The sequence below is a fragment of the Cupriavidus sp. H19C3 genome, assembly GCF_049393815.1.
Lineage (GTDB): Bacteria > Pseudomonadota > Gammaproteobacteria > Burkholderiales > Burkholderiaceae > Cupriavidus.
Genome location: NZ_CP184986.1, coordinates 2,097,440 through 2,154,544, shown reverse-complemented (window position 1 = coordinate 2,154,544; position 57,105 = coordinate 2,097,440). Strand labels below are relative to the sequence as shown.

Below are 57,105 nucleotides of genomic sequence, written 5' to 3'. Positions count from 1 at the left end.
CGTCGGCGGCCGCCTTGGCGGTGTGCAACTGCTTGGAGTCGGCGGCGTCGCGCAGGAACTCCCATAGGCCGGCGGCCTGGGTGCCAGCCGAACCGAGCGCCTGGTTGATGCCCTCGGCATCCATGCCGAACAGCTTGGCCACGGCGGCCGCGGCGGCCAGCGTGCCGACCGTGCCGGTGGTATGGAACACGCGATAGTGCGAACGCCCCATGAACTCGCCGATGCGGATGCCGGCCTCGTAACCGGCGATGGACGCCAGCAGCAGATCCGCGCCGCGCTTGCCCTCGGCCTGCGCCGCGGCCAGCACGGCGGGAAACACCACGGCGGCCGGATGCAGCACGGAACCGTTATGTACGTCGTCCTGCTCCACCACATGCGACGAGGCCCCGTTGATCAGCGCGGCGAAGTAGGGCGACGTGCGACGCCGGTCGACCAGCACCTCGGCCTCGCCATCGGACGGGCCCATCGCGCCCGCAAACTCCTGCAATCTGCGCACGGCGGGCGCGTCCTTGCCGGCAATCGCCGAGGCGATCCAGTCGAGGTAAAGGTCCTTGGTACGTTCGACGACCGACGCCGGTATCTCGGCAAGCGTGAGCGTGGCGAGAAACTCGCAGAGCTCGCGCGTGGGGTAACGGGTTTCGCTGGACGAAGTCATGGCTGTCCCTCAGAACGATCGCGGCAGGTCGAGCACGTGCTCGGCCACGTACGACAGGATCAGGTTGGTGGAGATCGGCGCCACCTGGTACAGGCGGGTCTCGCGGAACTTGCGCTCGATGTCGTATTCGGCGGCAAAGCCAAAACCGCCATGCGTCTGCAGGCAGACGTTGGCCGCCTCCCACGAGGCATCGGCGGCGAGCAGCTTGGCCATGTTGGCTTCCTTGCCGCAGGGCTTGCCGGCGTCGAACAGCTGCGCGGCCTTATAGCGCATCAGGCTGGCGGCCTCCACGTTGACGAACGAGCGCGCGATGGGAAACTGCACGCCCTGGTTCTGGCCGATCGGGCGGTCGAACACGATGCGTTCGCGCGCATAGCCGCTGGCGCGCTCGACGAACCAGTAGCCGTCCCCGATGCACTCGGCCGCGATCAGGATGCGCTCGGCGTTGAGGCCGTCGAGGATGTACTTGAGGCCGCGCCCTTCCTCGCCGATCAGGTTCTCGGCCGGAATCTCCAGGTTGTCGAAGAACAGCTCGTTGGTCTCGTGGTTGACCATGTTGCGGATCGGCTGCACCGTCAACCCCTTGCCGATGGCGTCGCGCAGGTCCACCACGAACACGGACAGCCCTTCCGACTTGCGCTTGACCTGATCGAGCGGCGTGGTGCGCGCCAGCAGCAGCATGAGGTCGGAATGCTGCACCCGCGAAATCCATACCTTCTGGCCGTTGACGAGATAGCGGTCGCCCTGGCGCACCGCGGTGGTCTTGAGCCTGGTGGTGTCGGTGCCGGTGGTCGGCTCGGTCACCGCCATCGACTGCATGCGCAGTTCGCCGGAGGCGATGCCAGGCAGCCAGCGTTGTTTCTGCGCATCCGAACCGTGCCGCAGCAGGCAGCCCATCACGTACATCTGGCCATGGCAGGCGCCTGAGTTGCCGCCGCTGCGATTGATCTCCTCCATGATCACGGAGGCCGCGGTCAGGGGCAGGCCGGAGCCGCCATAGGCTTCCGGAATGAGCGCCGAGAGCCAGCCCGCCTGGGTCAGCGCCTGGACGAATTCCTCGGGAAACGCGTTCTGTTCCTCCACGCGTTGCCAGTAGGCCGAGTCGAATCCGCTGCAGAGGTCGCGCACGGCCTCGCGGATTTCCGGGTAAATCAGGTCTTGGTCCTGTTCAGCGAGCATGGCAATGTCAGCGAGTGTCGAGTGCGGCCATTATTCCCGAGCGGCTGGGGCACGGACATTCGGATTTGCCGAAGCACGGCTTAGCGAAACGCTTAGGGCATCCCCGGTAGGGTAATGCCGTCGGGGACAACCCTAGGTGTTTACGGCGCACGTGCGCCGCCTTCGGCAAATCGGAATTGTGCGCCCTGGCGTTTGCTTTCACGCTGCGGCATCGAGCCCTTACAACACCAACAGGAGACCTCAGCATGACCACGATCCGGCCGATGGCGGATGCCCATCCCAGCAAGCGATTCACCTGCCGCCACGAGGGCCGCGCCTGGGCGCTCCCGGCCCTGGCCGTGGTGGCGACGGCAGCAGCCATGCTGGCGCCGCGCGCGGCGCACGCGTCCGATCCGTATCCGTCGCGACCGGTCACGATGGTGGTGCCGTTCGCCGCCGGTGGGCCCACCGATGTGGTGGCGCGCTCGGTGGCGGCGGCCATGTCCAAGTCACTTGGCCAGAGCGTGGTGGTGGAAAACCGCCTGGGCGCGGGCGGCACGGTGTCGGCGGCCTATGTCGCCAAGTCGAATCCCGATGGCTACACCATCCTGATCCACCACAACGGCATGGCCACCGCGCCTTCGCTCTATTCGAAGCTGCCGTACAAGCCGCTCACCGATTTCACGTTTGTCGGCCAGGTCGCCGATGTGCCGATGACGCTGCTGGGCCGCCATGACCTGCCCGCCAATACGCTGCCGGAGCTGGTGAGCTATATCCAGAAGAACCAGAGCAAGGTGAATCTCGCCAATGCCGGCCTGGGCGCGGTGTCGCAACTATGCGGCATGCTGTTCCAGAAGGCGATCGGCGTGGAGCTGCAGACCATTCCGTACCAGGGTACGGCGCCGGCGCTGACGGCGCTGCTCGGCGGACAGGTCGATGTGCTGTGCGACCAGACCACGCAGACGCTGCCGCATATCAAGGCGGACAAGGTCAAGCTGTATGGCGTGACCACGGCCGAGCGGATTCCGGCGCTGCCCAATACGCCGACGCTGCGCGAGGGCGGGCTGAAGGACTTCGAGGTCAAGGTATGGCACGGTATCTACGCGCCCAAGGGCACGCCGCCGGCCGTGATCGACAAGCTGAACGGCGCGCTCAGGGCCGCGTTGAAGGACCCGGCGGTGGTCACGCGCATGCAGGAGCTCGGCGCGGTGATCGTGCCGGAGAGCAAGCAGACGCCCGAGGCGCTGCGCACGTGGCTGCAGTCGGAAATCGACAAATGGTCGCCGATCATCAAGGCAGCGGGGGTGAAGGCCGATTGACGCATGACTGATGCGCGCGCGATGCGCCTCGTTTGGGCAGGCCCCGCTCAGACCGGCTCTCGCGCCGCTTCCACCAGATATCTGACCAGCGTCTCCGCAAACTGCGGCAGCTCGCGCCCGGGGCGCCGGCACAGGCGCAGCTCGCGCCGTGCCCAGTCGTCCTCCAGCTGGATAAACCGCAGCACCTTGCGGCTCGCATAGCGGCGCGCGCAGCTGTTGGGCACGATCGCGATGCCGGCACCGGCCTCGACCATGCGGCACACCGCGTCGAAGCTGCCGACCTGGATGCGCAGGCTGATGCGCTTGCCCATGCCGTTGGCGATGCGATCCAGAAACGACTGGATCGCCGAGAACTGGTTGAGACCGACAAAGCGGCAGGTATCGAGCAGGTCGGCAAAGTGCAGCCGCTTGAACGCGGGCAGCGGATGATTGACCGGCGCGATCACGATCAGCTCGTCGCTGCACAATTGCATCACATCGAGATCGGCCGTCGCCACCTCGCCCGCGACGATGCCGAGGTCCGCCGCGCCGGCGCCTACCGCGGAGACGATCTCGGCGGACAGATGCTCCTCGAGTTCGACGTCTACATCAGGGTTTTCCGAAAGAAAGCGCGATAGCGCCGTGGCCAGAAACGAGTTGGTCGCCGTGGTGTTGGCCAGCAGCCGCACGCGGCCCTTGACGCCCTTGGCATAGGGGCGCAGGTCGGCATGCAGGCATTCGAGCTGGCGAAACACGTCGCGCGCGTGGCGCAGCAGTGCTTCGCCGGCCGGCGTCAGCCGCACGCCCTTGACCTGGCGGATCAGCAACTGGGTCTGGAACGCTTCCTCGAGTTGCTTGATGCGCGTGCTGGCGGCCGGCAACGACAGGAAGCTGCGCTCGGCCGCGCGCGTGAGGTTCTCGGTTTCGCCGACGTTGAGGAACAGTCGCAGGTCGGTCAGGTCGTAATGCATGGCAGGATGGGCACGAAAGGCGCACGGCCGATGGGTCGACCGGGGGGGGTTCTCGACAGGCGCCGCGGTAGTCTGGTGTTGCAACGCGGCAAACGGGCGTACGACCGATGCTGCGATGCAGCGCCTGGGAACAGGCGCCACGTGGCACGCAATCTGCTGTGACGCAAAACGAATTCTGCCGCAGGGCGGCGCGCACTCTCAAGGTGCGTGATGTCATGAAGCGGTCGGCGGCGATACCCAAACGGTGCAACGCAGCTGTCACGCACCCGGGCGATGCCGAGGTTTCGGCACGCATGTCGTGCGAAACTGGAACCGGTGGCGCCCGACGCCGACTGGCCTGCCGATGATCATCCCTGCCAGTCGATGGTCAGCGATGGTCAGCGGATGGTCAACTGATCGTCAAACCGATCGTCAACTGTGGGTGGCGCCGGGCGGCCATGGGCGCAGGTTCGGTCTGGACAATCTCTGATGCGAGACCGCATATCGATACGCGCGTTGCGCTGGCATCAAACGGTCGTGCGGTCGTGCACGTCTCGTGCGGTGGGGGCAGGTTGCTCTCGTCCGTATGTGCGAGTTGTCTGCACCGAATGGTGGTCCTGTCGGTGGCCCGCGCGACGACGGCATGTCGGCCGCATGTCGGCGTTTGACTGACAGCGCTGTCAGTCGGGAACGTTTTCTGTATGCGCGTTACAAACGGATAGCCTTCTTCGATATGCATGATGTACCGGAAAGGTGTAAGGTGTGTCACAAGCATGGTCAATGGCCCGTCGCGTGCGAGCCGGGATCGCGAGTGTGCAGGTTCGAGAGGTATGTCGGTGGCGCAGGCACGTTGGCACGTTGGTACGTTGGTGATGTTGGTGCGTTGGTGATATGTGTCGGCGCTATGTGAAGACGAGATCAACGAGATCAACGAGGTCCACGAGATCCACGAGATCCACGAGATCTGTCAGGTCTACGAGATCAACGTGATCGACATCGTCATGCTCTCAGTTCACGCCGGACCGCACGGACTGCAGAACGCAGTCAACTTCGATCTCAACTCTGCCGTTATTTGACTATGATGAAGTAAAGACTTCGCAACATGGCAAAGTCCGTCAAGCCGGGGTGATGGAGTGCAAGATTGCCGCGAGGTCTCCTGGGATGCAGAACTACCATCGCCTCGGACGTGGGACTCTGACGGGAGTGAGGTATGGACATATTTGGCCACTACGCCACGCGTTTTGAAGCACGCAAGGAAGAGGAATACACCATCCAGGAGTATCTGGAGATCTGCAAGAAGGATCCCAGTGCCTATGCGACCGCTGCCGAACGCATGCTTGCCGCGATTGGACAACCCGAGCTCGTGGACACACACCACGACCCTCGACTGTCCAGGCTGTTCTTCAACAAGGTGATCCGGGTCTATCCCGCATTCCGCGATTTCTACGGGATGGAGGATACGATCGAGCAGATCGTCTCCTTCTTCAAGCACGCGGCACAAGGCCTGGAAGAGCGCAAGCAGATCCTCTATCTGCTCGGGCCTCCCGGCGGCGGCAAGTCGTCGCTCGCCGAGAAGCTGAAGGCGTTGATGGAGGAGATTCCCATCTACGCGCTCAAGGGCTCGCCCATCCATGAGTCGCCGCTCGGCCTGTTCTCGGCCGAAGAGGACGGCAAGATCATGGAGGAGGACTACGGTATTCCGGTGCGCTACCTGAATACCATTCCCTCGCCGTGGGCGGTCAAGCGCCTGCACGAGTTCAACGGCGACATCACGAAGTTCCGTGTGGTCAAGTTGCGCCCTTCGGTGCTGTCGCAGATCGCGATCGCGAAAACGGAGCCTGGCGATGAAAACAACCAGGATATCTCCTCGCTGGTCGGCAAGGTTGACATTCGCAAGCTGGAGGACTTCCCGCAGGACGATCCGGACGCCTATTCGTATTCCGGCGGACTTTGCCTGGCCAACCGTGGTCTGCTCGAGTTCGTGGAAATGTTCAAGGCGCCCATCAAGGTCCTGCACCCGCTGCTGACCGCCACGCAGGAAGGCAACTACAAGGGCACGGAAGGCTTTGGTGCGATCCCGTTCGATGGCGTCATCCTGGCGCACTCGAACGAGGCCGAATGGCAGACGTTCAAGGCCGACAAGAACAACGAGGCATTCCTCGACCGGATTTATATCGTGAAGGTGCCGTACTGCCTGCGCGTGTCGGACGAGGTCAAGATCTACGACAAGCTGCTGCGCAGCAGTTCGCTGTCGGCGGCGCCATGCGCGCCCAATACGCTCAAGATGATGGCGCAGTTCGCGGTGCTCACGCGTATCAAGGAGCCCGAGAATTCCAACGTCTTCTCGAAGATGCGCGTCTACGACGGCGAAAGTCTCAAGGACGTGGACCCCAAGGCGAAGTCGTACCAGGAGTATCGCGATTACGCCGGCATCGACGAGGGCATGAACGGGCTGTCCACGCGCTTTGCGTTCAAGGTGCTGTCGAAGGTCTTCAACTTCGACAACACCGAGGTCGCGGCCAATCCGGTGCACCTGCTCTATGTACTCGAGCAGCAGATCGAGCGCGAGCAGTTCCCGCCGGAGCAGGAAGCCAAGCTGCTGTCGTATATCAAGGAGTACCTGACCACGCCGTTCGTGGAGTTCATCGGCAAGGAGATCCAGACGGCCTACCTGGAGTCGTACTCGGAGTATGGCCAGAATATCTTCGACCGCTATGTGGTCTTTGCCGATCTCTGGATCCAGGACCAGGAGTACCGCGATCCGAATACCGGCGAGATCCTCGACCGCAACGCGTTGAACGACGAGCTCGAGAAGGTGGAGAAGCCCGCGGGGATATCCAATCCCAAGGACTTCCGCAACGAGATCGTCAACTTCGTGCTGCGGGCGCGGGCCAACAACGGCGGCAAGAACCCGGTCTGGACCAGCTACGAGAAGCTGCGGATGGTGATCGAGAAGCGCATGTTCTCCACCACGGAGGATCTGCTGCCGGTGATCTCGTTCAACGCGAAGTCGTCGCGGGAGGACCAGGACAAGCACGAAAACTTCGTCAACCGCATGGTGGAAAAGGGCTATACCCCCAAGCAGGTTCGACTCCTCGTGGAGTGGTATCTGCGCGTCAGGAAGTCGTCGTAACGCAACCGGGCGCGTTGTGCTCGATCCACGGGCTCTATAAGGCGGCTTATGGCTACGGTCATCGATCGGCGGGAAAACGGCGGCAACAAGAGTGCCGTCAACCAGCAGCGCTTCATCAAACGTTACCGCGAGCAGATCCGGCAAGCGGTGGCAAAGGCGGTGTCCGGCCGGAAGATCATGGACATCGAGCAGAGCGGGCAGGTGTCCATTCCGGTCAAGGACATCTCCGAGCCGATCTTTCACCACGGCCAGGGCGGCCGGCGCGAGTGGATTCATCCGGGCAACAAGAAGTTTGTGCGCGGTGACAGCTTCGACCGTCAGCAGCAGGGCAGTGGGGGCGGTGGATCGCGGGCGAGCGACAGCGGCGAAGGCGAGGACGATTTCGTCTTCACGCTGTCGCGCGAGGACTTTCTCAATTTCTTCTTCGAGGACATGGCGCTGCCGGATCTGGCCAAGCGCCACCTCGCCAAGATTACCGACGTGCGCAAGGTGCGCGCCGGCTATTCCATCGACGGCACGCCCTCCAACCTGTCGATCCTGCGCACCATGCGCAGCTCGCTGGGACGGCGGATCGCGCTGTCGAGCCCTTATCAGAAGCGGTTGCGCGAGCTCGAGCTCGAGTACAACGATCTGCTGGAGCACGGCGATCCGTTTTCCGAGCATGCCCAGGCGTTGCAGGAGAAGATGCGGCACCTGCGGGCCTGCGTCGATCGCGTGCCGTTTATCGAGAAGCTCGACCTGCGCTACAACAACCGCGTGCTGAAGAAGCGGCCGCAGGCGCAGGCCGTGATGTTCTGCCTGATGGACGTGTCGGGGTCGATGGACGAGAGCCGAAAGGACCTCGCCAAGCGCTTTTTCATGCTGCTGTACCTGTTTCTCAAGCGGAACTACGAGCGCATCGACGTGGTATTCATCCGCCATCACACCGTGGCCAAGGAGGTGGACGAGGAAGATTTCTTCCACTCGCGCGAGTCGGGCGGCACGGTGGTATCGAGCGCGCTCAAGCTGATGGTCGAGGTTATCCACGACCGCTATCCGCCGGGCCAGTGGAATATCTACTGCGCGCAGGCGTCGGACGGCGACAACTGGGCGGGCGATTCCGAGCTGTGCGGGCGTCTGCTGCGCGAGTCGATCCTGCCGCTGGTGCAGTACTACGCGTATGTGGAAGTGGCGTCGGAAGAACCGCAGAATCTCTGGGAAGAGTATCTCACCGTGAAGAGCCAGTTCGAACACTTCGCGATGCAGCGGATCATCGGTGCCGACGAGATCTATCCGGTGCTGCACGATCTCTTCCAGAAGCGCGCGGCGTGGCCGCACAGGTAGCCACGGGTTTGCTGTAACCGCCGGCACGCCGATGTCGCCGGCTTATTGGGGACGCATATGGCCTATCTCTCCACGGGCTCCGAATGGACCTTCGAGCTGGTCCAGCGCTATGACCGCGAAATCGCCCGCATCGCGGGGGAGTTCGGTCTCGACACGTATCCGAACCAGATCGAGATCATCACCGCCGAGCAGATGCTCGATGCCTATGCCTCGTCGGGGTTGCCGGTGGGCTACAATCACTGGTCGTACGGCAAGCACTTTCTGGCGTCGGAGCGTAGCTACCAGCGTGGCTACATGGGCCTCGCGTACGAGATCGTGATCAACTCGAATCCGTGCATCGCGTACCTGATGGAGGAGAACACGATGCCGATGCAGGCGCTGACCATCGCGCACGCCTGCTACGGCCACAACTCGTTCTTCAAGGGCAACTACCTGTTCCGCACCTGGACCAACGCCGACGCCATCATCGACTACCTGCTGTTTGCCAAGAATTATGTGGCCGAATGCGAGCAGCGCTATGGCGAGCAGGAGGTCGAGCTGCTGCTCGACTCGTGCCACGCCTTGCAGAACTATGGCGTGGACCGCTACAAGCGGCCCAAGAAGCTGTCCATCACCGAGGAAAAGGCGCGCCAGACCGAGCGCGAGAACTACCTCCAGATGCAGGTAAACGACCTCTGGCGCACGCTGCCCAAGCATCGCCATCCGCATCTGCGGCAGGAGGAAGAGGAGAGCATGGAGCCGGAAGTCACGTTCCCGCCGGAGCCGCAGGAGAACCTGCTCTACTTCATCGAGAAGAACGCGCCCAAGCTGCAGCCGTGGCAGCGGGAGATCGTGCGCATCGTGCGCAAGATCGCGCAGTACTTCTATCCGCAGCGCCAGACCAAGGTGATGAACGAGGGCTGGGCCACGTTCTGGCACTACACCATCCTGCACCAGCTGTACGAGGAAAAGCTGGTCAACGATGCGTTCATGCTGGAGTTGCTGCAGGCGCATACCAACGTCATCTACCAGCCGCCGTATCACAGCCCGTACTACAGCGGCCTCAACCCGTACACGCTCGGCTTCCTGATCTTCCAGGACCTGCGTCGCATGTGCGAGAACCCGGACGACGAGGACCGTCGCTGGGCCCCCGAGATCGCGGGCAGCAACTGGCGCGAGACGCTTGACTTTGCGATGCGCAACTTCAAGGACGAAAGCTTCCTGCTGCAGTTCCTGTCGCCGCGCGTGATCCGCGAGCTCAAGCTATTCTCCGTGCTCGACGACGACCGCGAAGGCAAGCTGCGCGTGACGGCGATTCACGACGACGAAGGCTATCGCATGATCCGCCAGCTGCTGGCCAACCAGTACGACCTGTCCAATATGGAGCCGAATATCCAGGTGACCAACGTGGACGTCGGCGGCGACCGCTCGCTGACGCTGCGCCACCTGCAGAACGAACGACGGCCGCTCGCGCAGAACTTCGACGAGGTGATCCGCCACGTGACCCGGCTATGGGGCTTCACGGTACGCCTGGAAGTCGCCTACGAAGACGGCCGCCGCGAACTGAAGTACGAATGCAAGCCCGAGCGCAAGCACGCGCATCGAAAGGCGGCTTGACGGACCGGCCGGCTGCTCTCTGTAGCGGACGAAGACAAAAAAGCGAGCCATGGGCTCGCTTTTTTGCCTGGTGCAGGATCCGTGAGGATGCGTGTCAGGCGAAGGTATCGACCTCGCCCTTTGCCAGCACGCGCTGCGGACGCGGGGCGGGTGCGGCGGCCGGTTCGTTGCCGGCGCCGGTCTGGCCGAAGCTGCCCTGGCCGCTCGCAAACGACTGGCGCGACTGTTGTTGCTGGCCATTGCCGGCCTGGCCGGCAAAGCCGTCGGCGCCCACCGAAGTGTGGCCGAGCTGGATGCCGTTGTCGGCAAGCGAGGTGCGCAGGTGCGGCAGCGCGGCCTCCACCGCGGCGCGTACGGCCTGGTGCGGCGAGACGAACTGGGCCTGGGCCTGATCGTTGACCACGTTGAGCACGACCTTGAGCGGGCCGAGGTTGGGCGGGTTGAGGTCGAGTTCGGCGGTCTGGTTGCCCTGCGTGGACAGACGCACCATCTGCTGGCCAAGCGCCTGTGCCCACTGGCTGTCGCCGACCTGTGGCGCCACCAGCGGGCGCGCGGCCGCGCTGGCGGCCTGCGCGGCATTGGCGTGCGATGGCGCCTGGGCGGCAATGGCGGACGCCAGCGTGGCGGCGCTGCTGGAATCGGTGGCGCCGGTGTCGGCCGAGCCGCCCGTGCGTGCGCTGGTCTGGGCCGCGGCATAGGAGCTCGGGGCCGGCGCGCTGGTGTTCTGCGCTGCCTGCGGCTGGGCCTGCTGGCTCGACTGGCCGAGGTTGGCGTGGGCCTGCTGCCCGGACGACTGGCCATGCGTGTCCTGACCGGCCAGTGGCGCGGGCGTCAACGACGGCTGCACCGGCTTGTCGGTGGCGGCCGTGGTCGTGCCCTGTGCGGCGGCACGTTGCTGCGCGATCGTGGCAAGCGTATCGGCCGGACTCGGCGCGGAGGATTCGGTAACGGACACCGCGGCGGCGGTCGGCGCCGGGGCTGCGGCCTCGGCCTTTGCCAGCGCGGCCTCGGCCTGGCTGGCGGCAGCCGCTGCCGCGGCGGCGGCATTCTGTGCCGGCGCGGCAGCGGGCAGGTTCGGCGTCTGCGCGGCGCCGTTCACACCGGTCAGCGCGGCGTTGGCGTCGGCGGCAGCCGTGCCGGCTGGCGTCGGGGCCGGATTGGCCGGCGCCTGGCCGAGCATTGCCAGCGCGAGTGCGGCGGCCGCGGCCGCGGCATCCTCGGCGACCTTGGTCGGATCGGTATCGTCGCCGTCCTTGGCGCCGGCGGTGTCCTTGCTTTCCGTCTTGCCGCTATTGGCGGTGCTCGTGCCAGGGGCTGGCTCGCCCTTGGCGGCGTCGGCCCGTGCAGGCTGGTTCGACGAGCCCTTGGCCTCGGCGTCGGTGGACGCCTGCTCGGCGGGCTTGCCGGCTGGTTTGGCGGCGGGCTTGGCGGCCTGGGCCGCGTGCTGGTCGCGGGCACGCGCGAGGGCGGCCTGGAACGCCGCATCGGCGCCGCTCGTACCGGCCGCGGGCGAAGTCGCCGCCTTGGCCGCCTTGGCGGCATGGCCGCCGAGGATCTGGCTGATATCGATCATGGTTGGCAGGTGTCTGGTGTATTAGTTCTGGCCGGTCGCCGGCTGGCGCGCGATTCTTGCCGCGTATTCATCGTTGGCCCGCTGTTCGCGGCGCGCCACGATCTGCTGCTCGCGCGTCTCCGCGCGGGTGATCAAGGTGTCGAACGAATTCTGGCGGCGCTTCTGCTGCTGCCAGTTGGCACGGCCGGCCAGCAGGTCGGCCTCGGCCTTGGCCAGTGCCGAGGTCTGGTGGCGGATGGCCTGGTCGAGCGAATCGAGAAAGCGCGAGAAATCCTGCCAGCGGCTCGAGGTCATGCCCTCGGCGGCGATTGCCTGCATGCGCGTGCGGTATTCCTGGCGGTATTGCGTCAGCGCGTTGAGCTGCTGCTCGGCTTGCGTGCGCAGTCCCTGCAGCCGCCCGAGTTCGCGCGCGGCCTTGTCGGCGCTGTCCTGGGCCAGTTCGGCCAGCGTATTCAGTGCTGAGGGCTTAGACATGTTCCATCCTCTCGAATAGCTGATGCAGGTAGGCAACCGAGCTCGCGTAGTCGGCGCGTTCGGGGATGTCCTGCTGCAGGAACGTCTCCATGCGCGAATGCAGGCGGATGGCGAGATCCACCTCCGGATCGCTGCCGGGCACGTACGCACCCACGCTGATGAGATCGCGGTTGCGCTGGTAGCGCGACATCAGCTGCTTGAAGCGCCGCACGGAGGCGAACTGCGGCGCATCGATCAGCGCCGTCATGGCGCGGCTGATGGATGCTTCCACGTCGATGGCCGGATAGTGGCCGGCCTCGGCGAGACTGCGCGACAGCACGATATGGCCGTCGAGAATGGCGCGGGCCGAGTCGGCGATCGGATCCTGCTGGTCGTCGCCTTCGGTCAGCACCGTGTAGAACGCGGTAATCGAGCCACCGCCTTCGGGACCGTTACCGGTACGTTCGACCAGCGTGGGCAGCTTGGCGAAGACCGAGGGCGGATAGCCCTTGGTGGCCGGCGGCTCGCCAATCGCCAGCGCAATCTCGCGCTGGGCCATCGCGTAACGCGTGAGCGAGTCCATGATCAGCAGCACGTGCCGGCCCTGGTCGCGGAAATATTCGGCCAGGCGCGTCGCGTAGGCGGCGCCCTGCATGCGCAGCAGCGGCGAGGTATCGGCCGGCGCGGCCACCACGACCGAGCGCTTGCGGCCTTCCTCGCCCAGAATGTTCTCGATGAAGTCCTTCACTTCGCGGCCGCGTTCGCCGATCAGGCCGACCACGATGACCTCGGCGCTGGTGTAGCGGGCCATCATGCCAAGCAGCACGCTCTTGCCCACGCCGGAGCCTGCAAACAGGCCCATGCGCTGGCCGCGGCCGACCGTCAGCATCGCGTTGATCGCGCGCACGCCCGTGTCCAGCACGGTTTCGATCGGCGCGCGCATCAGCGGGTTGATCTGCGCTCCCGAGAGCGGCACCTCGCTGGCGGCGGTGATCGGCCCGAGGCCGTCGAGCGGACGGCCGGCGGCATCGAGCACGCGGCCGAGCAGACCCTCGCCCACCGGCAGGCGCTTGGAACCGGGTTCGCGCGGCGCGGACACCCCGGCCGGCAGCGGCGACGGCTCGAGCGGATAGACGCGGGCGCCGGGCACCAGGCCCACCACGTCGGATTGCGGCATCAGGTAGAGGCGATCGGCGCCAAAGCCGACCACTTCGGCCTCGGCCGTGCGCGGACCGCCATGGCCATGCTGGCCGGCGGGCAGTTCGATCAGGCAGTCGCTGCCGACCGGCAGGCGCAGGCCCACGGCTTCCAGTACCAGGCCGGCGGCACGCGTCAGGCGGCCGCAGGTGCGCTTGCTGTCGAGATCGGCCAGACCGGCCGACGCCGAGGTCAGCGCATCACGCCAATGACGCGTATGCGGAATCGATGCGGCGGGCGCGTGCGCCTGGGCCTGCGGCTCATGCATGCGGCGGCTCCCACGGATCGTTGCGGCCGAGCGCCTTGACCACGCGGCTCCAGCGCGTGGCCAGGCTGGCATCGAGTTCGCCGCTGGCGGCGCTGGCGATGCAGCCACCCCGCGCCACGGACGGGTCCGCGCGCACGGTCCAGCCGGCGGCTTCCAGCTCGCCCCGCAGATGGGTTTCCACCAGTGCGACGTCGTCGGGATTCAGCAGCAGGGCGGGGGCGCCCGAGAGCGGCGGCTCGGCCGCGAGCAGTTCGCGCGCGGCCGGCAGCAGTGCGGCCGGGTCCAGTTCCATGGTCTTGCGGACCAGCTGGCGCGCCACGTCGAGCGCGAGGGAAATCAGTGCGTCGGAGATCTCGGCATCGACGCGTTGGAGCGCATCGCGGAAATTGCCGGCCAGCTCCTGCAGGCGTGCGGCTTCGGCACGGGCAGACTCCAGGCCGCGGGCATAGCCTTCGCGATGGCCATCGCCATAGCCCTGGGTCTGGCCCTGGCTGTAGCCTTGGGCGTAGCCTTCCTTGCGCGCGCCCTCGCGCATCGCATCGAGGGCTTCGAAGTCGATGGGCGGGGGCGGCGGGGGTTCCACCGGCAGCTTGGCTTCGAGCGCCTTGAGATGATCGCGCGGATCGAGCGAGACCATTTGCCAGCGTTGCCAGCTGTCGCCACGGCGACCGCCGCCACGCGGCGGGTCGAAGGACTGGAAGCCGTCGCCGGAGCCGGCGCCACTGGCACCGCGGCCACCGGCATTGCCGCCGAAGTTTCCACCGGGGTTGCCGCCGGCGTTCCCGCCAGGGAAGCCGCGGCTGCCCGCATGCGCACGCTCAGACATAGGCATCGTCGCCTCCGCCGATCTGGATCTCGCCGGCTTCCGCCAGGCGTCTCACCACCTGCAGGATGGCCTTCTGCTCGGCCTCCACCTGCGACACACGCACCGGGCCCAGCGCATCGAGGTCCTCGCGCAGCATTTCGCCCGCACGGGTCGACATGTTGCGGATGAACTTGTCGCGCAGTTCCTGCGGCGCGCCCTTGAGCGCGACGATAAGCGACTCGGTGGCGATTTCCTTGAGTACGCGCTGGATGCCGCGGTCGTCCACTTCCAGCAGGTTCTCGAACAGGAACATCTCGTCGATGATCTTCTGCGCGAGGTCCGCGTCGTGCGTACGCACGCCGTCGATGACCGCTTCCTCGTGGGCCGTGCTCATCAGGTTGATGATCTCGGCCGCGGTGCGGACGCCGCCCATGCGGCTCCGCTTGAGGCTCTGGCCCGCCAGCAGCTTGGTCAGCACGTCGGTCAGTTCCTGCAGCGCGCCCGGCTGTACGCCGCCGAACGTGGCGATACGCAGGATCACGTCGTTGCGCAGGCGGTCGGTGAACATCGCCAGCACCTCGGACGACTTCTGGCGGTCCAGGTGGATCAGGATGGTGGCGATGATCTGCGGATGCTCGTCCTTGATCAGTTCGGCCACCGAGGTCGAGTCCATCCAGTTCAGCGAATCGATGCCGCCACCCGGATCGCGCGACTCGAGGATGTCCTCGATCACCGACAACGCACGCTCTTCGCCGAGCGCCTTGTTCAGGACGCTCTTGATGAACGAGCTCGAATCGACGTTGAGCGCCAGGTACTGCTCGGTCTCGCCACGGAATTCGGCCAGCACTTCCGCCATCTCTTCGCGCGTCACCGAGGACAGGCTGGCCATGGCCGAGCCCAGTCCCTGCACTTCGCGCGGCGACAGGTGCTTGAACACCTCGGCGGCGGCATCCTCGCCGATCGCCATCATCAGGATGGCGCTCTTTTGCAACCCTTTGTCGGTCGTTGCGGGTTTAGCGTTCGTCATTGGCCATCCAGTTCTTGATTACGCTGGCGACCAGACGCGGGTCGCGTTGCGCGGCGTCACGCACCAGGGCGAGATCGCTTTCGTACTTGGCCGCGAGGCGCAGCACTTCCGGATTGACGGTTTCTTCCGGCGGCAGCAGCACGGCTTCGGCGGCGGCATCGGCCTCGGTCGGGGCGGGCAGCGGCGGCGCGGTGTACTTGCGCAGCACGGGGCGCGCCACCTTGAACCAGAGGAATATGGCCAGCAGTGCGAGCAGCAGGTAGCCGACGCCGGTCTTGGCCAGGTCGATCATCTGCGGCTGCTTCCACAGCGGCAATTCCGGCTCGACCACGCGGTCGTCGGTGAACGGACTGTTGACCACGTTGAGCGAGTCGCCGCGCTCGGCCGAGTAGCCCATCGCTTCCTTGGTCAGGTTCTCGATCTGCGCGAGCATCGGCGCCGGCAGGGCCTCCGCGGTGACCTTGCCCTTGGCATCGGTCTTCTGGCGATAGTTCACCACCACGGCCACGGACAGGCGCTTGACGCCGCCCGGCGCCTGTTGCACGTGGCGTACGGTGCGATCGAGCTCGTAGTTGGTGGTGGAATCGCGACGGCTGCTCTTCGGACCGGTCTTCTCGGCGGTCTGGGTCTGCTGCTGGGCCTGGTTGGGCTGGACCTGCGGATTCGGCTGGCCCGGCTGGCGCGGCGGCTGGGGTTGCGTGACCGGTGCCTGGGCCGCGGCCGGCGGCTGGTTCGACAGCGCGCCCGGCACGCCGCCGACCGGTGCCGCGCCTTCCTGGCTCGACTCGCTGGTCTGCTGGCTGCGGATGGCCGCGCGGGTCGGATCCTGGTTGGGCTTGTAGCTTTCGTCGGTGTGCTCGACGGTGGAGAAGTCCACGTCGGCGGTCACCTGCGCATGGACGTTGTCCTTGCCGACGATCGGCGCGAGGATGGCTTCCACGCGCTTCACATAATTCTGCTCGACCTGCTGCACGAACTTGAGCTGCGTGGCATCGAGCGAGCGGTCGCCATTGCCGGACAGCAGGTTGCCGTGCTGGTCGACGATCGAGATCGACTTGGGCGTGAGCTCGGGCACGCTCGACGACACCAGGTGGCTGATCGCCGCGACCTGGCCTTCATCGATGGCGCGGCCCGGGTAGAGCTGCAGCACGATCGAGGCGGTGGGCTTCTGGCGCTCGCGCACGAACAGCGTCGGCTTGGGCAGCGCGAGGTGCACGCGGGCGGACTGCACGGCTCCGATCGACTCGATCGAGCGCGCGAGTTCGCCTTCGAGGCCACGCTGATAGTTGACCTGTTCGGCAAACTGGCTGATGCCGAATTTCTGGTTGTCCATCAGCTCCATGCCCGCGGTACCGCTCTTGGGCAGGCCCTGGGACGCCAGGCGCAGGCGCGTCTCGTGGACCTTGTCGGAGGGCACCATCACCGCACCGCCGCCTTCGGCGAACTTGTACGGCACGTTCATCTGCTGGAGCGAGGCGATCACGGCGCCGCCGTCGCGTTCGGACAGGTTGCTGTACAGCACCTTGTAGTCCGGGGCGCGCGACCACATCACGCCCACAGCGATGGCGGCGACGAGCGCGGCGCCGCCAAGCATCAGCGGCAGGCGCGGATTGCTCTTGATCTTGTCGAGCAGCGCGGTGCCGCCCGGCAGGGCTGCGGTGGCGTTCATGCACGCGTCTCCGGGTTGGCAAGGGAAACCCCGCCCTTGCCACTCTGGCCAGTCTTGCCGTTATTCATATCGGCACGGCTCTCACTACGCTGCTGAAAAAACACGCGCACTCCCCGCGATGGTTGATGATGATCGCCATGACGGCAGCCCAAGCACGACCGCACGCCAGATTCGGCACGGTAGCGATCATCGGTCAGATGGTCGATGCACAATCGACTGAATAGGCGAGGTTTTCCGCGTGATTTCAGCCTTTGGGTGGATGGAGGCAAGGTCTACAGTGCGAGGGCCGAAACAGGTGAGGTGAACGTGTTATGTGCCGTAAAAGGCATATTGCAATGGCCTCCCGACCATTTCCAACCTTTGCCGACCGACATGACCACGATTTCCTCCATCGAAAGCATGCTCCAGCAGCTGCGCGGCCTGGCCCAGACCGCCGCGGGCGGCGCCGCCGAATCGGCGCAGACCGCTACATCCGGCAGCTTTTCCACGGAACTGCAACGCTCGCTGGCGCGCGTCAACGCCGCGCAGGAGCACGCCAACAGCCAGGCCGAAGCGTTTGAACTGGGCAAGCCCGGTGTCGCGCTGAACGACGTGATGATCGACCTGCAGAAGGCCAACGTCTCGTTCCAGACCGCCGTCCAGGTGCGCAACCGCCTGGCCGCCGCGTATCAGGAAATGATGAACATGCCGGTGTAATCTGCCGGCGCAACGGCAAAGGGCCCGCACCTGGTGCGGGCTCTTTGCTTATGTACGGCCGGCGCGCGCCGATCGGGGCTTCAGACGCGGAAATATTCCTCGATGGCACGTTCGCGGGCGGGCTTGCAGACCAGGTCGCCGGCCTGACCGGCGTACACCAGGCAGTCGCCCGGGGTGTCGCGGTTCAGCACGCTGACGCCCTGGGCGAGCACGGAGCCGTCGCGTACGTGGCTGCGGCCGATGATCGCCGTGTTGGGGTACATCACCACGCCGTCGCCGATCACGGGGGCCACGCCATGGTTCTTGCCGACCGTGGAGTTCTGGTAGAGCACGAGGTAGTTGCCATAGGTGGCCTTGGCCAGCACGATGCCCACCGAGTGGCCGATAAAGAAGACCTCCGGCATGTCGATCTCGTAGAACAGATCGATGGCGTTGAGCGCCTTGTTCAGCAGGAACAGCCTGGTGCAGACCTCGCCGGCGCGTTCGTTGCGCCAGATGGTGTTGGAGAGGTAATAGAGGTACTGGCAGTACTGGGACGAATGCAGGTAGTTGAACTGGCCCGGCCGCCACATCCGTACCGCATCGATGCAGCGGCCGGTGCGGGCCAGGGCCTCGTCGATATGCCGCGCCAGCACCGGCGCCAGCATGTCGGCACGGCCGTCGGGCACGAGGTTTGCCACCTGGGCACACGTATAGGCGACGAGCGACTCGCGCGTCTGGCCGATCAGTTCCATGTTCGGATCCCCTCCAGATGACTGGCTACCGCGTCGCGCACTGGCCGCGGGACGACATCGAGCGCACGCAGCGCGTCGGTGCTGCAGATTGCCGCGCGCTGGACCGGCGACTTGCGGGTGAGCGTGATATCCCAGCCGGCCTGCGCGAAGACTTCGACCAGCTCGCCGTTCGACACGTTCTCGCCGCTGGCGACATTGAAAATGCCGCCGGCGCGGCGCGTCGAGATCGTCATCAGCGCGCGTACGACATCGTCCAGGTGAATGTAGTCGCGCACATAGCCGCTGTCGGACTCCAGCCGGAACGCGCGTTCGCTCGCCGCGCGCACCAGCCATTCCGAGAGAAAGCCCGGCGCGCCCGGCGTCCAGTCGAATACGCACGACAGCCGTGCCACCGCGGTACGCCCGGCCGCCACGGTCAGGCACAGGTTCTCGCCAAGGCCCTTCGAGAAGTCGTAGAGCGCGCGCGGATTGGCCGGCTGCAGGGTCAGCGCGGCACTCTCGATGCCGATATCGAGGACCGACGTGTCGTAGAGCCGCGTGGACGACAGGTAGACCAGATGCTCGTAGCGGTCGGCACGCAGCACGTCCGCGAGCAGCGTCACATGCGCGGCCACGGTATCGTACGGGCGCGCCGCGTAGTCGGCGGTCAGTCCCGCGCAGTAGTACACGTGGCCAAGATCGCGCGTGAACAGCGCGCGATCGCCGCGTGCGGGCACCCATACCTCATGGCCGGCACGCCGCAGCGTATCGGCCAGGCGGCTGCCGACAAAGCCGGCGCCGCCGATTACCGTACAACGCATGTGCCGAGCCTCAGTTCACCGGGTGATGCAGCGCGGGATCGCGATGCCACAGCAGCTTGGGGCTCACGCCCGGCACCACGGCGAAATCCTCGCCCTGCAATACCGAGGGATCCTTTACCGCCACCATGTTGAAGCCATGCGCCGGGCCCTCGAGGTACACGCTGTCCACCGGTACCAGTTCCACCGGGCGGCCAGCCATGTCGACGTTCGAGTTGAAGTCGCGCACGGCATAGACGTGGTAGCCGTAGCCCTTGAGCAGCTTGACGATCTCCGCGTTCTCCAGGCCCGCGCTCCAGTCCACATAGTGGCGATGGACCTCGAACACCAGGTTGGGCGCTTCGCCGGCCGGGCGCGCGAGCTGGCGCGCCGCCCCCTTGAACACGTTGATCTCGGCGCCTTCGATGTCGAGCATGATCAGGCTGAGCTTGTCGAGCTTCTGCTGCGCGCAATAGTCGTCGATGGTGACCGTGGCAAAGCTGTCGTCGCCGGCGGCGGCGGTGGTCTGTTCCGCATGCGCGAACGAATCGTTGCCGACCAGACGCAGTTGCGTGGTGCTGTCCGACCAGAGGCCAAGGCGCCAGCTGCGGATATTCTCCACGTGGTTGAGCTCGGCGTTGTTGCGCAGCATGCCGAGCTGGTCGGCGTTGGGCTCGAAGGCGTGGCACGTGCCGCCGGCCTGCGCCAGGCGGCGCGCCATCAGGATGACCTGGTCGCCGAAGTACGCGCCGCCGACCACCGCGTTACCGCCGCGCTCGCACAGGCGCAGCAGCAGCTTGGTGGTCTGGGGCTCCCACACGTGGTCCGGTTGCGCCGGCGTGCTCATGAGGAAGTCGCGCGCGATCTTGGTGCGATAGAGGAATTCGAAGACGGTGCCGTCGGCCAGCGTCTTGCGCAGGCGCGACTGTTCGTCGTACATGGCGTCCACGATCGGCCCGGTAATGTCGTCGCGCACGCTGCCGGTGTAGTCGGCGAGGTCCTGCTCGATGGTCTTGCACACGGCAATGACCTTGTCGCGGGCGGCAGCACAGCCGCCTACCGTGCGCAAGGCTTCGGACAGCTTCTGCAAATGTTCGGTACTCATCAATGGCTCCGCTTTGGGGTTGTCAGGTTCGGGAGGAATGCGTCAGTCAAGGCGCGCGTGCGAGATCCGCGAGCCGCGGTAAGGCCAGATCTTTCGCGGAGATCAGCCGCTCCGCGCAATCGGGCCAGGCAATGCCGATGTCCGGATCGTTCCAGAGCACGCCGGCGCTGTCGCCGGGCGAGAACGGCACCGTCATCTGATAAAACACTTCGGACAGGTCGGTCAGCGTCTGGAAGCCATGCGCGACCCCCTTGGGGATATAGATCGCACGCTGGCTGTCGGCACTGAGTGTCACCGCCTGCCACTGGAGATAGGTGGCGGACCCCGGCCGCAGGTCGAGGATCACGTCGTGCACCGCACCGGTGGTCACGCGCACGAGCTTGTCCTCGGCCTGCGCGCCGCGCTGGAAATGCATGCCGCGCACGATGCCCGCGCGCGTATTGCGCGACACGCTCTGCTGGACAAAGCGCGCATCGATACCATGCGCGGCAAAGGCGTCCACGCACACGGTGCGCGCGAAGAAACCGCGCGCATCGGGCAGGGGTTCGGGATCGACCAGCCAGGCGCCGGCGATACGGGCAGGCGTAAAGATCACGGCAGGACCAGGGTTTCGGGAATCGCCACCACGAAGCGGCCGCCCCACGCGCGAATGCCGTCCATCTGCGTCATGACCTCGTCCTTGATGTTCCAGGGCAGGATCAGCAGGTAGTCGGGGCGCCGTTCGAACACGGCCTCGGGCCCGAGCACCGGGATGCGTGAGCCCGGCAGCAGCTTGCCTTGCTTGGCCGGATTGCGGTCCACCACGTATTCGATCATCTCGGCATCCACGCCGCAGTAGTTCAGCAGCGTGTTGCCCTTGGCGGCGGCACCGTACGCGGCCACGCGCTTGCCGGCGCGGCGCGCCTCGATCAGGAACGCCAGGAGTTCGCGGCGCGCATGATGGACCTGATCGGCAAAGCGCGCATAGCGTTCCGGCGTGGCGAGTCCACCGTGTGCCTCGGCGTCGAGGCAAGCCTGTACCGCCGGCGTGGCCGCGTGCGCCGCGCGCGCGTGGCACGCAAACAGGCGCAGGCTGCCGCCATGGGTCGGCAGGTGTTCGATGTCGAACACGCGCAGTCCGGCACGCGCCAGGATCGGCAGCAACGCGGTCAGCGACAGGTAAGAATAATGCTCGTGGTACAGCGTATCGAACTGGTTCTCGTCGAGCAGGTGCAGCAGGTGCGGAAACTCGAGCGTCACGACGCCTTCCGGCTTCAGCACGATCGGCATGCCGCCCACGAAGTCGTTGATATCGGGCACGTGGGCCAGCACGTTATTGCCGAGCAGCAGATCCACCTGCCAGCCTTCCTCGCACAGCGCGCGCGCGGTCTGCCTGCCGAAGAACAGCTCGCGGCTGTCGATGCCCCTGGCACGCGCCGCGGCGCCGGTATTGGCGGTCGGTTCCACGCCCAGGCACGGCACGCCGTTCTGGTGGAAGTACTGCAGCAGATAGCCGTCGTTGCTGGCGATCTCCATGACCCGGCTCGTGGGCGACAGGTCAAAGCGCGCCGTCATGGCTTCCACATAGCGACGCGCGTGGTCGAGCCACGACGTCGAATACGACGAGAAGTAGACGTAATCGTCGTGGAAATGGGTCTCGGCCGGCGTGGCATCGCGCAGCTGCACCAGCCAGCACGCGTGGCACACCATCGCGTGGAGCGGGTAGAACATCTCGCCGAGATGCATCTGCGCAGGCTTGATAAAGGCATTGGAAACCGGCGACAGGCCGAGATCGACCACGGTCTGGGTCATCGGCGTACCGCAGCCACGGCAGGGCGCGGGCGAGGCGTGGGCGAAGGCGTTCATGCTTGGAATTGCTCGATTTGTTGTTCGGTCATGGCGCGCGCGGTGGCCGGGTCGCGCTGAACCGCGCGGTACCAGTGTGCGGTCGCGGCCAGCGCCTGTGCCAGCGTCCAGCGCGGCTGCCAGCGCAGCAGGGTGTGGGCACGGGCCGAATCGAGGTACAGGTGGCCGGCCTCGTGCGGTGCGCTGCCCGGCGGCGGGCAATGCGCCCAGTCGAGTTCGGGCCAGTGCTGCTGCAAGCCTGCGAGGACCGTGGCGACCGCGACGTTGTCGCGTGCTTCCGGGCCGAAGTTGAAGGCCGTGGCCATCCCGGCATCGCCGGCCAGCAGGCGCGCGCCCAGTTGCAGATAGCCGTGCAGCGCCTCCAGCACGTGTTGCCACGGCCGCGTGGCGGCCGGATTGCGGATCTCGAGCGTGCGGTGCGCGGCCGCGGCCCGCGCGGCGTCGGGAATCAGCCGATCCTCGGACCAGTCGCCGCCGCCGATCACGTTGCCGGCGCGCGCCGTGGCCAGCAGCACGCCGCGCTCGGCCAGGAACGATGCACGATAGCTGGCGGCCACCAGTTCGGTGCCGGCCTTGCTCGCGCTGTACGGATCGTGGCCGCCGAGCGGATCGGTTTCGCGATAGCCCCACAGCCACTCGCGATTCTCATAGCACTTGTCGGTGGTGACGACGATGACCGCACGCACGGACGGGCAGGCACGCACCGCCTCGAGCAGGTTGACGGTACCCATCACGTTGGTCGACCACGTCTGCGCCGGATCGCGATAGCTGGCGCGCACCAGCGGCTGGGCGGCCAGGTGAAACACGATTTCCGGTTCGGCCGCGCGCATGGCCTGCGCGAGCGCGCCGGCATCGCGGATGTCGTCGATGACGTGGCCGGCCAGCGCGCCTGCTACCTGCGCGGCCTGGAACAGGCTCGGCTCCGTCTGCGGCGCCAGCGCGTAGCCGTGCACGCGCGCGCCAAAGCGCGCGAGCAACAGCGCGAGCCATGCGCCCTTGAAGCCGGTATGGCCGGTCAGGAATACCCGCCGGCCGGCGTATGTGGCCGGCAGCGCGCGGGCGGAAGCCGCCTCGGTCATTACCAGTTCTTCCACGGCGCCTTGCCCGATTGCCAGAGGTCTTCCAGCAGGTTCTTCTCGCGCAGCGTATCCATGGGCTGCCAGAAGCCGGTGTGCTCGAACGCGGCCATCTGGCCGCTGGAGGCAAGCTGGCGCATCGGCGCTTCTTCCCACGAGGTACCGTCGTCCGGGATCAGGTCGATCACTTCGGGTTGCAGGACGAAGAAGCCGCCATTGATCCACGCACCGTCGCCGCGCGGCTTCTCGGTAAAGCCGCAGACCTTGTCGTTGTCGCGCTCCAGCGCGCCATAGCGGCCGGGCGGCTGCACCGCCGCCACGGTGGCGCGCCGGCCGTGCGCACGATGGAAGGCGATCTCGGCGGTGATGTCGATATCCGACACGCCGTCACCGTAGGTAAAGCAGAACGATTCGCCCGGCGTCAGGTATTCGCGCACGCGGCGCAGGCGGCCGCCGGTCATCGAATCCTCGCCGGTGTCAACCAGCGTGACGCTCCACGGCTCCGCCTTGCGGTGGTGCACCGACATGCGGTTCTCGCGCATGTCGAAGGTCACGTCGGACATGTGCAGGAAGTAGTTGGCGAAGTATTCCTTGATGACATAGCCCTTGTAGCCGAGGCAGATGATGAACTCGTTGACGCCATGCGCCGAGTACATCTTCATGATGTGCCACAGGATCGGCTTGCCGCCGATTTCAATCATCGGCTTGGGACGCAGGTGCGATTCCTCGGAAATGCGGGTGCCGAGGCCACCGGCCAGGATGACGGCTTTCATGCTGTGGCTTCCTCCGCGGCGGGATTGTCCTCGTGCTCGACGGTGATGCCGAGGATCTCGAATACGGTCGGCGGCGGCGATGCCTCCAGGGTTTCCAGCGCGAGGCCGAACTGGTCGTCCAGCAGTTGCGCCAGCGCCGACTTGTCCAGGCTCTGCTCGTCCATCCAGATGCCGAGCTTGCGATACAGCGGCAGCGAGTACGGGCGCATGCCGATCGCCTCCACCAGCAGGTCGATCGCCTCGGCATGACGGCCTTCGGCGTATTTGATTTCGGCCAGCCCGTACGCCACCATCCAGTGGCGGTACCAGGTCGACGTCAGGTTCTCGAGCACGTTGCGCAGCGGGGCGTACTCGCGCATGTGCATATGGGCGGCGACCGAGAGCACGAGGTCCTCGACGGGATACCAGGTGCCACCGAAGTAGACCCCCTCCTTGCGCGCGGCACGTGGCTGCGGCAGCGGCTTGATGTCCTTGACCATCTCCACCACCTGGTCCTCGAACCACGCGGCAAAGCGCGGCGCGTCGAACATTTCGCTCTGCTCGGCGCGCGGACGCAGCGACTGCCGGATCTCGTTCAACTGGCCGATATCCGACGCCAGGGCGCATGCCACTTCGACGTAGCGCTCTTCCGTCTCGCAGATCAGTTCGTCCAGGCCGGCGGCATGCAGGAACGGCGCCGAGACGCGCTGGTGGAACGTATCGCCCGCGAACGACACCACCGGCACGCCCATCCAGATGGCATCGCAAGTCGTGGTGCCGCCCGTGACCGGCGCGGTATCGAGCGCGATGTCGATGCGGTGATAGGTCACGTACTGGTTGACGCCCTCGCGCGCGATCATGTCCACGCGGCTGGTGTCGATACCGTGCCGTTCCATGCGCTCGCGCAACATCTCGCGCACGCTCTCGCGCTCGCAACCCATGGCTTCCACCAGCAGCCGCGAGTTGGGGCAGCGCGACAGCACCGCGCTCCAGAGCCGCATGGTCTTGGGGCCGAGCTTGGCGATGTGGTTGCACGAACCGAAGGTGATATAGCCGTTGGCGAGCGCGGGTGTCGGCTGCACGCGGTACTTGGGCTCGTAGATCGACAGCGGGCTGGTCACGATCGGGTGGAACGCGCTGAAGATCGGCGCGCGCAGCAGCTTTTCCGAGTAGTTGTGCTCGTAGCCTGCCGGGTCGGCGGTCCAGTCGGTCACGCGATACTCGATTTCCTTCATGCCCGTGGTGCCGGGATAGCCCAGCCAGGTCAGCTGTTTGGGCGCCAGGCGATGCACCATGTATTGCAGCGGCGATGCGCCCGTGTAGCCGCCGAGGTCGACCATGACGTCGCAGCGCACCTCGCGGATGCGGCGCACTACTTCCGCTTCGGACAGCTTGGACACGTCCTGGAAGCTCTCCGCGTACTGCTGGATCTTCTGGGTCACGTTGTCGACCACGCTGGTCAGTGAGAACAGATGGACCTCGAAGTAGTTGCGGTCGATGTTGGCGATCAGCGGAATCAGGAAGTATGCGACGGCGTGGCGGCGCAGGTCGTTCGAGAGAATGCCGATGCGGATCTTGTCGCCGTCGCTGGGGGGCAGCACCTTGGGATCGATCGGCGTGCGCGCCAGGGTTTCGGCCCAGTCGGTGGCTTCGCGACGCAGTTGCTCGGCACCGATGGACTCGTCGTACAGAATCGTGAACAGCAGGTTGGCGCGGTTGATGCGCTGCAGCGGATCGAGCGCGCAGGCCTGGCGCATCAGCGGAATCGCTTCCATGGTGTTGCCGGACTCGCGCATCGCGCTCGCGTAGTTGCCGACGGCGGCGGGATCGTTGGGCAGCATCGCGGAAGCTTTTGCGCCGGCGGCGCGCGCCTCGTTGTAGTCGCCGAGCGCGAACATCGCGGCGCCGTAGGTCTGCCACAGGTGCGGCGCGTCTGGCTGAAGGTCCAGGCTTTTCTTGATCAGCCTGGCACCGGTCTCGAAGTTCTCGAGCTGGACTTCGAGCGCACCCACCAGGCCGATAAAGCCGGCATGGTTGGGAAAGCGCTTCATGCCCGCTTCGCCCAGCGCCTTGGCTTCGGTGATACGGCCCAGCGCCGAGGCGGCGCGCGCTTCGATGTAGCTGGCGTCCGCGAGGTTGGCGCCACTGCGCCTGGCGGTGGCCGCGAGCTTGATGGTCTCCGTGTACCTGCCTGCGTGATAGGCCGTCCAGGCCTGCTGGATAAGACGCTGGGCGGGACCCATCGAGACGTTTCTGTTCATGGCTTTCGCTTTGTATAGGCACGGTGCCATCCCGGAACTTCACGGGCTGGCCGACGCTAAAACATTAACAAAGCGGAATGCGCGCCATCGGCCGGAACACGGGACAAAATTGGCGCTATTTCGCCCCACGTGCCGAGTGCGCCGCCTGCCGCGCAACGCGCGCGGGGCAACGATCTCCGGGCAACGGGGGCGGCCGGTCAGGCCGGCGTGGGGGTGCCGGCGGCGGTTTCGACGTGGTGGAGCCAGGCCAGCAGTTCGGCCACCGCCACATACAGCTGCGGCGGGATCTGGCTGTCCATGTCCACCTGCATCAGCAGATTGACCAGCGCGGGCGAGCCGTGCACGTAGACGCCGGCCTCGCGCGCGCGGGCAATGATGGCTTCGGCGGACAGGCCATAACCCTTGGCCACCACGCGTGGCGCGTTGTCCTTGGCCTCATAGGCGAGCGCCACCGCGGCGCTGCGATCCGGTTCGTGGGCGCTCACGTCGAGGCTCCCGCAGTGCTGCCGGCGTCAGCGACGTTAGCGGCGGCCGGGGCCAGCGTGTCTTCCACTGCGTCCGCGGTATTGACGGTCAGGTTGAGCAGCGCGATGCCGCGTGCATCGAGTTGCGCGCGGAAGTCCGCGCGCGCGCGCGTGAGGCGCGTGGCCGCATCCGCATCGTGCGTGACGAGGCGCGCTTCCAGCCCGCGCGCGCCAAGCGTCAGCACGGCCTCGACGTTTCCGAGTTGCGGTAGCGCCAGGCGCAGGCGCGTGCTCCATTGATCGGTCCCCTCGCTGGCCTGGCCCTGTTGCCCGCCCTCATGCCGTGTGACCTCCCAGTCGACGGGCATGCCCGGCCACGCCTCCACCGCAAAGCGGAACTGCTGGGTTGCGAGCAGTTCCAGCTGCTGGCGGACCACGCCTTCGGTGGCGGGATGCACGGGCGGGCCGGTATCGGCCGGAGTGTGGCTTGGTGCCGGTGCGTTCCAGCTGGCGATGGCGGCGGCACGCTGCGCGTTGGCCACGTGGTGGCCCTCCTGCGCGGCATCCGCGGTAGTACGGTACGCCTGCGCGGCCGCGGTGGCCTGCGCGGCGCGGCGCTGCTCGGCCGGTGGCAGCTGCGAGGCGGCCTGCGCCAGTTGGCCGGAATGCCCCGCCTGCGCCGGTCCGGGTGCGCCGGCCTGGCCCGACTGCGCGGGCGCGGCGGGTGCACCGGGAACGAGGCGGGCGTCGTTCGGCGGGAATACCGTGGGACGGGTCAGTTCGGCCAGTACCGCGGCGTTCGGCGGCGCGGGTACCGCGGCCGGGCCGCCATACGGCAGCAGGGCCACGGGCGGCGGGTTGGCCGGTGCCGGTTGGCCGGGCAGCGGCGCGTTCTGCGCGGGCACCTGCGGCCGCACGGCACTCTGCGGTTCCTGCAGCAGGCTCGCCAACGGCAGCTGGCCGTTGATCCACTGCGCCAGGTGCGATTCGTAGAACATGCCGCTCTGGCCGACCAGCGTGGCAAGCGCGGCGGAAAGTGTTTGGGTGGCGGCAGCCGCCCCGGCCGTTGGCGGCGCTGTCAACAGCGGGCCATTGGCGCGCAAGGGCTGGGCGTCGCCACGTTCCATTACGTCGAGAATGGCGCGCGCGGCAAAGCTCAGGGTTTCGCGCGTGGAGGTGGTCTGCGCGCCGTTGGGGCCGGTGCCGGGCCCGGTGCCGACCGTGTTGGGCTGGCGTGCCTGGAGCGTCTCGCCGGTGGAAGACTGAACGTCGCCCTGCGTGACTTCGGGCACGGGCATCAGTGCCGCGAGCTTGTCGATCGTCAGGGCGGGCCGGACCAGTTGGGGGTCGGGCGTATGGCCGGGCATCAGGCCGGCAGGCAGGTGGATGCCAGTCATTGGCGCGTGTCAGTCAGCGGTGGTTCGGTGGCGTGATACGCGACAGTATGCCCCCGCGTGGCGGCGGGGGCGGGACCTCTAGACCGCCGCGCGGTAGGTCTGGTGCAGACTGAGCTGCGTGCGCGAATTGTTCAGCATGGCGCCGAGATGCGCCAGGCGTGGCATGGTCAGGTCGCGGATACGGGCATCGAACGACAGGATGCGCTCCAGCAGCTGGAAGCGGCGCAGGCGCTCGTTGTCGGAGAACGGCTTGCTATGGTCCAGCTGGCGCAGTCGCTCGACTTCGGCCATGTAGACCTGTTGCAGTTCCGTCAGGGCATCCCAGTTTGAGGCGCGCGCGGCCTCGAGCATCTGCTCAGAGAGCACCAGCAGCTCTTCGTAGCTACGGACGATAGGGGACATGGACAGCATTTCAAGAATCTTGGAGTGCGGACTGGGGGGCAGGCTGGGACTGGGCTTCGGCGGCTACCGCGGGATCGCCGATGGCTGCCCACGCGGAAGCCAGGTTCTCGAGCAGGCCGTCGACTTCCGTCAGCAGCGCTTCATCGTTGCGCAGATTGGCCAGCAACAGTCGGCGGGTCATGTACTCGTACAGCGATTCGAGGTTGGCAGAGATCTCTCCGCCAGCCTCATGGTCGAGCACCGCGCGCAGACCATTGTCGATGATATTGATGGCCTTGGAGATGGCGTTGCCGCGCGCCTCCACCTCGCCATTCTCGAGGTGGAACTTCGCCCTGGCGATGGCCGAGCGCGCACCGTCGTACAGCATGACGATCAGCTTGTGCGGGCTGGCGCTCATGACCCCGGTCTGGACGCCGACCTGGGCATAGGCGTTGATGGCTTGGCGCGCGAACATGATTTGCCTCCCGGCTTACTTGTTGCTGTTCTGCAGCGATGCGAACTGCTGCGTCAGGTACGACTTGGTCTGGTTCAGCTGCGATACCAGGATGTCCAGTTGCGTGAACTGGGCCTTGTAGCGGTCCATGGTGGTCGCGATACGGTCCTGGGTCTGGGTGTACTTGTCGTTGAGCGCCTTGAGCGAGTCGGTCAGACCTTCCGTTACCGAGCTCAGCGCGCCACCGTCGGCGTTCAGGCCATCGATGTAGTCCGAGACCGTGTTGCCGAGACCCTTGGCACCGTTCACCCCGCCGAAGAAGGCCGACATGCCCTGCGCGTTCTGCGAGATGGCGGCATCGAGCTTGTCGTCGTCGATCTTCAGCTTGCCGTAGTTCTGGCCGCCACTAGTCGGGTCGAGGTCGAACGAAATGCCCATCTGCGACAGCGACAGGGTACCGCCCTTGCCGTCGGGCAGGCCGGCATTGAGCATCGTGCGCAGGCTCGTCTGGATATTGCGCAGCGTGCCGTCGCCAGTCAGCGGCGAGGAGCTGGACGGGTCGCCGAGCGCGTTGTTGCTGGTGTCGAACGCGGTCTGGTTGGCGGCTTCGGTCAGCAGCGCGTTGTATGCGCTGACGAAGGCGGTCACCGCCGTCTTGATCGAGTCGTCGTCCTGCGTCGACGTCAGCGTGGTGTCGCCGGTGGCGGTGAGCGTCAGCGTGGTACCCGGCACGGCGTCCGTGACGGTATTGGACTGGCTGACGATGTCGATGTTGTTGACCGTGAGCGAGGCGTTGGCTGCCTTGACCTTTTCCTGCACGCCGTTCGGCTGGACCGCGAGCGTCGGGTCGAACGCGACCACATTGGCAACGGCGGCGTCGCTTGCGCTCACGCGCATCGACATGTCTTCGCCGGTCTTGGCGGACGTCAGCACCAGGCGATACGGCGTGCCCGAGCCATCGTTGACGATGCTCGCCTTGACGCCGATGTCGGCCTTGTTGATCGAGTCGCGAATGCCTTGCAGCGAGGTATCGGAACCGATGGTGACCGTCTTGGTGCTGGTCGGCGCGCCGCCGGTGGCAAGGTCCTTGCCGAAGTCGAAGGTAATGGTGCCGCCGCCAATGGCAGCCTTCTGGTCAGCCAGGCCGGCGGACGCCAGCGTCTGGGCCGTGGCGAGGTTGTTGACCTTGATGGCGTAGCTTCCCGGCACCGAGTCGGCGCTGGTGGCGGCGCTCAGGATGCCGTTGCTGACGGCGGCCTTGACGACGCTGAAGGTCTTGGGGTTCGACAGGTTCTTGGCGGCAGCCTGGTAGGCATCGAGCGCGGCCTTGATCTTGCCGTAGGCGGACAGCTTGGACTGGTAGCTGGTAGCCTGGTCCGAGATCGGCTTGAGCGCCAGGTTCTCGTTGTCCTGCAGCGACTGCAGCAGCGACTGCAGATCCAGACCCGAGCCGACGCCGATATTCGAAATTCCTGCCATGTTATTTACCTCGTCTTTTTCTTCAACTGGATGCCGTCGTCACACGGCGTGGCTGACAAACAAACCTTGCAGCTTGTCGATGGCGCGCGCAACGCGCAGGACTTCCTCGTTGGGCATCTGCCGGATGACTTCGCCGGTATCCTTGTCGATCACCTTGGTGATGACGCGATGGGTCTTGTCGTCGATCTCGAAGCGCAGGCCGATCGACGTGGTTTTGAGCACGTCGACGAGCTCCCGCATCGCTTCGGATGTGTCGGTGGAGGACGCTTCCGGGGTGGCGGACGACTGCGTGACCGCATCCACCGTGCGTTGCGCCTTGCCGAATGCCTTTGCCGCAGCGACCGCGGCCGGCGCCTGGCCGGTGGCGGTGGACTGGGCGGCAGCGTGCGTTGCCGGCGTCGAAGCGGTAGTGGGATGTGCCATGGTCTTTCTCCGTCCGGTAAGGCCCGGGTCAGTGTCCTGTTGAAACGCTTTGCAGGCAGTGGTCTGCCTGCAAAACATTCCGGCAAAAAAGCCGGGCCTTGCGGCCCGGCCTTATCCGCGGCGTGATTAACGCAGCAGCGACAGCACGTTTTGCGTGGTCTGGTTCGCTTGCGACAGAACCGAGGTACCAGCTTGTTGCAGGATCTGCGCGCGGGTCATGTTCGACACTTCCGTTGCGTAGTCAGCGTCTTCGATGCGCGAACGCGAAGCCGACAGGTTGTTCACCGTCGTGCTCAGGTTGTTGATCGTCGACTCGAACCGGTTCTGCACGGCACCGAGGGCCGAACGCAGGTTGTCCACCTTGGACAGGGCCGTGTCCATCGTGGCCAGCGGGTTCACCGTAGCGGTCTGCTGGAAGTCCGAGGACGTCAGGCCACCACCGTTGATCGTGAAGCCGGCGGTCGTACCGTTGTTCACGGCGTCGCTTGCCTTGACAGCGATGTACATCGTCGTCGAGGTCGAGGTGCCGTTGCCAGCGAAGCCCTTGGCCGACAGTGCTGCGTCGTCGGCGGCGGTCAGGCCGGTCATGCTCACGCGCACGAACAGGTTGCCGTTGGAATCTTGCACCAGATCTTGCGAAGCGATGGCAGCCGAAGCGTTCAGGCCCAGGGCGCGCTGGATGTCAGCGGCCGACACGCCGGTGGCGCTGGTGCCGGTGGCGCCGTTGCCGAAGATCGCGGTCGTGGCCGAACCGTTGGCGATGGTGCCGGTGGTGCCTTGCGGACCAGCAACGCTGAAGCCCGAAATGCCCAGGGTCTTCGAGGTGATCTGTTGCAGACCGATCGTGATGGTTTCCGCGTCGTTCGCGCCAACCTGGATCGTCATGTTCTGGTTCTTGGCCAGAACCTTCACGCCGTTGAACTGGGTCTGGGCCGACACGCGGTCGATTTCAGCCAGACGCTGCTTGATTTCGTCCTGGATCGACTTCAGGTCCGAACCCGAGTTCGTGCCGTTGGCAGCCTGCACCGACAGTTCACGGATACGTTGCAGGTTGTTGTTGACTTCGGTCAGCGCGCCTTCGGTCGTCTGAGCGATCGAGATACCGTCGTTGGCGTTACGCGAAGCTTGCGTCAGGCCACGGATGTTGGCGGTGAAGCGGTTGGCGATGGCCTGGCCGGCTGCATCGTCCTTTGCGCTGTTGATACGCAGACCCGACGACAGACGCTGGATTGCGCTGTTCAGCGAAGCCTGCGACATGTTCAGGTTGCTCTGCGTTTGCAGAGACAGAATGTTGGTGTTGATGACTTGCGCCATGGTACGACTCCTATTTGCAATGTTTTACGCATTCCGGCGGGTGCCGTAACGTTGGCTGCCTGCAGGAGCAGGGGTAGAGTGCCTCCGTTGCAAGGGTTATCGACCAGCGAGTGGGAAGCTTTAGAGTGACTTTTGCGAGAGTTGATGGCGCGGCCGGCGTGACGCCGGCGCGCGCGGCCGCCCGCCGGCTCAGCGGCGCTTGCGGGTACGGGGAATGAACAGCCGCACGAAGTCCGGCGACGTCTCGGCGGCCGGCACGATGGCTTCGGCTTCCGGCACGGCCGGCGTGACCACGGTAATGGAGCGCTTGTAGACCAGCGTCGGAGTCGGGTCGTCGAGATCCCGTCCGAGCAACAGCATGTAATTGTCCGATGCAATCACCACGCCGGTCAGACGGGTGCCATTGGACAGATGCACCACGACCGCGCTGCGGCTGGCGCTGTGCGCCGCGAATTGCAGATGCTGCAGTTTTCGGCTGGGTCGAGGGGCCTTTTTTTCCTGCTTCACAACTTCTCCGGAAGAGCCCGCGAGGGTTCTGGCGGCTGACGACGGTACGATGACCAGGCGCGCAGATCGGCGTCGTCCCTTCTATATAGATATGGAAGGGCGGCGCGGCCTGATCTTGGCGAGGGATGAAACATTCGCTCTCGGTACCGGCGCGGAATCCTGCGCCCCTGGCGTTGGCGGGTTGTCGCCTCCAAAAAGTGCGACAAGCTCCACAATTGCCTGGATATAGCGGCATTGCCAGGAGAGGAGGGGAATACTTCAGGCCGAAGGGTAACAAAATTTTACAAATGTTGACGAAAGCGCAGCCCGCCGACATCTAGAGCAATCGCTCTATTTATCCAATTGCCTGAATGGGGAGTTTGCGCTAGTTGAGTCTGCGAGTCATCACTTTTGCCAAAACTGCTTTTGCATTGCGACCGGCAACCCTAAAGCTTTCCCGGGCCGTGACCGTAATGTATCGACAAGGCAAAAAGTGATTGGCCGAGGTACTTTTGTCACATCCTTGGCTCGACCGCTACACCCGCCATCGGGGCTTTCCCTGATAGAAGGCCGATTTACACCTCATGTAAGCGGGTTTATATTCGTTATCTGAGCCAAATTTCCGGTTCTTTACACAGTAGTCCTGAAAGCCTACGAGCACCCCGCGCGTGGGCTTCTTTTTTATGAGCCCGCGTCGCATCGCACCGCGCTCTTTGTCGCGAGACCGTTGCCGGCATACCACTGAGTGCACGGGTGTCATTAGACGGTATCGCGCCCCGCCTCAATTCACCGAACTGCCGGTGTTTTACCCGTCATTTCAATTTCCGCCTCAAGTCTTGAATCCGGACCGCCGATAGCGGTTCTGTGCGGTATGCCGCACGGGGAGAAACGCCGCTCCTGCCATACCAAAATGACATCGAGAGAAGGGGAATACGGTGAAGCGCTTGCGAAACATGGGGATCGGGACGCGCTTGTCCCTCGCCTTCCTGACAGTGGTATTGCTGCTGGCGGCCGTGGCCGGTCTGGGAGTGTCGTCGTTGCATGGCATGAACGACGCCATGCATTCCGCGGTGGAGCAGAGGCTCTTGCGGGTGCTCAGTCTCAATGGCGTCAAGGGCCGTGCGCAGGAAATCGGCATTCTCGTGCGCGATGCCGCGCTGTCGCAGGATCCGGTCCTGGTGACGCGCAATGTGGAGCGCATTCTCGCGGTGCGCACGGAAGTGAATGGCACCCTGGGCAAGTACACGCAGTTCCTGCACGACACCGGACAGCCCGAACTGATGGCGCTGGTGGCGCCGCTGACCAACGCCCGCACCGCCTATAACGCCCAGCTCGATCTCGTGCTGCAGCAGTTGCGCGGCGGAGAATTCGACGGTGCGCGCGCCGCGCTCGCCAGCACGTTGCCGGCGGCGCAGGACGCCTATTTCACCAAGCTCGACGAGCTGGCGACGTTGGGGCGCAAGATGGCGATGGCCGCCGTGGCCGACGCCGGGACCCAATATGAATTCACGCGTAATCTGCTGATCGGCCTGGCGCTCGGCGCCGCGGTACTGGCCGCGCTGCTCGGCATCGGCATCACGCGCTCCATCACGCGCCCGGCCGGACATGCCCTGGACGCCGCCGAAGCGCTCTCGGCCGGCCGCCTGGCGCATGCCATCGACGTGCGCAGCCAGGACGAAATGGGTCGCATGCTGGCCGCGCTCGGCCGCGCCTTCGGCCAATTGAACGGGTTGGTCCGTGGCATCCAGCAGGCTGCCGGCTCGATCGACACGGCCGCGCGCGAAATCAGCCGCGGCAATACGGATCTGTCGCAACGCACCGAGGAGCAGGCAGCCTCGCTGGAGCAGACCGCGGCTTCGATGGAGCAACTGACCTCTACCGTACGCCAGAACGCGGAAAACGCGCGGCAGGCCAACCAGCTTGCGGTGAGTGCGTCGGATGTGGCCAGCGAAGGCGGCCGCGCGGTGCGTGGCGTGGTGGAGACGATGGACGGTATTTCCAAATCGTCCGCGCGCGTGGGCGAGATCATCGGTGTGATCGAAGGTATCGCGTTCCAGACCAACATCCTGGCGCTGAACGCGGCCGTGGAAGCGGCGCGCGCCGGCGAGCAGGGACGTGGCTTCTCGGTGGTGGCGGCGGAGGTGCGCAATCTCGCGCAGCGTTCGTCGGCCGCGGCCAAGGAGATCGGCGAACTGATCAACGGCTCGGTCAAGCAGGTGAAGGACGGCGCAAAGCAGGTGGAGGTGGCCGGCAAGACCATGGACGATATCGTCGGGGCGGTACGCCGGGTGACGGACATCATGGGCGAGATCACCGCCGCCAGCGAGGAACAGACGGCCGGCATCGAGCAGGTCAGCCATGCCATCACGCAGATGGAAAGCGTGACGCAGCAGAATGCCGCACTGGTCGAAGAGGCGGCCGCTGCGGCGGAAAGCCTGCTGCAGCAGGCGCAGGGTCTGGTGAGCGAGGTGTCGCGGTTCGACCTTGGCGAGACGCGCGCAGTGACCCGGGCCATGGTCCCGGCATCCCAGACCCGGGCACTCCCGGTAGCGCCGGCGGTACCGCGCATCGAACACGCCAAGGCGGCCCCGGCCGTCGCCGCGCCGACGCGTGTGCGCGCCATTTCGCGCCCGGCCGCGCCGGCCTTGCCGTCGGCCGCGCCGGTGCCGCAGGCCACGCGTGTGGCTCGCGAGCCGGCCGTGCCCGCGGCGGCCCGTCCGCCGGTGGTGCGCAAGGCGCCGGCCTCGGTGTTGCCGGCCCGCGCCGCGGCCAAGCCCGCCAAGGCGCGGCCGCCGGTCGAGCGGCAACGCCACGACCCGGTGCTGCGCACGCCCGCGCGGCGGGCGGCGGCGGGCGTGGCGTCAAGCCCGGCGCACGCGACCGAAGCCGGTAGCTGGGAAACTTTCTGAAAGATTTGAGACAAGCGGGCCGGCGGGGAACTCGCCTACAATGGCGGTTCTCCTTGAACAGAAGAGCAGACAAGGCCGACCCGGGCCCGCGCCTGGCGACGAACCCCCGGTAACGCACGCCGGGGACTACCGGTCCAGGCACGACCGTTCCATCCAATGGTGAGGATGGTGGCGCACCCGCTCCGGCTTCCCAGGCCGCCGTCTGCCGTCCGACATGTCCTCCGCTCCCGATCCGGCTGCCACGCGCGGCAAGTCGTCACGCGTTGCCGCCGCTGCTTCGTCGTCCGCCGCTGCCACGCCTCCCGCCGTGCCCGTCAGGCAGGTGCTGTTTGGCCTGATGCTGGCGATCCTGCTCGGCGCGCTCGAACAGTCCATCGTCGCGGTGGTGCTGCCCGATATCGCGCTCCAGCTCAACGGCTTCGACAACATGGCATGGGTCATCTCGGCCTATCTGGTGGCGTCGACGGTCGTCACGCCGATCTACGGCAAGCTGTCCGACGTGCTCGGACGCCGCGCGGTCCTGACGTTCTCGATCATTCTGTTCATGCTGGCCTCCATCGCGTGCGCGATGGCCACCACGATGCCGATGCTGATTGCCATGCGCATCCTGCAGGGCCTTGGCGGTGGCGGGTTGATCTCGGTGTCGCAGGCGACCATCGGCGATGTGGTACCGCTGCGCGAGCGCGGCCGCTACCAGGGCTACGTCAGCGGCGTGTGGGCGGTCTCGAGCATGGCGGGGCCGGTGGTCGGCGGCTATCTGGCGCACTGGTTGTCGTGGCGCTGGATCTTCTGGATCAATATCCCGCTTGCACTGCTGGCGCTGGTAACGGTGCGTCGTGCGTTGCGCCACCTGCCGGTGAGCGGGCGCAAGCATCGCATCGATTATGTCGGCGCGCTGCTGTTCGGCGGTGGCCTGACCGGCGTGCTGGTGTTCCTCACGCGGCTGGGACAGGGACATTCCCCGCTTGAAGCGGAATCGATCGGCCTGTTGCTGGCGGGCCTGCTTGGCATGGTCATCTTCGTCTGGCAGGAGCGGCGCGCGAGCGATCCGGTGATTCCGCTCGACCTGCTCGCGGTGCCGACGGTCGCGATCTGCTGCATCACGCTGTTCCTCTGTTTCTTCCAGCTGATTGCCATGTCGGTGCTGTTGCCGCTGCGCTTCCAGGTGGTCGGTGGGGCACCCGCCGATATCGCCGCGTTGCGCCTGGTGCCGCTGACGCTGTCGATCCCCTGCGGCGCGTTTATTGCCGGACGCCTGATGTCGCATACGGGTCGCTACAAGCCGCTGCAGTTGACGGGCTCGCTGGTGGCCCCGGTGGCGATTGTCGCGCTTGCCTTCGTGCCGCCCCATGGCGTGGCGCTCAGCGTGCTGGTGATGGTGGTGCTTGGCCTGTCGCTCGGCCTGCAGTTTCCCAGCGGCCTGGTGGCAACGCAGAACGCGGTGCCACAGCAGCAGATGGGCATTGCCACCGCGTTGACCGCATTTTCGCGTCTGCTCGGCGGCGCGGTCGGCGTGGCGGTGCTGACTACGGTGCTGATCGGGTTGCTGCGCCATAGCGGCGTGGCGGTGACCGCGGTGCACGGTGGCGAGGATGTGTTGATGAGCATGTTCCGCCGCGCCATGAGCGCGGGCGACCAGGCCGATGCGGTGGCCGTGCGCGCGGCCGCGGATCAGGCGTTCCGGACGCTGTTCCTGTTGAGCGCCTGCGCCTCGGCGATTTCACCGTTCCTGGTGATGCGGCTCAAGGAAGTGACTTTGCGTGGCAGCTCGACCACGACCGCATCCGCGGCGGCGGAGTAGTACCGCCGGCGGTGCGGTGGCGAAAGCGCCGGATCGACAGCGGAGAAAAAGGCGACCTGCGGGTCGCCTTTTTCTTGCCGTCCGCTCACGCGGGCGTGCTTGCGAGATGGGTTGTGGGAGGCGTAGTGGGATCGCCGACGGGATCGCCGACGGGGACGCCCGTATGCCGCATCATGCCACCACGATCCGGCGCGGATCGGCCAATGCCAGTGCTTCGGCACGGTCCGCGCGCGGCGGATAGATCCACTCGGTATTGATCTGCGTCTTCAGGCGCTTGGCCAGATTGCCGGACAGCTTGACCTGGCGATCCCAACCTTCGGTATAGACCGCACCCCAGGGGCCCAGGTCGAGGCACGTGACGTACTTGGGCTGGCTGTACGGAATGGGGGCTTCCCCGAGCAGGTCGGCGGCGGCATTGTGGCCGGCCGAGCGGCCCAGATTCATGGCGTGCTGGCACGACATGGCGGCATGATTGCCGTCCTCGTCGGTCGCCGCATAGGCGCAATCGCCGGTCGCGTAGACCGCATCGACGCCCTCGACCCTCAGATTGCGATCGACATGCAGTCGCCCAAGGCGATCGCGCTCGGCGGGGATCTGTGCGGTCAGGTGGCTGGCGCGGGCGCCCGCCGTCCAGATCACGGTGGCCGCTTCGATACGCTCGCCGTTTTCCAGCGTCACCCCGTGGGCATCGATTGCGCCGACACCGGAGCCGAGCTTCCAGGTCACACCCAGCTCGCCGAGCGCCTGCGTGATGACGGGGCGCGGACCCGGGCCGAGGTCCGGGCCGATCTCCGTATTGCGTTCCACCATGATGACGTTGACCTCCGCCTCCTGTCCGAGAATCTCGCGCAGGCGGGCTGGCAGTTCGGCGGCGGTCTCGATGCCGGTAAAGCCGGCGCCAGCTACCACGACCGTATTGCGGGCGACGCTGGCCGGCCGCGCCGCCAGTGCGCGCAGATGCGCCTCGAGCCTGTCCGCGTCGGCGACCTGATCGACATTGAATGCATGACTGTCCAGACCCGGAATCTCCGGCCGGAACAGCCGGCTGCCGGCCGCCAGCACGAGACGATCGTAGCCGAGCCGCACGGACGCCGCGTCTGCGCCGGTGCCGGTCAACTCGACTTCCCGCGCGGCCACGTCGATGTGCTGGACGGCGCCTTGCACAAAGCGCACGCCGACAGCCCGGAAGATGTATTGCAGCGGCGCCGTCATCGCGCCCGGATTGTGCTCGTAGAGCCGGGGCCGCACATGCAGTTCGGGCTTCGGGGCCACCACCACGATTTCCACGTCGGTGCGCCCGACCTGATCGAGCAGCCGGGCCGAAGCCAGCGCGCTCCACATGCCGGCAAAGCCGGCGCCAATGACGAGAATACGTTGGGACATGCTGATGTTCTCCTTCAAGCCTCGGTGTCCTGGCAGACCTCATGTCTGTCGTTAACGACGATTCTATGAGTCGGAGTTAGGAAGTGCAAGGTGATCCTGCAAAAAACATGGATTTAGTGGGTCGGAGTTATTTGTCGTCCACCCGACGGGGCAGCGCGGCAGCCGATAATTTTCCGATATACGGCAATCGTCATTCCGTATTAGCCAGGCGATGGCCCCGACCATAGACTCGATCCTGTTCCAATCAACAGGAGTGGAGATGGACAAGAAGCGGGTTGACCTCTATTGGGATGTAGGCAGTACCAACACTTATTTCGCCTTGAAGCTGATCAGGCCGATCCTGAAACGCCACGGCGCGACGTTGGTCCTGCATCCGTACAACCTGGGCTACGTATTTCGCAACAACGAATACGAGTTGATGAAAGAGCCCAAGTCGAAGCTGCGTTACCGCAAGCGCGACCTGATGCGCTGGGCCGAGAAATACAACCTGCCATTCCAGATTCCGCGCCAGTTCCCCATCAAGTCCAGCCGGGTACTGCGTGGCTCCCTCGCCATGCGGCGCAAGGGTCTCGAACTGGAATTTGTGGAACGCGTCATGGAAGCCTACTGGGAGCGCGGCGACGCGACGATCGTGGACTATGCCGGCATGCGCCCCATCGTCGAGGCGCTGGGTGTCGACTTTGCGTGGTTCGAAGCGGTCGCCGCCAGCGACGAAATCGGCGCGGAGCTCGCGCAAAGTACCGACGCCGCGCTGGAGCGGGGCGTGTTTGGCGTACCGACCATGATGGTCGGCGACGAGATGTTCTGGGGTAAGGACCGCCTGGACTTCATGGAGGACGAACTGGCACGGGTTACCTAGGCAAGCCGGCAGCTCGCCATGCGATACGCCTGTCGTGCGCGCGCGCATGCTGCACCGATGGACTCGCCGCCCTGCCGGACAGACTTACGCAGGGCGGCATTTTTGTTCAGATGATGCCTTGCGCGCGCAGCAGGCCGCAGGTCGTCACGTCGATGCCCGCCATCTCACGCAACACCTCCTCGGTATGCGCTCCCGGCACCGGTGCCGGGGCGTGATAGCCGACTTCGGCATCGCCGAACCGTAACGGAAAGGCCGCCGCCTTCACGCTCATGGCCGCATCGGCGAGGGGGTTCCATAGCGATACCGCCATGTCGCGCGCGATCATCTGCTCCCATGCCAGCACCTCGTCGATCGATCGCACCGGACTGCAAGGGATCTTGACCGCGCGCATCCGCTGCTCGATCTCCTCCGTCGTCAGCGTTGCCGTCCACGCCGAAACGATGGCATCGACCGTGGCGTTGTTCGCCAGACGCCAGGAGACCGACATCATGTCCGGATCGTCCTTGAGGTCCGTGCGTCCCATCACGTCGAGCAGCGTGCTCCAGTCTTCATTGCTCGCTGCGCCGAGCGTCACCCAGCCGTCGGCACTCTGGTAGGCGTTGAAGGGCGAGAAGCGCATGATCCGATTGCCCTGCTGGAACGAGAGTCCGAGCTCGCGGTAGCAATCTAGCGGCTCATCGAGAATCAGGGAGAACAGGCAGTCGGCCATGGATACATCCACCGACTGGCCTTGCCCGGTCCGTTGGCGATAGTTCAACGCCGCCACGATGCCGAAGGCGGCGAAGAGGCCGGCAATCGCATCGGATAACGGCGAGCCGGCCTTGGTGGGCCCGGCCTCGGGCTGGCCGGTGATGCTCATCAGGCCGACCGCGGCCTGGACCATCAGGTCATAGGCCTTGAGATGTCGTGCCGGACCGGTCGCGCCGTAGCCGGTCAGCGAGCAATAGACCAACGATGGGTTGACCTCCCGCAGCACGCCATGGCCGATGCCAAGGCGGTCGGCTACCCCGGCGCTGAAGTTCTCCACCACCACGTCCGCCTGCGCGACCATGCGCAGGAACAGCTGTCTGCCCTCGGCGCTCTTGAGATTCAGCGTCGCCGACTTCTTCGCGCGCGCACGTTTCAGATATGCGATGCCCATATCCTGCTCCGAACGCCTCTCGAAGGACACGCCCCCCGGGCCCGCGAACGGCGGCGAGAAGGCGGTGGGGTCGCCGCCCGCCGGATCGTCGATCTTGATGACCTCGGCACCGAGACCGGCCAGAAACAGCGTGCATTGCGGTCCGGAGAAAAACCGCGTGAGGTCGAGTACCTTGATACCCGCGAGAATCCTGTTGGTCATAAGGGGTCATCTGCCTGATTAGACTCGTGGCAAGTCTAGGCATGCCATCGGCAAACTGGCCAATAGGACTTTGCGGTGGTGGTATTGCGATTCGGTATGGCTAGTCGATGCGCGTCGCGCCCGGCCATGCGCCTTCGTCCGCCAGTGCTTGCGCGGTCTCGCGCACAAGCTCCATGATGCGCCGTGCGGCGGCGCTCAACGGCATGAGGTCGAAAGTGCAAAGAGAAAGCCGGCGCTGCAGCGCGGCACCGGCGATGCGCTGTACCACGAGCCCGTCGGTGCCCCCGGGAATCGAGGCCGAGAGAATCGTCGCGCCCACGCCGCTGGCGACCACCGCGCGGATGGTCGCCAGCGAATCGAGTTCGGCCAGCACCACGGGCCTGTGGCCGGCGGCGTCGAACGCTTCATCGATGATCTGCCGCGTGATATTGGCCTTGCCGGGTAGCACCAGCGGATGGGCGGCGGCTTCCGCCATGCTGATTTCCGCCGCGGGTGTGGCGCCCGGCCGCCGACACGACAGCAGCATCAGATGCTCCGTCAGCAGCGGCATCACGTCGAGGTGCGCGGCCAGCCGGGTTCCCTGCACCACGCCCGAGCCGTCGATCCGCTCGAACAGCAGGCTCATCTCGATACGACCGTTGACCACCAGTTCCTGCAGATGGCCGCTGAGGCTCTCGGTGATCTGCAGCTGGATATCGGGATACTGCCGTGCCGCTTCCGTCAGAAGCCGCGGCGCCAGCGTGGTTGCCGCGCTGGTCGGCAGGCCGATGGATACGGTGCCTTGCGGATGTTCTCCGGCATGCTGGACTTCGGTCTTCATCAGTTCCGCCTGGCGCAGCATCGCGCGCGCGTGGCGATAGAAGACCTCGCCTGCTTCCGTCGCCACCACGCCGCGCGCGCTTCGCGTCAGCAGCTTCACCTTGAGTTCGTCCTCCAGCTTGGCAATCTGCTGGCTCAACGCGGGCTGCGCGGTGTACAGGTCGGCCGCGGCGCGGGACACGCTGCCCAGCTCGACGATTCGCACGAAGTACTTCAGCTGTCGGAATTCCATGGCGAATTGTATGGCGCGAAGCCGCAAGGCCGCCAGCCATAAGTTTTCGACATGCCCCAAGCGGGACACAGTATTGGCGCATCGTTCATGACATTTCTAAGATGGCTCCACCAGCAACGCACCCCCCGACGAGATGATCGATCTCTATTTCTGGAGTACCCCGAACGGCTACAAGGTCTCCATCCTGCTTGAGGAACTCGAATTGCCTTACCGCGTCATCCCGGTCCATATCGGCAAGGGGCAACAATTCGCGCCCGAGTTCCTGGCCATCAGCCCCAACAACAAGATCCCTGCCATGGTCGATCATGACGGCCCGGATGGGCAGCCCATGGCGATGTTCGAGTCCGGCGCCATCATGCTGTACCTGGCCGAGAAGAGCGGCTTTCGCTTTCTGCCGCAAGATGCCCGCGGTCGCCATGCGGTGGTGCAATGGCTGATGTTCCAGATGGGCGGGGTCGGCCCCATGCTGGGCCAGGCCCACCATTTTCGCAAGTACGCGCCGGAGCCGATCGCCTACGCCATCGAGCGCTACACCAACGAAGCACGCCGCCTCTACAGCGTGATCGACCGCCGCCTGGCCGATGTGGAATATCTCGCCGGCGACTATTCCATCGCGGATATGGCCACCTATCCGTGGCTGCGCGCCCACAAGTGGCAGGGGCAGGACCTCGCCGACTACCCCCATCTGCAACGCTGGTACGCGGCGATACGGGCGCGCCCGGCGGTGCAACGGGGCGTTGCGGTGCTGGCCGGGAAAATCGACAGGTCGGGCGCCCCGCCCAGCGGAGAGCGCTGGGACAACCTGTTCGGCAAGAATCAGTTCGCCACGCGCTAGGAGACTTACAGTGCCGCATGCCAACGCCCCGATGCTCACGGGCTTTCGCGTACTCGACATTACGCAGATCGTCGCCGGCCCTACCTGCACCCGCATCCTGGCCGAGATGGGCGCGGAAGTCGTCAAGCTCGAGCTGGCGCCGTTCGGCGATCGCACCCGCGTCGGCGGACTGCGCAGTCAGCGCCCCGAATACAAGCGGTGTTCGCAGAGCACCTACTTCGTACAGCACAACCATTCGAAGAAGAGCCTGGCGCTGAACCTCAAGCACGACCGTGCGCGAGAGCTCATCCTCAGGATGATTCCGCAGTTCGACGTGCTGGTCGAGAATTTCTCGCCGGGGGTGATCGAGCGCTTTGGCCTCGGTTACGACGTGCTCAAGACAATCAATCCACGCCTCGTCATGTGTTCCATCTCGCTGGCTGGGCAGAACGGCGCACTGGCGAACAAGCCCGGCTACGACTATGTCGCGCAGGCGTACGCCGGCGTAACCGACCTGATCGGCGAGGCCGACGGCAGTCCCGCGCTGATCACGATGGCAATTGGCGATGCCTCGACCGGCGTGGCGGCGGCCATGGCCGTGGGCTTTGCGCTGCTGCATCGCGAGCGGACCGGGGAAGGGCAGTATATCGAGACGTCCTTGCTCGACACCTACTTCAACATGCACGAAGTCGCGCTGCCGCGCGTGAGCCTGCGCAAGGGCTATCAACCGGTACGCACCGGCAGCCAGCATCCCGACGGCGGCCCCACGGGGATCTTCCGCTGCGGTGACGGCACCTACCTGACGCTGGCCACGCTGCCGCACCAGTGGGAGTCATTCGCCGCGGCACTGGGGCGCGACGATCTGCTGACCGATCCCCGCTTCGCGACAGCCGCCCTGCGTCGTGACAACAATGCCGCGCTCAAGGAAATCCTGGAAGCATGGCTGGCCGGATTTTCGTCACGGGACGCCGCCATCGCGGCGCTCGAAGCCAAACGCATTCCCTGCGCGCCGGTTCTGACCCTGCCGGAAGCCATGGCGCATCCGCATCTGCGCGACCGTGGCGTGGTGCGTACCGTGCGCGATCGGTATCTCGGCGAATTTCAGATCCCGGGGCCGCCGGCGCGGTTCTCCGCGTGGGAGTACGCCGGCTCGCTCAAGGCCGATCTGCTGGGGGAACACAATGAACAGATCCTGCGGGACATGGCTGGCCTGAGCGACGCCGAGATCGACGCGCTGTATGCGGAAGGTGTGCTCGTACGCGATCGTCTGCTCGAGACCGGCGCCGACGCGTCGCACTGTGCCGCGCGGGCGTCACAGGACGAGCCTGCCGGCGCGGCGGGCCCGCGGTGATGCGATGACGCGCGACGTGGAACCGTTCGACCTGTTCGTGATCGGTGCCGGCTCGGGCGGCGTAAGAGCGGCCCGTACCGCCGCCGCACTTGGCGCGCGGGTCGCCATTGCCGAGCAGGCGCGGGTGGGTGGCACCTGTGTCATACGCGGTTGTGTCCCCAAGAAGCTGCTGGTGACGGCGAGCCGCTTCCGCGCGGAAACGGCCGATGCCACCGGCTTCGGGTGGCGGCTGGCAAGCTCCGGCCACGACTGGGTTGCCCTGCGCGACCGCGTTGCCGCGGAAGTGAGCCGGCTCGAACAGCTGTATCGGAGGGGGCTCGATAGCAGCGGCGTCGCCCTCATCAACGCGCGTGCGACCCTGGCGGGCCCCGGCCGGGTCCGGCTGGCGTCGGGCGACATGGTGGCGGCCAGGCACATCGTGATGGCCACGGGAGCGGTGCCGGCGCCGCTGACATTTGCGGGCGCGGAGCATTGCCTCACATCCGACGATGTCTTCACCTTGCCGGCATTGCCCGCGCGCATCGTCATCATTGGCGGCGGATATATCGCGCTCGAGTTCGCCGGCATTTTCAACGGCCTGGGCGCGGAGGTCTCGATCGTCCACCGCGGTGCCGCGCTTTTGCGCGGCTTCGATGCGGACCTCCAGCAGGGCGTTGCCTCGGCATACCGCGAGCAGGGCATCGAGATTCGCCTCCGTGCCGAGGTGCGCAGCATCGCGCCGTGCGCGGCCGGCTATCGCGTCACGGACAGCACGGGGCGGGTGGTCGAGTGCGATGCGGTACTCAATGCGACCGGCCGCGTGCCGGACATCTCGGCAGCGGGCGACGCCCTCGCGCGGACCGCCGCCGGCGCGATCGCGGTGGACGCGCGCTATGCCACCTCGCTGGCGGGCGTGCATGCGATCGGCGACGCCATCGGACAGTTGAACCTGACGCCGGTCGCCATACGCCAGGGCCAATGGCTGGCGGAGTTCCTGTTCGGCCATACGGCAAATGGTGCGCAGGATAGGACGCGGGAGGGCGTGCAGGAGGGCACACAGGAGCGCGCGCCCGATTTCACCTTTACCCCCACCGCCGTGTTCTCGACGCCGGAGATTGCAGCCGTCGGCCTGACCGAACAGATGGCGCGCGCCACGTTTGCCGATGTCGCGGTATATCGATCCCACTTCCGGCCCTTGCGCGCAGCCGTCGCCGGCAGCGCGGAACGGGTGCTGATGAAGCTCGTGGTCGACGCGCAAAGCGATCGCGTGCTGGGCATGCATATGGTCGGACGGGATGCGGCGGAGATCATCCAGATGGGAGCGGTCTCGCTTCAGCATGGTGTGACCAAGCGCGCGCTGGACCAGACGGTCGCGCTGCATCCGAGCGTTGCGGAGGAGTTCGTCACCATGCGCCGGCGCGAATAGGCGGCGCGCGTTGAGCAATTGCGCGGGCGTGCATAACAACTACGAAGGAGACAGGCCATGAAGTATCACACCGTGAAGTACGCTGTCGCATGCCTGGCTGGCTGGTTGGCATGCGGATCCTCATTCGGGGAGACGTTCCCGTCCCGGCCGCTGACGCTGGTAGTGCCGTTTTCTGCCGGCGGACCGACGGACGTCGTGGCGCGTCATCTGGGCGTTGCCATGGGCCGCACGCTCGGCCAGAGCGTGGTCGTGGAAAACCGCGCCAGCACGGGCGGCATCGTCGGGTCGGAAGCCGTGGTGCGGGCGGAGCCGAACGGCTACACGCTGTTGATCCATAACATCGGCATGGCGACGTTGCCGGCGCTGACCAGATCGCTACGCTTCGACCCGACCCGGGACTTCGAGTACATCGGCCTGGTCGCGGACGTGCCCATGACGCTGGTTGCACGCGCCCAGCTGGCGCCGAACGGCTTCGCGGAGTTGCGACGGTATATATCGGCCAACCAGAAGAAGATCAATCTTGCCAACGCGGGCGTCGGTACGGCCTCGCATCTGTGCGGGCTCATGCTGATGAGTCAGTTGCATGTGCCGATGACGAGCGTCGCGTACAAAGGTGCTGCGCCGGCGATGGTCGACATTCAGGGTGGCCAGGTCGACCTGCTGTGCGACCAGATCACGACGACGCTGCAGCCCATCCATACCGGCAGGGTCAAGGCCTATGGCAGCACGACTGCAGCGCGGCTCCCCAGTTTGCCGAACCTGCCGACATTGCGGGAACAAGGCCTTGGCGATTTCGAGGTCACGGTCTGGCACGGCATCTATGCACCGAAGGGCACGCCGCAGCCGGTGGTGGCGCGACTGGCGAAGGCGCTGCAGGACGCGGTGAGCGACCCGGCGTTTCGCGAGAGTATGCAGAAGCTCGGGGCGATTCCGGTGCCTGCGGAGCGCGCCACGCCGGCTGCGTTGTCGTCGCAGTTGCGCAGTGAAATCGCCCGGTGGACCGCGATCATCCGACAGGCGGACGCATTTATCGACTAGGCAGGGTGGGCGCGGCCCTGGCGGTGCCGAGGCTCGACGGGGGGGCTCGCCGCCCTCGGGTTGCTGGCAGGGGATCAGCCGCCGTGGTCCGATCGATCGCTGCGGCGATTGGCGGCGCGGTCGGTCAGCCATTGCACCACCTGGGGACCATAGGAGGCAGGGGCCTTGCCGTCCGTGCGCTCCGCCAGATCGGCCAGCGTGTGTTGCTTCAGCTCGGCCCGCATGGCCTTCTCCGCCGACTGCATGATGGCATGGATGCCACACACGCCACGTGTGGCCCATGCCGGCGCCTTGTCGTCGAAGACCGCGCAACGGCTGCGAATCTCGCGGCAGTCGAACAGCGGTTTGTCCCCGTCGATCGCCACCACCACATCGTGCACGGTGATCCGGTTGCTCGGCCGCGCGAGCCGGAACCCGCCCTTGATGCCTTCGGTGGCGCTGACGATATTGGCCCGCGCCAGCTTGGTGAATACCTTGGCCAGATATTCGGCCGGGATGCCCTGCAGTTCCGCCAGGTCGCGCACGCTGGCTTCCTCCATGGCCGCATTTTCGCTGCGCATCAGGTGCAGCATGCAATGCAGCGCATATTCGACGCCCGTGCTGATATAGGACATGGTTAAACTCGGACAGATTGAATCTTAGTAGCAAGGCTATACAAGTCCTGGCCGAAGCGCAAGTGCGGGCTTGCCAGGGCCTGTGCGCACCCGCCAAATGGCAAGCGCGTGCGACTACCAGCGCCAGCGCACCCCCAGGTTGCCGCGGAAGCTGTTCTCGCGCGAGCCATCGAGATTTGTCGCATAGCCGATGGTGACGTACGCACTGCCGCGCTGGCCCAGGCGGGCGGCCACACCCGCGTCGAATTGCACCGAGGTGGCGGCAAGGCGGGTGGCGATGGCATCGGTGCCGGCGAACACCACGCTGTCGGTGCCGCCGGATCGCCTCAGCACATTGGCGCGCACATACGGCATCCAGACGATGCCCCGTTGTTCGACCGGGTGCTCCACGCGCACCCCCGCGCGGCCGAGCCAGCCGTTGGCATTGTGGAAGGCCACGGTTGAGATGCCATCGTCGATATCGTCGATGGTCACGCGCTGCCAGATCCACTGTAGCTGCGGTTCCACGATCACGCCGGTGCCCACGCGCAGCGGTACCCCGGCCTCCAGCGAAGCCGCCAGTGCGTGGCCATGCGTGGAGGCGCCGAGTCCGCGCGACGATCGGGGCGTCATCGTCAGCGTGCTGCCTTGCACGATCGCCTCGCCATACCACTCGCCCGGACCGATATGGGCCCAGTAGAGCCCGAGGCTGGCGGCGTCGACATCCAGCGTGCCGACCGTGGCTTGCGGAAAGCCGAGCGCCAGTCCGCTCACGTCGCCGCGGGCCCGCGCCAGTCCCGCCGTCACGCCATAGTGATTGCGATGGCCCGCGTGGGTACTGTCGGCGTACAGGTCCTGGCCGAGCTGCAGTCCGACCATGCTGCCGTCGAACGCGGGGTCGGTATCGCCTTGCTGCCCCTGCTGGACACGTCCGCCCCACGCGCGGGTCCAGCTCGACGGCAGCGTGCCGCGCCCCGCCAGCAGCCCTTGTTGTCCGTGCCGGTCGTGAAAGGTGCCGATCTGCTGGAATCCGAGCGCGCGTGCGACTGCGGGCATTTCCGCATAGATCGGCACCTCGGGCCGGTAGAGAGGCACGGGTGCGGCGCCCGGGACCGCGGCCGGTAGCGTCGGTGTGCCTGGCGCGGGTTCGGGTACCGGTGCCGGCGCGGGTGGGGGCACCGGTGGCGGCGCTTCTGGCGAAGGTGGCGAGGGTGGCGGCGGTGGCGGAGGTGGCGGTGCGGGCGGCAGGGTCGAGCGCAGATACCAGCTATGCGCCGATCCCGCGCTGGCGCCGCCGCGAAACAGGTAATACGCATACGCGCCCGCGCTGATCGAGCCGCCCGCCAGCGCAAACGCATCCGCGCGCGAGGTTGCGCCATCGACCGCCTGCACCAGCGCAATACCGTCGCCGGTGGTCAGCCCGCCATGGCCGCCGAGGTTGGCGAGCGCAATGGTGGTGGTGCCGGCGATGGCGCCGCCCGACACCACCAGGCGCGCCGCCGGCGCGGTATCGGTGCCGAGCACGCTCTCGCTGCGCAGCGTGCCATGGTCGCCGGTGTAGCCGCCGACGATGGTCAGCTGGCCGCTTGCATTGCCGTTGCCGGGATGGAGCACGCCCGCGTTGACGAGATTGCCAGCCAGCATGCCGGTGCCGGCCAGCGTGCTGCCGGCGCGCACGGTGGTGGCGCCGCCCAGCGTGCCGTCCAGGTGCAAGACACCGCGCTGGACCTCCACCGCCTGGAAGCTGCCCGCACCGCGCCACGTCCACGCGTCGCCCTGCATCTGCAACGCGGCAAAGCGGGAGAACACGTTATCGGCGGTCCCCGAGCCTTGCAGCACCAGCCGCGTAGCGGCATTGCCGCCGCCATCGGCACTGCCGCGAATCACCGAGCCCGTCAGCAGCACCAGCGTATTGGCGCCGCCGCCCATCGACACCGCCGTGCCGGCATCGCTCTGCAGCAGCCCGGCATTGATGACGGTGCTCGCGCCGTTGAGCGTACGCACCGCTGACGCCAGACGACTGATGATCTGGCCACCGGGTCCATTCTCGATGGTGGCGGTAAAACCGGAACTCGCCGTATTGGAGAACACGGCATCGGCGCCGCTGCCGCGCGTCTCGATGGTGCCAGTATTCACGTGGCTGTCGCCGTTTCCCTGCATATACACTGCAAAGCTGGCGGTGCCGGTGGTCAGCAGGCTACCGTGGTTGGCAATGCTGCCCGTGCCGCCGAGAATCGACATGGCCCTCGCGTTGCTGCCCACGGTGACGATGCTGCCGGTGTTGACCAGCGCGTTGCCCGACTGACCGGCATTGGTCTGTCCCCAGGCCGCCGTCATGCCATAGGCGTTGGGACCCGAGGTGCGGACACTGCCGTCGTTGACCAGCATATTGCCGCTGCCATTGGCCGCCATGCCGTCATTGAATGCACCGGTGGTGGTGATGCGCCCCTCGGCATGATTGACGATTGCGTTGCCGTGGTTGACGCCGAGCAACGCCGCGCCACGCGCGCTGCCGCTGGCGGCACCGCCGCCCAGGGTCAGCGTGCCCCGGTGGTGCACCTGGCTGTCGGTGTCGACGCGGACCGGGACAGGAACTGTGTTGTTGCTGAATGCGCCATCAGCGCCGGTGTCGATATTGATCGTGACGTCATGACTGCCAGCGGGGGCCAGAACCGGCGCGGAGAGGTTGCCAGTGCATTGGACGGTGGTGCCGCTGCCAGGCGTACTGCTGTCGCACGCGGCCACGCTGGTGGCCGGACGCACGAGGGGAAGCGTGTAGGCGATGGCGAGCAGCGACCGCAGCAGCGTACTTGTGGTTGTCTGCAAGGTGGCTCCAGCCCGCGGCATGGCATGCCGCGGCCTCTGTCATGGAGCCTAGTCGCGATTACGCCGGCCCACAAGTCGCGCGGCGCCGGGCACGTGCCGCCAACCCCGGGCCAAGCGTCCAGCGCAGGGTCGGCGCCAGCATGCGCATGCCGGCGCGCGAGAACTGCCGCCGCAGCGAGGGCGCGTCGAGCCCGAGCATCTGCCGCGCCCATGCCGGCAGCAGCGCCACGCCGGCATCGGTCATCACGCGCACGGCAGGCAGCAGTTGCGGCCTGGCCACCGGCATCGACATCACCAGCCGTACCACCTCGAAGGTGCGATCGCTGGCGACCAGGCCGGGACGCTGTGCGTCGAGATAAGCGGCGATGGCGGCGTGCGAGTCCGGCACGTCGGGCGCGCCCAGCAGCGCCGCGATGTGCGCTTCCTCGGCGAAGTACCGGTCCTGGTCGGCGGCGGACAACGGACCCACATAACGCAGGTAGCCGGCCAGAAAGCTGGAGACCTCGGCGACATGTACCCAGGTCAGCAGCGCCGGGTCGTCGGCGGCGTAGGGGCGGCCGTCGGGCGCGGTGCCGCGGATATGGGCATGAATGCGCCGCACGCGCTCGATCAGCTGCATCGCATCGGCACGGCTGCCGTAGGTGGTGCCGGCAATGAATTGCGCGGTACGGCCCAGGCGGCCCTGCATGTCGGTGCGGAACGTGGAGTGGTCCCAGACGCCCGCCAGCGCGAGCGGATGGAGCGCCTGCAGCAGCAGCGCGCTGACGCCGCCGGCCAGCATCGCCGGGAAGTCGGCATGCACGCGCCAGCAGACCGCGTCGGGGCCGAACAGACCGGGATCGCCCGGCGGATTGTCATAGTCGAGCGTGAGCCCGGAATTGCTGCGCGTGATGGCGCGCACCTGGGCGCCGGCGTGGCTGCGCAGGCGCGCCAGCAGCTTGCTGGCGGGGGTAGTAGCAGGGGCGGCGGGGGTGGGATCCGACGGTCCAGATGGCATGGCGAACGCAATGTCCGTGGCGTGGAATTCGAACGGTACTGCAGAAAATCCACGAACAGCATCGCAGGATACTACGTGCGCCAGCGCCATGTCTCAATGCGCGGCGGCCGCGCTATCCGCGGAGCCGCCCCGGACCGGCCGCGTGAACCAGACCAGCGGGACGATGGCCACGAAGATCACGGCCGAGATCCAGAAGATATCGTTCAGTCCGAGCATGTTTGCCTGGATGTTCAGCGAGCGTTCGAAATACGCCAGCGCCTGCTGCGGTGAGAAGTGCAGGGTGTCCTGGATCGATCGCAGCGCGGCCTGGTAGGCCGGATCGTTGGGGCTCGCATGCTCGGCCAGCTGCGCGTGGTGCAGGATGGCGCGGTTGTTCCAGGTGGTGGTGGCCAGCGACGTGCCCACCGCCCCGCAGAACAGGCGCACGAAGTTGGACAGGCCGGCCGCGGCAGGAATTTTCTCCGGCGGCTGGCCGGACAGGATGATCGCGGTCAGTGGCACGAAGAACAGTGCCATCGGAATGCCCTGCAGCAGCGTGGGTATCACCAGGGTCCAGGTGTCGACGCCGGTGGTGTAGTGCGAGCGCATCAGGAATACGCCGGCAAAGCCCAGGAAAGACAGCGTCGCCAGCACGCGCAACTCCACCCTGGGCAGGAACTTGCCAACCACCGGCGACAGCAGCACCGCAAAGATGCCGAGCGGCGCGGTGACGAGTCCGGCGTTGACGGCGGGGTAGGCCAGGTACTGCTGCATCCATTGTGGCAGCACGACGAGGTTGGCGAAGAACACGGCGAACGCGACCGAGATGGCGATCGTGCCGGCGAGGAAGTTGCGATGCCGGAACAGGCGCAGCTCGACGATGGGATTCGGTTCGGTCAGTTCCCAAATCAGGAAGAACACAAAGCCGAGCACCGCGACGATCGCCAGCGTGATGATGACAGGCGAGCCGAACCAGTCGAGATCCTTGCCCTTGTCGAGCATGATCTGCAACGCCGCCACCCACGTGACCAGCGATGCCAGCCCGACCAGGTCGATCGGCAGCTTGCGTGTGGGCGACTCGCGGTCGCGATAGATGGTCCATGTCACCGCCGCCGCGAAGATCCCGACCGGCACGTTGACGTAGAAGATCCATGACCACGAATAGCTGTCGGTCATCCAGCCGCCGAGTGCGGGCCCGGCGATCGGCCCCACCGTGGCGGTCATGGCCCAGATCGCGAGTGCGGAGGAACTCTTGTCCTTGGGAAAGGACCCGAGCAGCAGCGCCTGCGAGAGCGGGATCAACGGTCCGGAGACCGCACCCTGCAGGATGCGCGCGGCCAGCAGCGTGGTCAGGTTCGGCGCAATGCCGCACAGCCACGACGCCAGCACGAACATCAACAGCGCACCGACGAACAGCCGCACCTGGCCGATGCGCTGGGTGAGCCAGCCGGTGAGCGGAATCGAAACGGCGTTGGCCGCGGCGAACAGCGTGATGACCCACGTGCCTTCGTCCACCGACACGCCAAGATTGCCCGCGATGGTGGGAATCGCGACGTTGGCGATCGACGAATCGAGCACGTTCATGAATGTGGCGAGGGCCACGGCAAAGCTGCCCAACGCCAGTCTGGCGCCGGTCAGCGGAGGCGGACTCATCGGTGCCGGCGCAATAGGCGCCTGCGGACGTGGTGCCTGCGGATTAGGTGCCTGCGGTCGCATGCTGGACTCCGGTAGAAATTCAGGCGCCCTTGCCAGGCTTGCCGTTCAGGTTCCGGGCGATGATGCGGGCGATCTCGCGATCGGCCTCCGCGCCCTGGCGCTCGAACACGGTGGTCTCGTAACGCGTACGGAATGCCGCGGCGTCGGCCGTACCCAGTTCGGCCCCGGTTCCCTTGGTATCGACGTCGACCACCATCGACAGCCCGATCTGCAGCGGATGCGCGCGCAGTTCCGCGGGATCGAGCTGGATGCGCACCGGCAGACGCTGCACCACCTTGATCCAGTTACCGGTGGCGTTCTGCGCGGGCAATGCCGAGAACGCGCTGCCGGTACCGGCGGCAAAGCCCACCACCTTGCCGTGATAGGTCACCTTGCCGCCATACAGGTCGGCGTGCAGCGTCACCGGCTGGCCGATGCGCAGATGCCGTACCTGCATCTCCTTGAAGTTGGCATCGACCCAGACGCCGTCGAGCGGTACCACGGCCATCAGCGGGTTGCCTGGCGCAACGCGCTGACCGACCTGCACCGCGCGGCGCGCAACGTAGCCAGTGACCGGCGCCGGTACCGTGTTGCGCGCACTGGCCAGCCAGGCGTCGCGCACCTTGGCCGCGGCGGCCTGCACGGTCGGATGGTCGGCCACGGTGCTGCCATCGGTCTGCACATGGTTGGCGGCGAGCTGCTGACGCGCGGTATCGAGCGCGGCGGCGGCAATGCGCACCGCATCGCGGGCATGCGCCACATCCTCGGCGGAAACCGCGCCGGTCTCCGTGACGCCGGTGCGGCGCTGCAGGTCCGATTGGGCGCGTGCGAGGTCGGCCTCGCGTTGCCGCACCGTGGCGGCGAGAACGTCGTTGTTGACGTAGAGCGCGCCGACCTTGCGCACGGTCTGGCCGAGCTCGGCCTCGGCGTTGGCCAGCGCGATCCTGGCGTCGGCGGTATCGAGCGTGACCAGCGGCTCCCCCGCCTTGACGATCTGGGTGTCGTCGGCATTCACGGCGACCACCGTGCCGGCGACCTGCGGCGTGAGCTGGACCAGGTTGCCATTGACATAGGCGTCGTCGGTTTCTTCGTGGAAGCGCGCCACCGTGTAGTAATACGTGCCATAGCCGATGGCGCCGAGGGCGGCGGCCAGGCCCAGCAGTGCGAGCCATCGCTTGCGTTTGCCGGCGGCGGGGTTGGGTGGGGTCGTTACCGCGTTGCGTTCGTCGGTGGTGGTTGCAGTCATGAGGGCACCTGTGCGTATCGTCGTTATTGCGGATCAGCGGACCAGAGCCGCCTGTTGCGTGGAATCGGAGTGGTCGACAAAGCCGCCGCCAAGCGCGGAGGCCAGCGCGATCTGCCGGTCACGGCGCGTCATGCGCAGATTCGCCACGTTCTGGCTGCTGGCCAGCGCGTTGGTCTGCGCGTTGAGCACCGTCAGTTGTGTGGTCAGGCCGGCCTTGTACTGCGCGAGTGCAAGGGTCAATGCGCGCTGGGCGGCGCTGTCGCTGCGCTCGGCATTGACGATCTGGTCGTCGATCGCACGGATATCCGAGAGCTGGGTCGCCGCATCGGTCAAGGCGTTGACGAGCGTGTCGTTGTAGTTGGCCACGGCGAAATCGAAGTCCGCGTAGCGGCCCTTGAGCTGTGCGCGCAGCGCGCCGCCATCGAAGATCGGCAAATGGATGGCGGGACCGACGGACGCGGTCCGGCTGGCGGCGCGCAGGAAGCGGCCCCAGCCGAAAGCATCGAGGCCGATCGCCGCGGACAGGTTGATATCCGGATAGAACTCGGCCTTGGCCACCTTGATGTCGTGCAGCGTAGCGTCGACACGCCAGCGCGCGGCGACGATATCGGGGCGGCGCGAGACCAGGTCGACGGGGAGGTTGTCTGGCAGTGCCACGGTCGCGCCGGCGCCCAGCGCGGGTTTGGCAAGGGCAAGGCCACGGTCCGGGCCTTTGCCGAGCAGCGCGCCGAGCTGGAAGCGCGTGCGCTGGATCGAGCCGTCGAGCGCGCTGACGGCGGCCTCGCTGCTGGCCAGATTGGCTTCGGCCGTGCGTTGTTCCACTTCGGTATCAAGGCCGATCGTCACGCGGCCGTTGGTCACGCGCAGCACCTCGCGGCGTTGCACCACTTCGTCTGCGGCGATATCGCGCAGCGCGTACAGCCGTGCGAGTTCGTTATAGGCGCGCGCGATGGCCGTACTCAGCGTGAGCCGGACCTGCTCGGCATCGGCCTCGCTTGCATGCACCGCGGACACGGCGGATTTCAACGCCTCGCGGTTCTTGCCCCAGAGGTCGAGCTCGTAGGAAGCATCGAGGACGGCCTTGTTCTCGGATTGCCACGAGCCCGCATAGGGCGGCGGCACAAATGTGTTTTCGGGCAGCCGCTGGCGGGTCCAGGCGTAATTGGCGCCGATGCGCGGCAGCGTGTTCGCATTGGCGCTCTCGCTGAGGGCGCGTGCCGCGGCCACGCGTGCCCGTGCCATGTCGAGCGTCGGGCTGTCGTGCATGGCTTCATCGAGCAAGGCCTTCAATTGGGCATCGCCGAACTGGTCGGCCCAGTCCGCGGCGGGCCAGCGCCCGTGCTGGGCGGGCAGGCTCTGCGTGGCGCTGTACTGCGCCGGATCGGCGATTTGCTTGTCGCTACGGATGCCGGCGTAATTGACGCAACCGGCGAGCACGGCCGCAGCGAGCAGGGAGAGCGCGGGGGCCGCGAGCCGTCTGGTTCGGAATATCGACTGATTCATCATTTGCTGATCTGTCAGTTAAATGGGCAAAAAAACGCGCCCTCAGGCGTCGTTGAATTTGGAAAGCAGCCGCAGGAACTCGTGGAATTCCGCATCGGTAAAGTCGCGCAGCTTGTGGTTCAGCACCGGCAGCACGAGGTCCGGAATCCGCTCGGCCACTTCGTGGCCCTTGGCCGTGATGGCAAGATTGACCACGCGGCGGTCTTCCACACTGCGGCTGCGTTCAAGCAGGCCGCGCGTCTCGAGTTTGTCGAGCATGCGCGTCATCAGGCCGGTATCCATCGCCAGCAGCTTGCACAGCTCGAACGGCGTACTGGCGATGCCCTGGTGCAGCGCCGTGAGGATGCCGATCTGCTGTGCGGTGACGTCCAGCTCCTGCAGCGCGACATCGATCTGGAGGATCAATGCATTGCGCGCGCGGTTCAACTGAAATCCGATGCTACGTGTCAGTGAGAAATTGCTTTTGGTGTAGTGACCCATGGTCGCCCTCCAAGTTTCTGACACAACATTAGCTGACAGATCAGGAAATTACAAGGAAAATTCGTGACAACGCGATAGCGGCACTTTCCGGCCGAAAGCTGACCCCTGAGCCACCCAAAGCGACCGGAAGCGACCCTGAGGCACCCTGAGTGACCTCTGAGCGACCTCGCCAGTACCAGCGCTATCGTTGTCGATCCGTCTTGGCCGAGTTCAGCACGAAATCGAACGCGAGCGTATGGAACGGCTTTGCGGACGTGCCGCCATCCGGTGTGGGGCCGGCTTCGTGGCGGATCCAGTCGGCCACCAGCGAGCTGCGCACGCCGAAGACGGCGTCGGAGTCCAGATAGGGATCGCCGTTGCGAAACACGTGGGTGATCAGCGTTTCGTATCCCGGCGCCGTGATCATGAAATGCAGGTGAGCGGGGCGCCATGGATGCCGGTCGATCGCGGCGAGCATGCGACCCACCGGTCCGTCGTGCGGAATCGGATAGCAATCGGCGAGGATCGAGCGGAACCGGTAGTGTCCTTGCGCGTCGGCATGCAGGGTGCCGCGGCCGCGCGCTTCGGTGCGGTCGGCATCCTGCACGTCGTACAGGCCGTTGGCATCGGCTTGCCACACTTCGATCTTCGCATTCGGCACGACCTCGCCGCCGAGGCCGCGTACCGTGCCGCTCACATAGCAAGGCTCACCGGCCATGCCGTTGGCGACGTCATCGCCCAGCGCATACCCGGGCGCGTCATCCACATAGAACGGCCCGAATACGGTCGCTTCGGTACAGCCGTCGGGCTTGCGATGGTTCTGCGCGGTGACCAGCGTCGACAGTCCCAGCGTGTCCGACAGCAGAATGAACTCCTGTCGCGTGGTCGTGCATTGCTGGCCAACCTCGGTCAAAAACGAAATCCCGGCGGCCCACTCATCTTCGGTCAGCCGCACTTCGCGCGCGAAATCGTGCAGATGCCGGACCAGGCTCGTCATGATGGTCTTGAGCCGCTCGTCCGTCATGCCGGCATGGCGCGCCAGTACGGCTTCGGTGATGGTGTGTTCGTCGAGATTGCGCATCGCTAGTAGTAGTGGAGATCGGTCG

At 66.1% G+C, this 57,105-nt stretch carries 50 protein-coding genes (2 of these 50 only partly in view); 13 read left to right on the top strand and 37 right to left on the bottom strand.

Annotated features, from left to right (window positions below; all coding sequences use genetic code 11):
* Together DFLDMN_RS29120 and DFLDMN_RS29115 are read right to left on the bottom strand one after the other, a co-directional pair.
* A protein-coding gene (locus tag DFLDMN_RS29120) for an MmgE/PrpD family protein (RefSeq protein ID WP_423199214.1) crosses the window boundary here: on the bottom strand, positions 1 to 655 show its beginning. The gene continues 728 nt to the left of window position 1, outside the view; only the first 655 of its 1,383 coding nucleotides appear in the window; its start codon is at positions 653 to 655; the stop codon falls past the left edge of the window.
* 9 nt (positions 656 to 664) lie between these two features.
* Entirely contained in the window at positions 665 to 1,834 is a 1,170-nt protein-coding gene (locus DFLDMN_RS29115; protein WP_423199213.1) for an acyl-CoA dehydrogenase family protein, read from the bottom strand.
* Positions 1,835 to 2,097: 263 nt separating this feature from the next.
* Between DFLDMN_RS29115 and DFLDMN_RS29110 the strand changes: the two genes are divergently transcribed.
* Positions 2,098 to 3,132, top strand: coding sequence for a tripartite tricarboxylate transporter substrate-binding protein (locus DFLDMN_RS29110; RefSeq protein ID WP_423200607.1), 1,035 nt, complete (start codon positions 2,098 to 2,100; stop codon positions 3,130 to 3,132).
* 47 nt (positions 3,133 to 3,179) lie between these two features.
* On the opposite strand, the gene DFLDMN_RS29105 is transcribed toward DFLDMN_RS29110, so the two are convergent.
* A complete protein-coding gene (locus DFLDMN_RS29105) occupies positions 3,180 to 4,082 on the bottom strand; it encodes a LysR family transcriptional regulator (RefSeq protein ID WP_423199212.1) in 903 nt (300 codons plus the stop codon).
* A gap of 872 nt (positions 4,083 to 4,954) precedes the next feature.
* Between DFLDMN_RS29105 and DFLDMN_RS29100 the strand changes: the two genes are divergently transcribed.
* The 4 genes from DFLDMN_RS29100 to DFLDMN_RS29085 all read left to right on the top strand — a co-directional run bounded on the left by DFLDMN_RS29100 (position 4,955) and on the right by DFLDMN_RS29085 (position 10,113).
* Positions 4,955 to 5,137: a hypothetical protein gene (locus DFLDMN_RS29100; protein WP_423199211.1), complete on the top strand. Its 183-nt coding sequence runs from the start codon at positions 4,955 to 4,957 to the stop codon at positions 5,135 to 5,137.
* Between the two features lie 134 nt (positions 5,138 to 5,271).
* The gene (locus DFLDMN_RS29095) at positions 5,272 to 7,194 is read left to right on the top strand and encodes a PrkA family serine protein kinase (RefSeq protein ID WP_423199210.1); all 1,923 of its coding nucleotides are present in this window, start codon (positions 5,272 to 5,274) and stop codon (positions 7,192 to 7,194) included.
* Between the two features lie 48 nt (positions 7,195 to 7,242).
* On the top strand, positions 7,243 to 8,517 hold the full coding sequence (locus DFLDMN_RS29090) for a YeaH/YhbH family protein (protein WP_423199209.1): 1,275 nt from the start codon (positions 7,243 to 7,245) through the stop codon (positions 8,515 to 8,517).
* 57 nt (positions 8,518 to 8,574) lie between these two features.
* The gene (locus tag DFLDMN_RS29085) at positions 8,575 to 10,113 is read left to right on the top strand and encodes a SpoVR family protein (RefSeq protein WP_423199208.1); all 1,539 of its coding nucleotides are present in this window, start codon (positions 8,575 to 8,577) and stop codon (positions 10,111 to 10,113) included.
* A gap of 94 nt (positions 10,114 to 10,207) precedes the next feature.
* Here DFLDMN_RS29085 and DFLDMN_RS29080 read toward each other — a convergent pair whose 3' ends face one another.
* From DFLDMN_RS29080 to fliF, 6 genes are read right to left on the bottom strand one after another with little or no spacing between them, the layout of a single operon-like run.
* Positions 10,208 to 11,686 carry a flagellar hook-length control protein FliK gene (locus DFLDMN_RS29080; protein ID WP_423199206.1) on the bottom strand — a complete coding sequence of 493 codons (1,479 nt, stop codon included), beginning with the start codon at positions 11,684 to 11,686 and terminating at the stop codon, positions 10,208 to 10,210.
* A gap of 21 nt (positions 11,687 to 11,707) precedes the next feature.
* Complete coding sequence (gene fliJ, locus DFLDMN_RS29075) at positions 11,708 to 12,160, bottom strand: flagellar export protein FliJ (protein ID WP_423199205.1); 453 nt, start codon at positions 12,158 to 12,160, stop codon at positions 11,708 to 11,710.
* A complete protein-coding gene (gene fliI / locus DFLDMN_RS29070) occupies positions 12,153 to 13,604 on the bottom strand; it encodes a flagellar protein export ATPase FliI (RefSeq protein WP_423199204.1) in 1,452 nt (483 codons plus the stop codon). Before fliI ends, fliJ begins: the two co-directional genes overlap by 8 nt.
* Positions 13,597 to 14,436, bottom strand: a complete 840-nt coding sequence (gene fliH / locus DFLDMN_RS29065) for a flagellar assembly protein FliH (protein WP_423199203.1) — start codon at positions 14,434 to 14,436, stop codon at positions 13,597 to 13,599. The genes fliI and fliH overlap by 8 nt, the downstream gene beginning before the upstream one ends.
* Positions 14,423 to 15,436, bottom strand: a complete 1,014-nt coding sequence (fliG, locus tag DFLDMN_RS29060) for a flagellar motor switch protein FliG (RefSeq protein WP_423199202.1) — start codon at positions 15,434 to 15,436, stop codon at positions 14,423 to 14,425. Before fliG ends, fliH begins: the two co-directional genes overlap by 14 nt.
* Positions 15,423 to 17,105: a flagellar basal-body MS-ring/collar protein FliF gene (gene fliF, locus DFLDMN_RS29055; protein WP_423199201.1), complete on the bottom strand. Its 1,683-nt coding sequence runs from the start codon at positions 17,103 to 17,105 to the stop codon at positions 15,423 to 15,425. The genes fliG and fliF overlap by 14 nt, the downstream gene beginning before the upstream one ends.
* Before the next feature lie 372 nt (positions 17,106 to 17,477).
* Here fliF and fliE point away from each other — a divergent pair, with 372 nt between their 5' ends.
* Positions 17,478 to 17,801: a flagellar hook-basal body complex protein FliE gene (gene fliE, locus DFLDMN_RS29050; protein ID WP_423199200.1), complete on the top strand. Its 324-nt coding sequence runs from the start codon at positions 17,478 to 17,480 to the stop codon at positions 17,799 to 17,801.
* Positions 17,802 to 17,881: 80 nt separating this feature from the next.
* Here fliE and DFLDMN_RS29045 read toward each other — a convergent pair whose 3' ends face one another.
* From DFLDMN_RS29045 to DFLDMN_RS28970, 16 genes are all read right to left on the bottom strand, one after another.
* The gene (locus DFLDMN_RS29045; protein WP_423199199.1) at positions 17,882 to 18,535 is read right to left on the bottom strand and encodes a hypothetical protein; all 654 of its coding nucleotides are present in this window, start codon (positions 18,533 to 18,535) and stop codon (positions 17,882 to 17,884) included.
* Positions 18,526 to 19,335, bottom strand: a complete 810-nt coding sequence (locus DFLDMN_RS29040; RefSeq protein ID WP_423199198.1) for an NAD-dependent epimerase/dehydratase family protein — start codon at positions 19,333 to 19,335, stop codon at positions 18,526 to 18,528. Before DFLDMN_RS29040 ends, DFLDMN_RS29045 begins: the two co-directional genes overlap by 10 nt.
* A 10-nt stretch (positions 19,336 to 19,345) precedes the next feature.
* Positions 19,346 to 20,416: an FkbM family methyltransferase gene (locus tag DFLDMN_RS29035; RefSeq protein WP_423199197.1), complete on the bottom strand. Its 1,071-nt coding sequence runs from the start codon at positions 20,414 to 20,416 to the stop codon at positions 19,346 to 19,348.
* Between the two features lie 46 nt (positions 20,417 to 20,462).
* Positions 20,463 to 21,011, bottom strand: a complete 549-nt coding sequence (gene rfbC / locus DFLDMN_RS29030) for a dTDP-4-dehydrorhamnose 3,5-epimerase (RefSeq protein ID WP_423199196.1) — start codon at positions 21,009 to 21,011, stop codon at positions 20,463 to 20,465.
* Positions 21,008 to 22,261 carry a methyltransferase domain-containing protein gene (locus DFLDMN_RS29025; RefSeq protein ID WP_423199195.1) on the bottom strand — a complete coding sequence of 418 codons (1,254 nt, stop codon included), beginning with the start codon at positions 22,259 to 22,261 and terminating at the stop codon, positions 21,008 to 21,010. The genes rfbC and DFLDMN_RS29025 overlap by 4 nt, the downstream gene beginning before the upstream one ends.
* The gene (gene rfbG, locus DFLDMN_RS29020; RefSeq protein ID WP_423200606.1) at positions 22,258 to 23,340 is read right to left on the bottom strand and encodes a CDP-glucose 4,6-dehydratase; all 1,083 of its coding nucleotides are present in this window, start codon (positions 23,338 to 23,340) and stop codon (positions 22,258 to 22,260) included. The genes DFLDMN_RS29025 and rfbG overlap by 4 nt, the downstream gene beginning before the upstream one ends.
* Entirely contained in the window at positions 23,340 to 24,110 is a 771-nt protein-coding gene (gene rfbF, locus DFLDMN_RS29015; protein WP_423199194.1) for a glucose-1-phosphate cytidylyltransferase, read from the bottom strand. Before rfbF ends, rfbG begins: the two co-directional genes overlap by 1 nt.
* Positions 24,107 to 26,350, bottom strand: a complete 2,244-nt coding sequence (locus DFLDMN_RS29010) for a tetratricopeptide repeat protein (RefSeq protein ID WP_423199193.1) — start codon at positions 26,348 to 26,350, stop codon at positions 24,107 to 24,109. The genes rfbF and DFLDMN_RS29010 overlap by 4 nt, the downstream gene beginning before the upstream one ends.
* Positions 26,351 to 26,547: 197 nt before the next feature.
* A complete protein-coding gene (locus tag DFLDMN_RS29005) occupies positions 26,548 to 26,835 on the bottom strand; it encodes an EscU/YscU/HrcU family type III secretion system export apparatus switch protein (RefSeq protein WP_423199192.1) in 288 nt (95 codons plus the stop codon).
* A complete protein-coding gene (locus tag DFLDMN_RS29000; RefSeq protein ID WP_423199191.1) occupies positions 26,832 to 28,211 on the bottom strand; it encodes a flagellar hook-length control protein FliK in 1,380 nt (459 codons plus the stop codon). The genes DFLDMN_RS29005 and DFLDMN_RS29000 overlap by 4 nt, the downstream gene beginning before the upstream one ends.
* Before the next feature lie 78 nt (positions 28,212 to 28,289).
* Positions 28,290 to 28,622: a flagellar protein FliT gene (locus DFLDMN_RS28995; protein ID WP_423199190.1), complete on the bottom strand. Its 333-nt coding sequence runs from the start codon at positions 28,620 to 28,622 to the stop codon at positions 28,290 to 28,292.
* Position 28,623: 1 nt separating this feature from the next.
* Complete coding sequence (fliS, locus tag DFLDMN_RS28990) at positions 28,624 to 29,067, bottom strand: flagellar export chaperone FliS (protein WP_423199189.1); 444 nt, start codon at positions 29,065 to 29,067, stop codon at positions 28,624 to 28,626.
* A gap of 15 nt (positions 29,068 to 29,082) precedes the next feature.
* Positions 29,083 to 30,525, bottom strand: coding sequence for a flagellar filament capping protein FliD (fliD, locus tag DFLDMN_RS28985; protein ID WP_423199188.1), 1,443 nt, complete (start codon positions 30,523 to 30,525; stop codon positions 29,083 to 29,085).
* 39 nt (positions 30,526 to 30,564) lie between these two features.
* Entirely contained in the window at positions 30,565 to 30,948 is a 384-nt protein-coding gene (locus tag DFLDMN_RS28980; protein WP_423199187.1) for a flagellar protein FlaG, read from the bottom strand.
* Between the two features lie 126 nt (positions 30,949 to 31,074).
* Positions 31,075 to 32,262 (bottom strand): FliC/FljB family flagellin, encoded by a 1,188-nt coding sequence (locus DFLDMN_RS28975; RefSeq protein ID WP_423199186.1) that lies wholly within the window; start codon positions 32,260 to 32,262, stop codon positions 31,075 to 31,077.
* Between the two features lie 189 nt (positions 32,263 to 32,451).
* Entirely contained in the window at positions 32,452 to 32,769 is a 318-nt protein-coding gene (locus tag DFLDMN_RS28970) for an RNA chaperone Hfq (protein ID WP_423199185.1), read from the bottom strand.
* 932 nt (positions 32,770 to 33,701) lie between these two features.
* Between DFLDMN_RS28970 and DFLDMN_RS28965 the strand changes: the two genes are divergently transcribed.
* Positions 33,702 to 35,657, top strand: a complete 1,956-nt coding sequence (locus tag DFLDMN_RS28965; protein WP_423200605.1) for a methyl-accepting chemotaxis protein — start codon at positions 33,702 to 33,704, stop codon at positions 35,655 to 35,657.
* Positions 35,658 to 35,871: 214 nt separating this feature from the next.
* Positions 35,872 to 37,458: an MDR family MFS transporter gene (locus tag DFLDMN_RS28960; RefSeq protein WP_423199184.1), complete on the top strand. Its 1,587-nt coding sequence runs from the start codon at positions 35,872 to 35,874 to the stop codon at positions 37,456 to 37,458.
* A 171-nt stretch (positions 37,459 to 37,629) separates the two neighbouring features.
* On the opposite strand, the gene DFLDMN_RS28955 is transcribed toward DFLDMN_RS28960, so the two are convergent.
* Entirely contained in the window at positions 37,630 to 38,841 is a 1,212-nt protein-coding gene (locus DFLDMN_RS28955) for an NAD(P)/FAD-dependent oxidoreductase (protein WP_423199183.1), read from the bottom strand.
* Positions 38,842 to 39,100: 259 nt separating this feature from the next.
* Here DFLDMN_RS28955 and DFLDMN_RS28950 point away from each other — a divergent pair, with 259 nt between their 5' ends.
* Complete coding sequence (locus DFLDMN_RS28950; protein ID WP_423199182.1) at positions 39,101 to 39,700, top strand: 2-hydroxychromene-2-carboxylate isomerase; 600 nt, start codon at positions 39,101 to 39,103, stop codon at positions 39,698 to 39,700.
* Between the two features lie 106 nt (positions 39,701 to 39,806).
* Here DFLDMN_RS28950 and DFLDMN_RS28945 read toward each other — a convergent pair whose 3' ends face one another.
* Both DFLDMN_RS28945 and DFLDMN_RS28940 read right to left on the bottom strand, forming a co-directional pair.
* Complete coding sequence (locus tag DFLDMN_RS28945) at positions 39,807 to 41,042, bottom strand: CaiB/BaiF CoA transferase family protein (RefSeq protein WP_423199181.1); 1,236 nt, start codon at positions 41,040 to 41,042, stop codon at positions 39,807 to 39,809.
* Positions 41,043 to 41,142: 100 nt separating this feature from the next.
* Positions 41,143 to 42,093 carry a LysR substrate-binding domain-containing protein gene (locus DFLDMN_RS28940; protein WP_423199180.1) on the bottom strand — a complete coding sequence of 317 codons (951 nt, stop codon included), beginning with the start codon at positions 42,091 to 42,093 and terminating at the stop codon, positions 41,143 to 41,145.
* Positions 42,094 to 42,226: 133 nt separating this feature from the next.
* Here DFLDMN_RS28940 and DFLDMN_RS28935 point away from each other — a divergent pair, with 133 nt between their 5' ends.
* Genes DFLDMN_RS28935 through DFLDMN_RS28920 form a run of 4 tightly spaced genes read left to right on the top strand, consistent with a single transcriptional unit; the run spans position 42,227 to position 46,701 of the window.
* A complete protein-coding gene (locus DFLDMN_RS28935; RefSeq protein ID WP_423199179.1) occupies positions 42,227 to 42,928 on the top strand; it encodes a glutathione S-transferase N-terminal domain-containing protein in 702 nt (233 codons plus the stop codon).
* A 10-nt stretch (positions 42,929 to 42,938) separates the two neighbouring features.
* Positions 42,939 to 44,258, top strand: coding sequence for a CaiB/BaiF CoA transferase family protein (locus DFLDMN_RS28930; RefSeq protein WP_423199178.1), 1,320 nt, complete (start codon positions 42,939 to 42,941; stop codon positions 44,256 to 44,258).
* 4 nt (positions 44,259 to 44,262) lie between these two features.
* The gene (locus DFLDMN_RS28925; protein ID WP_423199177.1) at positions 44,263 to 45,663 is read left to right on the top strand and encodes an FAD-dependent oxidoreductase; all 1,401 of its coding nucleotides are present in this window, start codon (positions 44,263 to 44,265) and stop codon (positions 45,661 to 45,663) included.
* Between the two features lie 57 nt (positions 45,664 to 45,720).
* Complete coding sequence (locus DFLDMN_RS28920) at positions 45,721 to 46,701, top strand: tripartite tricarboxylate transporter substrate-binding protein (RefSeq protein WP_423199176.1); 981 nt, start codon at positions 45,721 to 45,723, stop codon at positions 46,699 to 46,701.
* Between the two features lie 74 nt (positions 46,702 to 46,775).
* Here the strand turns inward: DFLDMN_RS28920 and DFLDMN_RS28915 are convergent, their stop codons facing one another.
* From DFLDMN_RS28915 to DFLDMN_RS28875, 9 genes are all read right to left on the bottom strand, one after another.
* Positions 46,776 to 47,315: an RrF2 family transcriptional regulator gene (locus tag DFLDMN_RS28915; RefSeq protein ID WP_423199175.1), complete on the bottom strand. Its 540-nt coding sequence runs from the start codon at positions 47,313 to 47,315 to the stop codon at positions 46,776 to 46,778.
* A gap of 114 nt (positions 47,316 to 47,429) precedes the next feature.
* A complete protein-coding gene (locus DFLDMN_RS28910; protein WP_423199174.1) occupies positions 47,430 to 50,120 on the bottom strand; it encodes an autotransporter outer membrane beta-barrel domain-containing protein in 2,691 nt (896 codons plus the stop codon).
* A gap of 58 nt (positions 50,121 to 50,178) precedes the next feature.
* Positions 50,179 to 51,117 carry an oxygenase MpaB family protein gene (locus DFLDMN_RS28905; RefSeq protein ID WP_423199173.1) on the bottom strand — a complete coding sequence of 313 codons (939 nt, stop codon included), beginning with the start codon at positions 51,115 to 51,117 and terminating at the stop codon, positions 50,179 to 50,181.
* A 93-nt stretch (positions 51,118 to 51,210) separates the two neighbouring features.
* A complete protein-coding gene (locus DFLDMN_RS28900; protein WP_423199172.1) occupies positions 51,211 to 52,749 on the bottom strand; it encodes a DHA2 family efflux MFS transporter permease subunit in 1,539 nt (512 codons plus the stop codon).
* Positions 52,750 to 52,831: 82 nt separating this feature from the next.
* Positions 52,832 to 54,037, bottom strand: coding sequence for an efflux RND transporter periplasmic adaptor subunit (locus DFLDMN_RS28895; RefSeq protein WP_423199171.1), 1,206 nt, complete (start codon positions 54,035 to 54,037; stop codon positions 52,832 to 52,834).
* A gap of 33 nt (positions 54,038 to 54,070) precedes the next feature.
* Positions 54,071 to 55,543: an efflux transporter outer membrane subunit gene (locus tag DFLDMN_RS28890; RefSeq protein WP_423199170.1), complete on the bottom strand. Its 1,473-nt coding sequence runs from the start codon at positions 55,541 to 55,543 to the stop codon at positions 54,071 to 54,073.
* A gap of 39 nt (positions 55,544 to 55,582) precedes the next feature.
* Positions 55,583 to 56,020 (bottom strand): MarR family winged helix-turn-helix transcriptional regulator, encoded by a 438-nt coding sequence (locus DFLDMN_RS28885; RefSeq protein WP_423199169.1) that lies wholly within the window; start codon positions 56,018 to 56,020, stop codon positions 55,583 to 55,585.
* Positions 56,021 to 56,201: 181 nt separating this feature from the next.
* Positions 56,202 to 57,080 carry an intradiol ring-cleavage dioxygenase gene (locus DFLDMN_RS28880; protein WP_423199168.1) on the bottom strand — a complete coding sequence of 293 codons (879 nt, stop codon included), beginning with the start codon at positions 57,078 to 57,080 and terminating at the stop codon, positions 56,202 to 56,204.
* Between the two features lie 2 nt (positions 57,081 to 57,082).
* Positions 57,083 to 57,105, bottom strand: the end of a protein-coding gene (locus DFLDMN_RS28875; protein ID WP_423199167.1) for a cytochrome d ubiquinol oxidase subunit II. It continues 1,012 nt past the right edge of the window; only the last 23 of its 1,035 coding nucleotides appear in the window; its start codon lies off the right edge, out of view; it ends in the stop codon at positions 57,083 to 57,085.

Coding starts and splice junctions, on each gene's coding strand:
- DFLDMN_RS29115 (WP_423199213.1), bottom strand. CDS start 1,834: ATGCTCGCTGAACAGGACCAAGACCTGATTTACCCGGAAATCCGCGAG.
- DFLDMN_RS29110 (WP_423200607.1), top strand. CDS start 2,098: ATGGCGGATGCCCATCCCAGCAAGCGATTCACCTGCCGCCACGAGGGC.
- DFLDMN_RS29105 (WP_423199212.1), bottom strand. CDS start 4,082: ATGCATTACGACCTGACCGACCTGCGACTGTTCCTCAACGTCGGCGAA.
- DFLDMN_RS29095 (WP_423199210.1), top strand. CDS start 5,272: ATGGACATATTTGGCCACTACGCCACGCGTTTTGAAGCACGCAAGGAA.
- DFLDMN_RS29090 (WP_423199209.1), top strand. CDS start 7,243: ATGGCTACGGTCATCGATCGGCGGGAAAACGGCGGCAACAAGAGTGCC.
- DFLDMN_RS29085 (WP_423199208.1), top strand. CDS start 8,575: ATGGCCTATCTCTCCACGGGCTCCGAATGGACCTTCGAGCTGGTCCAG.
- DFLDMN_RS29080 (WP_423199206.1), bottom strand. CDS start 11,686: ATGATCGATATCAGCCAGATCCTCGGCGGCCATGCCGCCAAGGCGGCC.
- fliJ (WP_423199205.1), bottom strand. CDS start 12,160: ATGTCTAAGCCCTCAGCACTGAATACGCTGGCCGAACTGGCCCAGGAC.
- fliI (WP_423199204.1), bottom strand. CDS start 13,604: ATGCATGAGCCGCAGGCCCAGGCGCACGCGCCCGCCGCATCGATTCCG.
- fliH (WP_423199203.1), bottom strand. CDS start 14,436: ATGCCTATGTCTGAGCGTGCGCATGCGGGCAGCCGCGGCTTCCCTGGC.
- fliG (WP_423199202.1), bottom strand. CDS start 15,436: ATGACGAACGCTAAACCCGCAACGACCGACAAAGGGTTGCAAAAGAGC.
- fliF (WP_423199201.1), bottom strand. CDS start 17,105: ATGAACGCCACCGCAGCCCTGCCGGGCGGCACCGCGCTGCTCGACAAG.
- fliE (WP_423199200.1), top strand. CDS start 17,478: ATGACCACGATTTCCTCCATCGAAAGCATGCTCCAGCAGCTGCGCGGC.
- DFLDMN_RS29045 (WP_423199199.1), bottom strand. CDS start 18,535: ATGGAACTGATCGGCCAGACGCGCGAGTCGCTCGTCGCCTATACGTGT.
- DFLDMN_RS29040 (WP_423199198.1), bottom strand. CDS start 19,335: ATGCGTTGTACGGTAATCGGCGGCGCCGGCTTTGTCGGCAGCCGCCTG.
- DFLDMN_RS29035 (WP_423199197.1), bottom strand. CDS start 20,416: ATGAGTACCGAACATTTGCAGAAGCTGTCCGAAGCCTTGCGCACGGTA.
- DFLDMN_RS29025 (WP_423199195.1), bottom strand. CDS start 22,261: ATGAACGCCTTCGCCCACGCCTCGCCCGCGCCCTGCCGTGGCTGCGGT.
- rfbG (WP_423200606.1), bottom strand. CDS start 23,340: ATGACCGAGGCGGCTTCCGCCCGCGCGCTGCCGGCCACATACGCCGGC.
- rfbF (WP_423199194.1), bottom strand. CDS start 24,110: ATGAAAGCCGTCATCCTGGCCGGTGGCCTCGGCACCCGCATTTCCGAG.
- DFLDMN_RS29010 (WP_423199193.1), bottom strand. CDS start 26,350: ATGAACAGAAACGTCTCGATGGGTCCCGCCCAGCGTCTTATCCAGCAG.
- DFLDMN_RS29000 (WP_423199191.1), bottom strand. CDS start 28,211: ATGACTGGCATCCACCTGCCTGCCGGCCTGATGCCCGGCCATACGCCC.
- DFLDMN_RS28995 (WP_423199190.1), bottom strand. CDS start 28,622: ATGCTGTCCATGTCCCCTATCGTCCGTAGCTACGAAGAGCTGCTGGTG.
- fliS (WP_423199189.1), bottom strand. CDS start 29,067: ATGTTCGCGCGCCAAGCCATCAACGCCTATGCCCAGGTCGGCGTCCAG.
- fliD (WP_423199188.1), bottom strand. CDS start 30,525: ATGGCAGGAATTTCGAATATCGGCGTCGGCTCGGGTCTGGATCTGCAG.
- DFLDMN_RS28980 (WP_423199187.1), bottom strand. CDS start 30,948: ATGGCACATCCCACTACCGCTTCGACGCCGGCAACGCACGCTGCCGCC.
- DFLDMN_RS28975 (WP_423199186.1), bottom strand. CDS start 32,262: ATGGCGCAAGTCATCAACACCAACATTCTGTCTCTGCAAACGCAGAGC.
- DFLDMN_RS28965 (WP_423200605.1), top strand. CDS start 33,702: ATGGGGATCGGGACGCGCTTGTCCCTCGCCTTCCTGACAGTGGTATTG.
- DFLDMN_RS28960 (WP_423199184.1), top strand. CDS start 35,872: ATGTCCTCCGCTCCCGATCCGGCTGCCACGCGCGGCAAGTCGTCACGC.
- DFLDMN_RS28955 (WP_423199183.1), bottom strand. CDS start 38,841: ATGTCCCAACGTATTCTCGTCATTGGCGCCGGCTTTGCCGGCATGTGG.
- DFLDMN_RS28950 (WP_423199182.1), top strand. CDS start 39,101: ATGGACAAGAAGCGGGTTGACCTCTATTGGGATGTAGGCAGTACCAAC.
- DFLDMN_RS28945 (WP_423199181.1), bottom strand. CDS start 41,042: ATGACCAACAGGATTCTCGCGGGTATCAAGGTACTCGACCTCACGCGG.
- DFLDMN_RS28940 (WP_423199180.1), bottom strand. CDS start 42,093: ATGGAATTCCGACAGCTGAAGTACTTCGTGCGAATCGTCGAGCTGGGC.
- DFLDMN_RS28935 (WP_423199179.1), top strand. CDS start 42,227: ATGATCGATCTCTATTTCTGGAGTACCCCGAACGGCTACAAGGTCTCC.
- DFLDMN_RS28925 (WP_423199177.1), top strand. CDS start 44,263: ATGACGCGCGACGTGGAACCGTTCGACCTGTTCGTGATCGGTGCCGGC.
- DFLDMN_RS28920 (WP_423199176.1), top strand. CDS start 45,721: ATGAAGTATCACACCGTGAAGTACGCTGTCGCATGCCTGGCTGGCTGG.
- DFLDMN_RS28915 (WP_423199175.1), bottom strand. CDS start 47,315: ATGTCCTATATCAGCACGGGCGTCGAATATGCGCTGCATTGCATGCTG.
- DFLDMN_RS28905 (WP_423199173.1), bottom strand. CDS start 51,117: ATGCCATCTGGACCGTCGGATCCCACCCCCGCCGCCCCTGCTACTACC.
- DFLDMN_RS28900 (WP_423199172.1), bottom strand. CDS start 52,749: ATGAGTCCGCCTCCGCTGACCGGCGCCAGACTGGCGTTGGGCAGCTTT.
- DFLDMN_RS28895 (WP_423199171.1), bottom strand. CDS start 54,037: ATGACTGCAACCACCACCGACGAACGCAACGCGGTAACGACCCCACCC.
- DFLDMN_RS28890 (WP_423199170.1), bottom strand. CDS start 55,543: ATGATGAATCAGTCGATATTCCGAACCAGACGGCTCGCGGCCCCCGCG.
- DFLDMN_RS28885 (WP_423199169.1), bottom strand. CDS start 56,020: ATGGGTCACTACACCAAAAGCAATTTCTCACTGACACGTAGCATCGGA.
- DFLDMN_RS28880 (WP_423199168.1), bottom strand. CDS start 57,080: ATGCGCAATCTCGACGAACACACCATCACCGAAGCCGTACTGGCGCGC.